General features: G+C 61.6%; 47 protein-coding genes, 1 tRNA gene and 1 pseudogene (1 of these 49 running past the window's edge). 17 read left to right on the forward strand and 32 right to left on the reverse strand.

What is annotated here, in order from left to right:
• Window positions 1-696: 696 nt before the first annotated feature.
• Window positions 697-2,229 carry a methyl-accepting chemotaxis protein gene (locus tag ACTHNR_RS11230; protein WP_440547683.1) on the forward strand — a complete coding sequence of 511 codons (1,533 nt, stop codon included), beginning with the start codon at window positions 697-699 and terminating at the stop codon, window positions 2,227-2,229.
• Here the strand turns inward: ACTHNR_RS11230 and ACTHNR_RS11235 are convergent.
• The 4 genes from ACTHNR_RS11235 to ACTHNR_RS11250 form a co-directional block, all read right to left on the reverse strand.
• Window positions 2,216-3,583 carry an MFS transporter gene (locus ACTHNR_RS11235; protein ID WP_440547684.1) on the reverse strand — a complete coding sequence of 456 codons (1,368 nt, stop codon included), beginning with the start codon at window positions 3,581-3,583 and terminating at the stop codon, window positions 2,216-2,218. The two genes, ACTHNR_RS11230 and ACTHNR_RS11235, sit on opposite strands and share 14 nt — an antisense overlap.
• Window positions 3,584-3,666: 83 nt before the next feature.
• Window positions 3,667-3,891 carry a DUF2783 domain-containing protein gene (locus ACTHNR_RS11240; RefSeq protein WP_440547685.1) on the reverse strand — a complete coding sequence of 75 codons (225 nt, stop codon included), beginning with the start codon at window positions 3,889-3,891 and terminating at the stop codon, window positions 3,667-3,669.
• Between the two features lie 57 nt (window positions 3,892-3,948).
• Window positions 3,949-5,697 (reverse strand): FAD-dependent oxidoreductase, encoded by a 1,749-nt coding sequence (locus ACTHNR_RS11245; protein ID WP_440547686.1) that lies wholly within the window; start codon window positions 5,695-5,697, stop codon window positions 3,949-3,951.
• 17 nt (window positions 5,698-5,714) lie between these two features.
• Window positions 5,715-6,674, reverse strand: coding sequence for an MBL fold metallo-hydrolase (locus ACTHNR_RS11250; RefSeq protein ID WP_440547687.1), 960 nt, complete (start codon window positions 6,672-6,674; stop codon window positions 5,715-5,717).
• Window positions 6,675-6,979: 305 nt separating this feature from the next.
• On the opposite strand from ACTHNR_RS11250, the pseudogene ACTHNR_RS11255 reads away from it, so the two are divergent.
• Window positions 6,980-8,584, forward strand: a pseudogene (locus ACTHNR_RS11255) (IclR family transcriptional regulator); the annotation flags it as partial.
• Here the strand turns inward: ACTHNR_RS11255 and ACTHNR_RS11260 are convergent.
• The 3 genes from ACTHNR_RS11260 to ACTHNR_RS11270 all read right to left on the reverse strand — a co-directional run bounded on the left by ACTHNR_RS11260 (window position 8,487) and on the right by ACTHNR_RS11270 (window position 11,199).
• Window positions 8,487-9,875: a lipopolysaccharide biosynthesis protein gene (locus tag ACTHNR_RS11260; protein WP_440547688.1), complete on the reverse strand. Its 1,389-nt coding sequence runs from the start codon at window positions 9,873-9,875 to the stop codon at window positions 8,487-8,489. The pseudogene ACTHNR_RS11255 and the gene ACTHNR_RS11260 overlap by 98 nt on opposite strands.
• Before the next feature lie 66 nt (window positions 9,876-9,941).
• Window positions 9,942-10,952 carry a glycosyltransferase family 2 protein gene (locus ACTHNR_RS11265; RefSeq protein ID WP_440547760.1) on the reverse strand — a complete coding sequence of 337 codons (1,011 nt, stop codon included), beginning with the start codon at window positions 10,950-10,952 and terminating at the stop codon, window positions 9,942-9,944.
• A gap of 43 nt (window positions 10,953-10,995) precedes the next feature.
• The gene (locus ACTHNR_RS11270) at window positions 10,996-11,199 is read right to left on the reverse strand and encodes a hypothetical protein (RefSeq protein ID WP_440547689.1); all 204 of its coding nucleotides are present in this window, start codon (window positions 11,197-11,199) and stop codon (window positions 10,996-10,998) included.
• An 82-nt stretch (window positions 11,200-11,281) separates the two neighbouring features.
• Between ACTHNR_RS11270 and ACTHNR_RS11275 the strand changes: the two genes are divergently transcribed.
• Window positions 11,282-13,552: a two-partner secretion domain-containing protein gene (locus ACTHNR_RS11275; protein WP_440547761.1), complete on the forward strand. Its 2,271-nt coding sequence runs from the start codon at window positions 11,282-11,284 to the stop codon at window positions 13,550-13,552.
• A gap of 439 nt (window positions 13,553-13,991) precedes the next feature.
• Here the strand turns inward: ACTHNR_RS11275 and ACTHNR_RS11280 are convergent, their stop codons facing one another.
• From ACTHNR_RS11280 to ACTHNR_RS11310, 7 genes are all read right to left on the reverse strand, one after another.
• Window positions 13,992-15,059: an ATP-grasp fold amidoligase family protein gene (locus ACTHNR_RS11280; RefSeq protein WP_440547691.1), complete on the reverse strand. Its 1,068-nt coding sequence runs from the start codon at window positions 15,057-15,059 to the stop codon at window positions 13,992-13,994.
• Between the two features lie 66 nt (window positions 15,060-15,125).
• Window positions 15,126-16,565, reverse strand: coding sequence for a hypothetical protein (locus tag ACTHNR_RS11285; protein ID WP_440547693.1), 1,440 nt, complete (start codon window positions 16,563-16,565; stop codon window positions 15,126-15,128).
• Window positions 16,566-16,592: 27 nt separating this feature from the next.
• Window positions 16,593-17,726, reverse strand: coding sequence for a glycosyltransferase family 4 protein (locus ACTHNR_RS11290; RefSeq protein ID WP_440547694.1), 1,134 nt, complete (start codon window positions 17,724-17,726; stop codon window positions 16,593-16,595).
• A gap of 55 nt (window positions 17,727-17,781) precedes the next feature.
• On the reverse strand, window positions 17,782-20,103 hold the full coding sequence (locus tag ACTHNR_RS11295) for a polysaccharide biosynthesis tyrosine autokinase (RefSeq protein WP_440547695.1): 2,322 nt from the start codon (window positions 20,101-20,103) through the stop codon (window positions 17,782-17,784).
• Between the two features lie 46 nt (window positions 20,104-20,149).
• Window positions 20,150-20,320: a hypothetical protein gene (locus ACTHNR_RS11300; protein ID WP_440547696.1), complete on the reverse strand. Its 171-nt coding sequence runs from the start codon at window positions 20,318-20,320 to the stop codon at window positions 20,150-20,152.
• Between the two features lie 87 nt (window positions 20,321-20,407).
• The gene (locus ACTHNR_RS11305) at window positions 20,408-21,943 is read right to left on the reverse strand and encodes a mannose-1-phosphate guanylyltransferase/mannose-6-phosphate isomerase (RefSeq protein ID WP_440547697.1); all 1,536 of its coding nucleotides are present in this window, start codon (window positions 21,941-21,943) and stop codon (window positions 20,408-20,410) included.
• A gap of 251 nt (window positions 21,944-22,194) precedes the next feature.
• Window positions 22,195-22,479: a hypothetical protein gene (locus tag ACTHNR_RS11310; RefSeq protein ID WP_440547698.1), complete on the reverse strand. Its 285-nt coding sequence runs from the start codon at window positions 22,477-22,479 to the stop codon at window positions 22,195-22,197.
• Here ACTHNR_RS11310 and ACTHNR_RS11315 point away from each other — a divergent pair.
• The 4 genes from ACTHNR_RS11315 (at window position 22,471) to ACTHNR_RS11330 (ending at window position 27,584) form a co-directional block, all read left to right on the forward strand.
• Window positions 22,471-23,430, forward strand: coding sequence for a helix-turn-helix domain-containing protein (locus ACTHNR_RS11315; protein WP_440547699.1), 960 nt, complete (start codon window positions 22,471-22,473; stop codon window positions 23,428-23,430). The two genes, ACTHNR_RS11310 and ACTHNR_RS11315, sit on opposite strands and share 9 nt — an antisense overlap.
• A 195-nt stretch (window positions 23,431-23,625) precedes the next feature.
• Window positions 23,626-25,008: an undecaprenyl-phosphate glucose phosphotransferase gene (locus ACTHNR_RS11320; RefSeq protein ID WP_440547700.1), complete on the forward strand. Its 1,383-nt coding sequence runs from the start codon at window positions 23,626-23,628 to the stop codon at window positions 25,006-25,008.
• Between the two features lie 31 nt (window positions 25,009-25,039).
• Window positions 25,040-26,245 carry a polysaccharide biosynthesis/export family protein gene (locus tag ACTHNR_RS11325; protein WP_440547701.1) on the forward strand — a complete coding sequence of 402 codons (1,206 nt, stop codon included), beginning with the start codon at window positions 25,040-25,042 and terminating at the stop codon, window positions 26,243-26,245.
• 16 nt (window positions 26,246-26,261) lie between these two features.
• Window positions 26,262-27,584 carry an O-antigen ligase family protein gene (locus ACTHNR_RS11330; protein ID WP_440547702.1) on the forward strand — a complete coding sequence of 441 codons (1,323 nt, stop codon included), beginning with the start codon at window positions 26,262-26,264 and terminating at the stop codon, window positions 27,582-27,584.
• Window positions 27,585-27,749: 165 nt separating this feature from the next.
• Here the strand turns inward: ACTHNR_RS11330 and ACTHNR_RS11335 are convergent, their stop codons facing one another.
• Window positions 27,750-29,321: a hypothetical protein gene (locus tag ACTHNR_RS11335; protein WP_440547703.1), complete on the reverse strand. Its 1,572-nt coding sequence runs from the start codon at window positions 29,319-29,321 to the stop codon at window positions 27,750-27,752.
• Window positions 29,322-30,205: 884 nt separating this feature from the next.
• On the opposite strand from ACTHNR_RS11335, the gene ACTHNR_RS11340 reads away from it, so the two are divergent.
• From ACTHNR_RS11340 to ACTHNR_RS11350, 3 genes are all read left to right on the forward strand, one after another.
• Window positions 30,206-30,739, forward strand: coding sequence for an acyltransferase (locus tag ACTHNR_RS11340; RefSeq protein WP_440547704.1), 534 nt, complete (start codon window positions 30,206-30,208; stop codon window positions 30,737-30,739).
• Between the two features lie 76 nt (window positions 30,740-30,815).
• Entirely contained in the window at window positions 30,816-32,573 is a 1,758-nt protein-coding gene (locus ACTHNR_RS11345; RefSeq protein WP_440547705.1) for a ShlB/FhaC/HecB family hemolysin secretion/activation protein, read from the forward strand.
• A 108-nt stretch (window positions 32,574-32,681) separates the two neighbouring features.
• Window positions 32,682-32,768, forward strand: a tRNA-Leu gene (locus ACTHNR_RS11350).
• A 234-nt stretch (window positions 32,769-33,002) separates the two neighbouring features.
• On the opposite strand, the gene ptsP is transcribed toward ACTHNR_RS11350, so the two are convergent.
• The 10 genes from ptsP to ACTHNR_RS11400 all read right to left on the reverse strand — a co-directional run bounded on the left by ptsP (window position 33,003) and on the right by ACTHNR_RS11400 (window position 43,640).
• Window positions 33,003-35,003 carry a phosphoenolpyruvate--protein phosphotransferase gene (gene ptsP, locus ACTHNR_RS11355; protein ID WP_440547706.1) on the reverse strand — a complete coding sequence of 667 codons (2,001 nt, stop codon included), beginning with the start codon at window positions 35,001-35,003 and terminating at the stop codon, window positions 33,003-33,005.
• Between the two features lie 54 nt (window positions 35,004-35,057).
• On the reverse strand, window positions 35,058-35,435 hold the full coding sequence (locus ACTHNR_RS11360; RefSeq protein WP_440547707.1) for a PTS glucitol/sorbitol transporter subunit IIA: 378 nt from the start codon (window positions 35,433-35,435) through the stop codon (window positions 35,058-35,060).
• A gap of 18 nt (window positions 35,436-35,453) precedes the next feature.
• The gene (srlE, locus tag ACTHNR_RS11365; RefSeq protein WP_440547708.1) at window positions 35,454-36,458 is read right to left on the reverse strand and encodes a PTS glucitol/sorbitol transporter subunit IIB; all 1,005 of its coding nucleotides are present in this window, start codon (window positions 36,456-36,458) and stop codon (window positions 35,454-35,456) included.
• 34 nt (window positions 36,459-36,492) lie between these two features.
• Window positions 36,493-37,047, reverse strand: coding sequence for a PTS glucitol/sorbitol transporter subunit IIC (srlA, locus tag ACTHNR_RS11370; protein WP_440547710.1), 555 nt, complete (start codon window positions 37,045-37,047; stop codon window positions 36,493-36,495).
• A gap of 88 nt (window positions 37,048-37,135) precedes the next feature.
• Window positions 37,136-37,552, reverse strand: a complete 417-nt coding sequence (locus tag ACTHNR_RS11375; RefSeq protein ID WP_440547711.1) for a transcriptional regulator GutM — start codon at window positions 37,550-37,552, stop codon at window positions 37,136-37,138.
• Between the two features lie 139 nt (window positions 37,553-37,691).
• Window positions 37,692-38,990, reverse strand: coding sequence for an acetoin dehydrogenase dihydrolipoyllysine-residue acetyltransferase subunit (locus ACTHNR_RS11380; RefSeq protein WP_440547712.1), 1,299 nt, complete (start codon window positions 38,988-38,990; stop codon window positions 37,692-37,694).
• Between the two features lies 1 nt (window position 38,991).
• Window positions 38,992-39,999, reverse strand: coding sequence for an alpha-ketoacid dehydrogenase subunit beta (locus ACTHNR_RS11385; protein ID WP_440547713.1), 1,008 nt, complete (start codon window positions 39,997-39,999; stop codon window positions 38,992-38,994).
• Window positions 39,996-41,033 (reverse strand): thiamine pyrophosphate-dependent dehydrogenase E1 component subunit alpha, encoded by a 1,038-nt coding sequence (locus ACTHNR_RS11390; protein WP_440547715.1) that lies wholly within the window; start codon window positions 41,031-41,033, stop codon window positions 39,996-39,998. Before ACTHNR_RS11390 ends, ACTHNR_RS11385 begins: the two co-directional genes overlap by 4 nt.
• A 10-nt stretch (window positions 41,034-41,043) precedes the next feature.
• Window positions 41,044-42,375, reverse strand: coding sequence for an NAD(P)H-dependent oxidoreductase (locus ACTHNR_RS11395; RefSeq protein WP_440547716.1), 1,332 nt, complete (start codon window positions 42,373-42,375; stop codon window positions 41,044-41,046).
• A 290-nt stretch (window positions 42,376-42,665) separates the two neighbouring features.
• Window positions 42,666-43,640 carry a sugar-binding transcriptional regulator gene (locus ACTHNR_RS11400; RefSeq protein ID WP_440547717.1) on the reverse strand — a complete coding sequence of 325 codons (975 nt, stop codon included), beginning with the start codon at window positions 43,638-43,640 and terminating at the stop codon, window positions 42,666-42,668.
• 83 nt (window positions 43,641-43,723) lie between these two features.
• On the opposite strand from ACTHNR_RS11400, the gene ACTHNR_RS11405 reads away from it, so the two are divergent.
• Window positions 43,724-44,572, forward strand: coding sequence for a hypothetical protein (locus ACTHNR_RS11405; protein ID WP_440547718.1), 849 nt, complete (start codon window positions 43,724-43,726; stop codon window positions 44,570-44,572).
• Window positions 44,573-44,583: 11 nt separating this feature from the next.
• A complete protein-coding gene (locus ACTHNR_RS11410; protein ID WP_440547720.1) occupies window positions 44,584-45,189 on the forward strand; it encodes a hypothetical protein in 606 nt (201 codons plus the stop codon).
• 86 nt (window positions 45,190-45,275) lie between these two features.
• Here the strand turns inward: ACTHNR_RS11410 and ACTHNR_RS11415 are convergent, their stop codons facing one another.
• From ACTHNR_RS11415 to ACTHNR_RS11440, 6 genes are all read right to left on the reverse strand, one after another.
• Window positions 45,276-46,814, reverse strand: coding sequence for a methyl-accepting chemotaxis protein (locus tag ACTHNR_RS11415; RefSeq protein WP_440547721.1), 1,539 nt, complete (start codon window positions 46,812-46,814; stop codon window positions 45,276-45,278).
• A 61-nt stretch (window positions 46,815-46,875) separates the two neighbouring features.
• On the reverse strand, window positions 46,876-48,135 hold the full coding sequence (locus ACTHNR_RS11420; protein WP_440547762.1) for an MFS transporter: 1,260 nt from the start codon (window positions 48,133-48,135) through the stop codon (window positions 46,876-46,878).
• 208 nt (window positions 48,136-48,343) lie between these two features.
• Entirely contained in the window at window positions 48,344-48,943 is a 600-nt protein-coding gene (locus ACTHNR_RS11425) for a malonic semialdehyde reductase (RefSeq protein ID WP_440547723.1), read from the reverse strand.
• A gap of 26 nt (window positions 48,944-48,969) precedes the next feature.
• Entirely contained in the window at window positions 48,970-49,527 is a 558-nt protein-coding gene (locus ACTHNR_RS11430; RefSeq protein ID WP_440547724.1) for a cupin domain-containing protein, read from the reverse strand.
• Between the two features lie 81 nt (window positions 49,528-49,608).
• Entirely contained in the window at window positions 49,609-50,721 is a 1,113-nt protein-coding gene (locus ACTHNR_RS11435) for an alcohol dehydrogenase catalytic domain-containing protein (protein ID WP_440547725.1), read from the reverse strand.
• Window positions 50,722-50,796: 75 nt separating this feature from the next.
• Window positions 50,797-51,378 (reverse strand): amino acid synthesis family protein, encoded by a 582-nt coding sequence (locus ACTHNR_RS11440; RefSeq protein WP_440547726.1) that lies wholly within the window; start codon window positions 51,376-51,378, stop codon window positions 50,797-50,799.
• A gap of 129 nt (window positions 51,379-51,507) precedes the next feature.
• Here ACTHNR_RS11440 and ACTHNR_RS11445 point away from each other — a divergent pair, with 129 nt between their 5' ends.
• The 5 genes from ACTHNR_RS11445 (at window position 51,508) to ACTHNR_RS11465 (ending at window position 56,974) form a co-directional block, all read left to right on the forward strand.
• A complete protein-coding gene (locus tag ACTHNR_RS11445) occupies window positions 51,508-52,362 on the forward strand; it encodes a fumarylacetoacetate hydrolase family protein (RefSeq protein WP_440547727.1) in 855 nt (284 codons plus the stop codon).
• A gap of 48 nt (window positions 52,363-52,410) precedes the next feature.
• Window positions 52,411-52,974: a VOC family protein gene (locus ACTHNR_RS11450; RefSeq protein ID WP_440547728.1), complete on the forward strand. Its 564-nt coding sequence runs from the start codon at window positions 52,411-52,413 to the stop codon at window positions 52,972-52,974.
• Window positions 52,975-52,993: 19 nt separating this feature from the next.
• Window positions 52,994-54,433, forward strand: coding sequence for an aldehyde dehydrogenase family protein (locus ACTHNR_RS11455; protein WP_440547730.1), 1,440 nt, complete (start codon window positions 52,994-52,996; stop codon window positions 54,431-54,433).
• A gap of 83 nt (window positions 54,434-54,516) precedes the next feature.
• Window positions 54,517-56,136 (forward strand): bifunctional 3-(3-hydroxy-phenyl)propionate/3-hydroxycinnamic acid hydroxylase, encoded by a 1,620-nt coding sequence (locus ACTHNR_RS11460; protein WP_440547732.1) that lies wholly within the window; start codon window positions 54,517-54,519, stop codon window positions 56,134-56,136.
• 142 nt (window positions 56,137-56,278) lie between these two features.
• Window positions 56,279-56,974, forward strand: a complete 696-nt coding sequence (locus tag ACTHNR_RS11465) for a GntR family transcriptional regulator (RefSeq protein WP_440547733.1) — start codon at window positions 56,279-56,281, stop codon at window positions 56,972-56,974.
• Between the two features lie 107 nt (window positions 56,975-57,081).
• On the opposite strand, the gene ACTHNR_RS11470 is transcribed toward ACTHNR_RS11465, so the two are convergent.
• On the reverse strand, window positions 57,082-57,671 hold the 3' portion of the coding sequence (locus ACTHNR_RS11470; protein ID WP_440547734.1) for a porin. The gene runs 529 nt beyond the window's last position; the window shows 590 of its 1,119 coding nt (coding positions 530-1,119); the start codon falls outside the window, past its right edge — the gene reads right to left on this strand; the stop codon is at window positions 57,082-57,084.

Consider the following 57,671-nt stretch of genomic DNA (forward strand, 5'->3'; position numbering starts at 1 on the left):
CGCGCCCGAGTTTCGACGTGCCCTTCGCGTACAACGGCACGAGCCAATCAACGCCCAGCGGCGTGTCCAGCCGAATCAACCGATCGTGTTGCGCGTTTCCATAGAAAAGCGCATCGAATAGCACGCCGAACGCCATGCCGCACTCCTTTCATAATCGCGGGCGCGAGATTTTCGGAAGGGAGCGATTCTAATTGAGCGGTATGGCGAAATCGATAGGGAAACAGTCAAAATAAGCAAAATCTGAGAACCAGACAGGTCGGTATTGGCATTAATTACCGGATCGCGCAGCGTATGTTCCCCGATAGCGCCAAAATTTCCGACTTCCAGGGCAGTGAATTCAACGCCGGCGTTGCTCACAGCGAACCGACCCGCGTTCCGAGTTGCGTGAAATCCGCGCCCCGTGCCGGCAGCCAGATTCTTCGATGCAAAAGGGTCGAACGCTCAATAGCGCAGCCGTCATGGTCAGCTCGACGCAGGCCACAATAGTCGTACCGATACGATGACTCCTAGATCGTTAGGACAACAGAATATCGATGAAGCCAGCCCCGCACCGTCTAGGCCTAAAGTAATCCACCCACACGCCGTCAATAGATAGGCAACGCCAGCATTCACGCGCCGACTCGACGGGGGACAAATCACGACGAGACGTCCCCTTCTCCGGCCGTCGGCGCTGCCAACCATTGAAAGAAGCGCTCCATGAAGCTCACACTGAAGTTACCTCTCGCGTTTTCCGTGTTCTTGCTGATGATGTTTGCAAGCGCAGGCTACGGGCTCTACACCCTCAACCAATCCATCCGCGAATACCAATCCGTCGTGCAGGGCGAAGTGGCGAACGAGCGTGCCGTGTCCAGCGCGCTGTTTCACTTCAAGATGCAAGTCCAAGAGTGGAAGGACATCCTCCTGCGCGGCAAGGATCCGGACAAACTCGCGCCCGGATGGGACGCATTCGAAACCCAGGAACGCACGGTCGACGAAATCTGCAAAACACTGCTGGCCAAACTGCCCGACGGCCAGGCGCGCCAACTCGTGCAGCAGTTCCTGACGGCCCATGAGACGATGGGCCAGGGCTACCGCAAAGGCCTCGACGCCTTCAAGGGGGCGCAGTTCGATCCCACGGCCGGCGACCATGTCGTCGCCGGAGTAGACCGTGAGCCGTCGACGCTCCTTTCGCAGGCCGCGCATGAAATCGCGGCACTCAGCGCCAACGCCTCCGTGCAGGCGGCCACCGATGCACAGCGCGCGTCGACGATCAGTTTGTCCTTGATGCTCGTCGCGCTCGCTGCGGGTCTAGCCGGCGCAGTAGCCTTCAGCCGAACCATCACGCAACCCCTGAATCGCGCCGTGGATGTCGCACGCACCGTCGCCACGGGCGACCTGTCGACAGACATTCGCGCTCATGGCTCCGACGAGATCGGCGAGCTGCTTTCGGCGCTGCGAGAAATGCAAGGCAATCTCTCCGACGTGGTGGGCAGCGTGCGACGCAACGCCGAATGCGTCGCGGCGGCAAGCGCGCAAATCGCGGCCGGCAATCTGAACCTGTCCCAGCGCACCGAAGAGCAGGCCGCGTCGCTGCAGGAAACGGCAGCCAGCATGGACAAGCTCACGGGAACGGTGCGGCGCACGTCGACGAATGCACACGACGCCTCGTCGCTCGCCGACCAAGCATCCACCATCGCGAATCAAGGCGGCGACGCCATGAACCAGGTCGTCGCGACGATGACCAACATTTCCGAAAGCTCGTCGAAGGTGGGCGAGATCATCAGCGTGATCGAAGGCATCGCTTTCCAGACCAACATCCTCGCCCTGAACGCGGCAGTGGAAGCCGCACGCGCCGGCGAGCAAGGCCGCGGGTTCGCGGTCGTTGCAGGCGAAGTGCGCGCCTTGGCGCAACGCAGCGCCAACGCCGCGCGAGAGATCAAGACGTTGATCGAGCAATCGGCGGGCAGCGTAGGCGCAGGCGCGGACATCGTGCGCAGCGCCGGCGACATCATCGGCAACATCGTCGATTCCGTGAGCCGAGTGACGAGCATCGTCGCCGACATCTCGGCCGCCTGCAACGATCAGACGATGGGCATCGAACAGGTCAACATGGCCGTGGGTCAGATGGACGAAGTCACGCAGCAAAACGCGGCGCTCGTCGAGCAAGCGTCGGCCGCCGCGCAAGCGATGGCCGAACAGGCCGAGGCCCTACGCACGACGGTCGAGGTGTTCAAGCTCAAGGCCGCTTGAGCAATGGCGCGGCGTCTTTCATCGTCAGAAGGACCGCGCATCCGCTAGCAAGGAGCAGCATGGCCAGGAGGTAAAGCGCCAGGTCCATGCTGCCCGTGTGCATCTTGATCTGGCCTATCACCCATGGGCTCACGATCCCGCTCGTGATGCCGATACTGCTCACGAGCGCGATACCGGGCGCCGCGGCGTCTTTCGACAAGCAGCCCGAGGGCATCGTCCAGAAGATCGGCAGCGCGGCGAAGATGAGGACCGTCGCACACGACAGGATCGCGAGCATAGCGGCAAAGCTAGGCAGATGCGCGGTCAGCAGCACCAGCGCCGCGCCACCCGCTATCGTGCAGAACGCGAAGTGCTTGCGACGCTCGCCCGTGCGATCCGAATGCCGCGCGATGGCGATGAGCCCCACGACGCCCAATGCATTCGGGACAGCCGTGTAAAGGCTGATCGAAACAACGTCGGTCATGCCGAAGTCGCGGATCATTAGCGGCATCCAGAAGTTCAGCGTCAGCGACGCGCACGTCAACGAAAAGTAGATAAACGCGAGCAAGTACACGCGCGGCGTGCGCAATGCCTGCCCGAGCGCCCCACGTGAATGCGCATGCCCCTCGCGTCCTCCAGGCTCCCCCTCGCGCGCCGCATCGGCGCGCTCATCGTCGAGCGAACGCGCCACGCGTGCGCGCTCCTGCACGCTAAGCCATGCGGCATGGTCGGGGCCGTCGACCAGCCAAGTCAGCGAGAGTATCCCCAACACCACCGCCGGCATCCCTTCGATCGCGAACATCCATTGCCACCCGGCCAGGCCCAGCACACCCGCCATATCGCGCATGAGCCATCCGGAGAACAGCCCGCCGAGCACGCCGGCCACCGCTACACCGGCGAAGAACATGGAAAGAATCGCCGCCCGCCGCGGCCCCGGAAACCAGTAGGTCAGATACAGCACGATGCCCGGGAAGAAACCGGCCTCGAACACGCCCAGTGCGAAGCGCAGGATGTAAAAGTGCGCCGCGGTGCTCACGAACATCGTGCAGACCGAAGCCACGCCCCATAGCAGCATGATTCGAGCGAACGTGCGCCGCGCACCGAAGCGCGCGAGCAACATGTTGCTCGGGACTTCGCACAGGACGTAGCCGACGTAGAACACTGCCGCCCCCAGCCCGTACATCGCATCGCTGAATCCCAGGTCGTGTTTCATCTGCAACTGCGCAAAGCCGATGTTGATACGGTCCAGAAACGACACGACGTAGCAGAGAAACAAGAACGGCACGACACGCAGTGCGATTTTGCGGTATAGCGCGTCGTCGGCAGGCAAAGCGCCGCCCGCCGCGTCTAGCGCGGCATCGATCGATTGAGTCATTTGTCTCGCTCCAAGAAGTGAAAACGCTCGCCTCGGCGTCTCGCGCACCGATCGACGAAAACTACATGGTCAGCAGCACCGCCTCACGCGGCAGCAGCCCTCTCTCGCGCCGCCATTTCAAGCACGCCTTCGCGCGCGATGCGGATTGCCTGCATCAGCGTTGCTTGATCGCCGATATGATTCGCGAGCAGCAAGATCAACTGCGCGTTGGCGGCAAGACTTTGCTCGTCGCTCAACTCGCGGTGCATGTCGATCAGCGCCTCGTAAAAATCGTCAGGCTGGGTCAGGTTCGCGTTCGTGTTGAGCATTTTTCGTTAGTGATCCTAAATAGATAAACCGGACTCGTTCATCGTCGGTGCTTACCGTTACGCCGCGCCGTTCACGCCGAGCGCCCGCATAAGCGCCGCGCGGATATCATCCGGACGGACTTTCCGCCAACGCGCGCAGACATGCTGGTCGGGCCGTATCAGATAGACCGCGCCGGCGCTGGCGTCATAACGCTGTGCGGCGAGGCCTTGTACATCCCGCAGCGCCACGGCGCCGATGTCGCCGGCTTCGGCGGTCAAGCGCGCAAATCCGTCGTCATTACCCGATGCGGCCGCAGACGCCCCCGCGACCAACACGACATCGACTGCCACGCCAAGCGAGCGAACGCGTTCGATCGCGGCGCGCCCGTCCTCGCCAACACCGCCTCCGTTTTCATCGGCAAACACCAACACCGTGAACCGCCCGCCGATGTGAGCAAGCAACCAATCGTCGCGCCCCTCCCCCTGAACCGGCGCATCGACGCACGCCGCTCCCGGTTCCATCGCCCCCTCGAATCGATCTCGATCCGGCGTGTTGAGCGTCGACTCCCGCAGGACGGCCGGCACCGACAGTCGCCCGCTATTGACGAGCCGCCGAGCGAACGCGTGATGGCGAGCGAGCGTCAGCGCGGCATCGCGAAAGACACGGCTAATGGGGCTTTTCGGCGTGATGAAGTCGGTCGAGCGCGTCGAGTTGAGGATGTTTTCATCGGCCGCGTACTCGCGTTCCCGGGCATAGGTGTCGAGCAGGCTGTCCGGAGCGTGGCCCGCGAGCACCATCTCGAGCTTCCATGCCAGGTTCTCGGCGTCCTGGAACCCGCTGTTCGCCCCGCGTGCGCCGAACGGCGATACGCCGTGCGCGGCGTCGCCCGTGAAGAGCACGTTCCCGTGACGGAAGCTGTCCATGCGCAAGCACGAAAACGTATAAACGCTGACCCATTCGATCTCGAACTTCACATCGGGCCCGAGCAGCGCGCGCACCCGGGGAACGACACGCTCCGGCGTTTTTTCGAGTACAGGGTCGGCGTCCCATCCAAGCTGGAAGTCGATGCGCCATACATTGTCGGGCTGGCGATGCAACAGGACCGACTGATTCGGATGAAACGGCGGATCGAACCAAAACCACCGTTCCGACGGAAAATCGGCTTCCATCTTGATGTCCGCGATCAAGAACCGATCCTTGAACGTGCGGCCCTTGCTTTCGAGCCCCAGCAGGTGGCGCATGGGGCTGCGCGAGCCGTCCGCCGCGACCACGTAGCACGCTCGGAGCGCATACTCGCCATCGGGCGTATCGAGCGTCAGCGTGATAGGAGCACGATCGTTATCCGCCTCGCCCGGCCGCTCGATCCCGACGACCTTGTTCTTCCAGCGTATCTCCAGATTCGGCAATTGCCGCGCCCGCTCGATCAGGAAGCCTTCGACGTAATACTGCTGAAGGTTGATGAACGCGGGACGACGGTGGCCGCTTTCGGGCAGCAAGTCGAACGAATAGACCAGATCGTTTTGCAGGAACACCTTGCCCACGTGCCATTGCACGCCCTTCTCGACCATCGCGTCGCCGCAGCCGAGCCGGTCGAGAATGTCGAGCGACCGTTTCGAAAAGCAGATGGCGCGCGAACCCGACGACAAACAATCGTCGTCGTCGACGAGCACGACGCTCACGCCGCGCTGCGCCAAGTCGATCGCCGTCGCCAAACCGACGGGGCCCGCGCCGACCACGACCACCGGGTGCACGTGCACCGGCGCATCGCGTTCCTGCTCCGCATGGCGCTGGTAGCTAAAGCGCAGCGCCTGGTAATCGATTGCCATCGTTCTCTCCCCGTCCCTCAGCCCTGCAGCGCGGCCCACATTTCCTTGTCGCGTTCGGCCGTCCAAATGCGCGGATGAACGATGCCGCTTGCTTCGTCATAAGCGCGTGTGACGTCGAAGGGCAAACAGTGTTCGTAGATGAACACCTGGCCGAACTTCGGGTCCATGGCCTCGCGCGTGAGCGCCATCGCGCCTTTGAGGTCCAGCTTGCGCGCCACGGCCTCGCGCCCGCGATCGAGCAGCGTCGTGACGAAGTCGCGCGTATAGCCGATGCCCGCTTTGACTTGCTCGGAATCGATCAGTGCGGGGCCTCGGCCCGGCACGAGCTTCTCGGCGCCCAGCGCATCGAGCGCGTCGAGCGTCGTGGGCCATGCCGCAAGCTGCGCATCGCCGCAATAGCATGCGGCATCGTATTCGACGAGGTCGCCGGAAAACAGCACCTTCTGCGACGGCAGCCAAACGACCGTATCGCCCTTCGTATGGCCTGCGCCCAGGTGCAGGATCTTGACCTCGAGCTTGCCCAGATAGAGCGTGATTTCACGTTCGAATACGAGGGTGGGCCACGTCAGCCCGGGCACCGTCTCCACACCGGCGAACAGCCGGGGAAAACGCTCGATTTCCGATTTCATGTCGGCTTCGCCGCGCTCGACGATCATCTCGTACGTGCCGCGGCTCGCAATGATGTTTTGCGCGCCCTCGGCAAAGTACGCCGAAGCGCCGAGCACGCGCACCGCGTGGTAGTGCGACAGCACGACGTGTTTGATCGGCTTGTCGGTCACCGTACGAATCTTGGCGATCAAATCGCCCGCCATGGCCGGCGTGGCCGTCGTATCGACGATCAGCACGCTGTCGTCGCCGATGATCACGCCCGAGTTCGGATCGCCTTCGGCCGTGTAAGCGTAGGCATTTTCGGAAAGCTGCGTGAACGTGACCTTCTTTTGTTCGAGATCGGCTTGGGATGCGAAGGCTTTTGCCATGTTTGTCTCGCTGGGGTGGGAAGCGTCTAGCGACGCGGGCACGAGCACGGCACGACACGCGCACGAGCAAAGGCTCGCGCGGCTTGCATGGCGTCTCGCTCCATCGTTTTATCGGACTGCTTACTCTTACTGATCGGCTCCGGCTGCACGCCGAGTCGAAACCATAGTAGGCCTCCACCGGACGCTTTGTCAATAGCAAATCGATTTGCTATATGCAAATCACTTCAAGACCGCATGCGGTTTCGTCGGATAAGATCGGGGCTTTCGATTCTGGAGAGGTCGGCTTGACCACGGATTCCCTTCCCATGTCGCCGGGCAAAGCATCGCGCGGCGTGCAAAGCGTCGAGGTCAGCGGCAAGCTGCTCGACGTGCTCGCGCGCCAAGGCTGCGTGGGCTTGGCGGAGCTGGCCGCCGCCGCCGACATCGCGCCCGCGCAAGTCCACACCTATCTGGTGAGCCTCGTGCGGCTCGGGCTCGTCAAGCGCGAAGCCATGCTTGGCGACTACGAACCCGGCCCGCTGTCGCTACGGCTCGCGCTGCAGCACCTCGAACACCAGAGCGCCTATCGCGCCGCGCTCGACGAAGTGGCCGCGCTAGCGCAGCACTGCGGATGTTGCGTGGCCATCTGCACGGCGGGGCCGCACGGGCCTACGATCGTCCATTACGAAAACGCCGGTGCGCCGCTGCACGTGAATTTGCATGTCGGGTCGGTGATGTCGCTGACGTCGACGTCGACGGGCCGTGTGTTTTCCGCGTTTCTGGACACCTCGCAGCGCGAGGCGATGCAGCCGCCGGTCCATTCCAAGCCCGCCGAACGCAAATCGTTCGAACGTAGCCTTGAAACGATCCGTGCCCGTGGGCTGGAACGAGGCATCGATGCGCCGACGCCCGCGATCAGCAGCATGAGCGTCCCTGTGCTGGACGCGTCGGGCGCATTGCAATTGACGCTCACGGCGATCGGGCCGTCGAGCACGATCGATGTCGGATGGGACAGCCGTGTTGCCCAGGCGCTTCGTTCATCGGCAACGCGCATCGCCGAAAGGCTCGGTTCGGCTGCGTATGAAAGCCGCGTTGAATGCGGCCGCGAATGGGATGTCGAGCCAGGCGTAGAAGATACGGGGCAACGCGGCATTCGAACGCTCGACACGACCGGCGAGCTGCTCAATGGGCTAGTGCGCGCGGGGCGCCCTCTGATTCTGCGCGATCTAGCGGCTTGCGCGAACATGCCGGCCGCCAAGGCGTTTCCTCATCTGGTCAGCCTCGTCGCCATCGGCCTGCTCGCGCGCGACGAAGCCGGCGCGTTCAATACGGGCCCGTTGGGTCTTCAGCTGGGATTGATGGCGTTGCAGCGGCAAGCGCCCGAGCGCGACGCCGATCATGAAATCGCACGGCTGGCGTCGGAGACCGGCTTGACGGTGGCCGCCGCGGTGCTCGGCCCGCTCGGGCCTACCGTCATCCGCCTTGCGGAGTCCACGCAGCCGGTCCATGTCAGCTTGCGCGTGGGGACCGTTCTGTCGCTGCTGCACACGGCGATCGGGCGCGTATTCGCCGCCTACCTCGGCGAAGAACCGCTGCGCGACATGCTCGCCCTCGAAGCGCTGCGTCTTGCAGGTTCGGAGCAAGGCTCAACCGTCGATGCGCAACGAAAGGGTAAGCCGCAGGCGGACATGCTTGGGAGTCCTGATCGATCGCTGCTCGAGCGCATTCGCCGCGAAGGGATCGATGCCGCGCTCGGCGCGCCGATTCCGGGTATCGACGCCCTGGCGGCGCCCGTGTTCGATCACACGGGCGCGGTTCGCCTCGTTCTTGCGCTCATCGGATCGACTGGAAGCTTCGAGAGCGGCTTTGAGGGGATGCCTGCGCGGCGGCTGGTGCGGGCGACGCGTCAATTGTCGTGGCGCCTCGGTTGGGCGCCTGTTGCGACGGTTGCCGTTTGACCTCTTCGCTGGGCACCGGGCGCCCGAAGATCGCACCGAGCAAACCCGTGCGCCACGCGAAAATCAGCAGCGTCGTCGATAGCGTGCCCTCGCCGATCACGCGCGCCGTCGCCATGCCGATCGCGCCGAAATGCGGCGCAAGCAGCAGCGCGGACGTGAGGTTGGCTCCCGCCGACATCAAACCCGCCACGGCCATCAGCCGATCCTTCTTACGCGGCAGAAACACGTAGAAACCCACGAACTGATTGAACGCCGAGAACGGAAACATGAAGGCGAAACGCTGGAGCACGTGTGCGCTGGGCGTGAAGGCCGCCCCCAAGATCAGCGGAAGAATCAACGGCGAGAGAATGAGCGCACCGCCCAGTGCAAGAAAGCCATAGCTGAACAGCAACGCGGCGCCCCGACGCGACGTCGCACGCGCGCCTTGGTGGTCGTTCTGCGCGATTTGCCGAGAGATCGTCGGAATGAACACCTGCGCGGCCGGCCCCATGAGACTGAGGCCAATCGTCGCAAACCGCTCGGCCGCGCCGTAGTAGCCGACTTGCGTCGGCGTGGACAGCAGCGTGAGCAAGTACGTCGATGCCGACGTCAACACGACCGAACCCGTCGAGTACAAGAACAGCATCGTCGAATCGCGCATGAGCCCGGGCACGCCGCGCCAGTCGAGCCGCGGCCGGCCGACATCCCTCAACGTCAGCCAATAGGCGATGGACGTCGAGCAAACGCAAGCCATCAGCAGGCTCGCGAGCACCCAGGTCGAATCGGCGGGGCCTCGCACGAGCGACAGCACGAGCACGAGACTCAACGCGAAGCCCACCACCTCGAGAATGATCGGCGTGCGGAATTGATGGCGCCCTTGGAACAGCCAGCTCAAATTCCATCCGTTGAGAATGCCGAGCAGCATTGCAAGTATGCCGATGAGCGGGCGCTGCGACAGCACCGGGGAACAGAACGTAGCCGTGAGCCCGACGATGCCGCCGAGCGTGCCCATCATCAAGCGCGCACTCAAATGCAGCGAAAAGATCTCGTTGTACTCGCGCCGCTCATGCGCTCTGGACACCTCGCGCATGCCGACGAACGTGAAGCCGAAGCTTACGAGCATCCAGATGACGTTCATCAACGACATGGCCGCGAGCACGCGGCCGTACTCGGTCACGCCGAGCACTCGCCCATAAAACGGGATGACCACCAAGAGGTACAAGTACCTCATGATGTAACCGCCGTACACGAAAACGAGTACGCGCGTGTTCTCTTTTTTGTCCATAGCAATAGTTCATAGTCCGCCGCCCTTGAAGCGACGCATACGCGAAAGGGCTCAACCGCGCCGGCATCAGGGCGCGGCGCTGCCTCTGCGTGCTAACGGATTGGAGATGAAGCGCACCACATAGTTCGACAGCGGCGCGTACGGGACGAGGCACAGGCACGAGAGGCCGAGCGTGCCGATTTTTTTCACCGGTCCCCAAAACGGGTTGGCGAGGATGGAGTGCAAGTAGTCGCGCGACTCGAACGCGAACCAGCGCCACCGATCGGAGAGCGGCGCGCCATAAACCTCGCTGCAAAAAATAGCTTTCTCGTGCGAAAAATCATGAAACGACGGCGGCAACTGGACGTTCAGTCGATTGTTCGCCACATGCCGCAAGATATTCCAGCGCGCCGTGTAGGCTTTGGGCGCCTTGTTGGTTTTTTCCGAATTGGCGAAGGAGACATCCTCGGGAGCGGAATTATGTACTCGATATGCGCCAAGAGGAAACGAAATAGAGGCAACTTGACCGACAAGCGCCACGCCATAAATCGCGAAAAAATCCGCGCCGTAGCGACCTTCGGTGGTTTCGGGCATCGGGAAGATCTTGCACAGCGCGCTCTTCTTGTACGCATTGCCCGATGCGGGCGGCGAAGGGTACAACCAACCCGCGCGCAGCAGGCTGCCGCAATCCTTCGGCGCGTCCGAATGCGGCACGGTGACGCCCATGCCGGCGCCGTCCTGGGAAATGACGTCGAGCCGGAACTGGACCTTGGCGTAGTCCCCCGACGAGAAGCACCGCATGACTTCCGTCACGGCGGTGGGATACAGCAGATCGTCGGCATCGAGCAAGATCAGGTACTCGGTGTCGACCTCTTCCAGTGCACGGTTGTACGCCGACACTTGTCCGCCGTTCGGTTTGAACACGGCGCGAATACGGGAACCGTACCCTTCGATGATCGCACGCGAGCGGTCCGTGGAACCGTCGTCGACGACGAGCACCTGGGTTGCGGGGTAGTCCTGCGCCAGGGCTGAGTCAATGGCATCGGCAAGATACCGCTCGTAATTGTAGGTGCAGATCGCGATCGTTACGGCCTTCATCATCTGAAGCTACTCCTCTTGGCAATCGATAACTAAAGGATCATTATTCGTCGGCAGTCTCCGCGTCGCCGCGCTCGCTATCCTCGCCCAAGCGGATAATCGCAGCCCCTCTTGTGTTGCACTGCAGAATAAACGACAAAAAAAGGTGCGGTACGAAGCGGGCTGAAAATCCCGAGGTCTTGACCGAATAGGTTGACAGTTCCCGCTCGATTGCACAAAAGGGGAGCAGCGAAAATAGCGCGGCCATTTCACCCTCGGGGTTATCGATGAATCACACGATGTTTATCGCGCGCTCAAGTGAGCCCGTCGCATTGCGCAGCCCGCGCCTCATGCTCAGGCCCATTTCACTTTCGATTCTTTCCGCCCTTTCGCTGTGCGTTCCCGCAGCCTATGCAGGCCCCTTGCCAACCGGCGGCAACTTCGTTGCCGGCGCGGGGTCCATCGCAACGACAGGCACGACCGTGACCATCAACCAAACGTCGAGCCGAGGGGTCGTCGATTGGACGAGCTTCTCGATCGGCAGCGGCAATCACGTCGTCTTCAGCAACGGCACAGGCGCCACGCTCAATCGCGTCACCGGCACGAGCGCATCGAATCTGTACGGCGCACTATCGGCCACGGGCAGCGTCTATCTAATCAATCCGCACGGTGTCGTGGTCGGTTCGAGCGGCGTCGTCTCGACAGGCGGACGATTCGTCGCATCGACGCTCGACACCCCGAATTCCGCGTTCATGCAAGGCGGCTCCCTGACCTTCGCAGGCAATTCCAATGCCCGCGTCGTCAACTTCGGCAAGATCGGTTCGAGCGGCGGCGACGTCATTCTCATTTCGCGCAATGAAGCCGCGAATATGGGCTCGATCAGTGCACCAAAGGGCACCGCGGAGCTTGCCGCCGGCCAACAGATTCTGTTGCAAGACTCATCCAGCGGCAAGCAAGTTTTCGTGCAGTCGGGTAGCGGCGGAACCGTGTTCGACACCGGCGCAATCTCGGCCGCTCAAGTCAATCTTCAGGCCGCGGACGGCAACGTCTTCGCCCTCGCGGGCACGCATAGCGCGATCCGCGCCACCGGCACCACGACGCGCGACGGCCACGTGTGGCTCGTTGCCGATCGCGGCAACGTGGTCATCGGCGGCGCCGTCGGTGCGGTCAACGCGAACGGCAAGGGAGGCGTCGTCGATTCATCGGCGCAAACGCTGTCTCTGTGCGATTGCAATACGCCGACGGTGACCGCGGGGCAATGGAACCTCACTACCCCTTCTTTCACGGTCGATTCTGAAGCGGCGAGCGTACTTTCCCGCAGCCTCGGCGCCGGTACGTCGGTCAACGTCACGACGACGGGCGCGTCAGGCGATGCGGGCGACCTCGAAATCGGATCCGATCTGCGTTGGCAGGGATCGGCTTCGCTTACGCTTGGCGCACAACACAACGTCGTCGTCGATCAAGGCGCGACGATCCAGAACCGGGGCAACGGCAATCTGACGCTGCGCGCCGACGCATCGGGAATCGACAACGGCGGCAGCATACTCAATCAAGGCACGATCGACTGGTCGGGCAGCATGGGTATCGTCAGCGCGCTGTACGACATGAACGGAACGTACTCGCCCGGCGCCTTGCTCTCGAATACGGGATGGGTCGCGGCTCCCTATAGCGGATTGCTCTCGCAGATCACGGCCTACAAGCTCGTCAATTCGCTGGCCGATCTGCAAAACGTCTCGCTCGATTTGACGGGCACGTACGCGCTCGGCAAAGACATCGAAGCGTCGGGGGCGGACTTCACGCCGCTTGGCGATACCACCACCGCATTCACAGGCCAGTTCGACGGCATGGGCCATACGATCGACAAGATATCGCCGCAGCAGCAGGCATTCTGGCAGCCCACGGGCTTGTTCGGCGTCGTGGGCCAAGCGGGCGTCTTACGCAACGTAGGCGTCACCAACAGCAACGTCGGCTACGACGATGCCCCCGCGGGCATACTCGTCGGCGACAACAAGGGGCTTGTGACGAACAGCTACACGAGCGGCATCCTGTACGCAACCAATGAAGATTCGACGACCACGGGCGGCCTCGTCGGCCAAAACGACGGCACGATCACCCGCTCGTGGAGCAGCGCCACGTCCGATACGCAAGGATTGGCCGGCGGCCTCGTGGGTGAAAACACCGGCAGCATCGTCCAGTCGTATGCCACCGGCGACGTCACCGGCCCGCTTCATGTCGCACCGGGCGGTCTCGTCGGCGACAACAAAGGTCTTATTTCGCAGTCCTATTCAACCGGTATGGTGAAGGGCGGCATGGGCGGCGGCGGCCTCGTCTACTCCAACGAAGGCACGATCGACGAATCGTTCGACGTCGGCAATGTGAACATGTGGTCGCCGGCCGGCGTGGCTTATATCAATACCGGTACGATCAAATCCGTGTATTGGAACGTGGAGACCACGGGGCAAACGAACGGCGGCAACGGCGTGCCCTCGCAGAATGGACTGACCACGGCGCAGATGAGCAATCCGGCAAGCTTCGCCTCGTGGAATTTCGGCCCCGGCGGTGCGTGGTCCATGCCGACCGGCGCGACACATCCGGTGTTGAGCTGGCAAGCCTCGCAATAACCCTGCAATGATTTTCCGATGACGATCGGCGGCGCGCATATCGCGCGCCGCCGCTTCCTACCTCAATGCGCGATACACATGAAGTGCGCGGGCGCGACCGAACCGCTCGACAATGAAGCAGTCAAGGCGCCTACCCCCAACACAGCCGCGACAAAATAGACTAAAAGTGGCATTGTGTGACTCCGTTACGTTGATTAATTAATCGTTTGCTTTCCAACGCAATCGCTACCAAAGACCGGTTCGCCATCTAACACCCCGATGAACCAGTCCTTTTAATACCGGCAATATCTCGCGACATGCCTAGGCGAGATTAACCAGGCAATTTCGAGCCAATTTTTCCGCGGTCGTTAAAATACGATGAATTGGCGGTTTACCTCGATACGCGCATGGAACGCGGCAGCGGCGCGCCAGCCGATGGACGGTCGCCGCGCGGCAGACGCTACAATCCTGCCCTACGCATCCGCTCAAAGCCTTCCATCGACTCTTTCAACATACGCCCCCATTCGTAGTCGTGACTGTCGGGCGTGAAGCGCAACATCCCCGCTCCGGGCGTAAACGTGAGTTCGCCGAAATACACTTCTTTGCCGATCGAATACAAGTCCACGCGGACGTAGCCGAAATCCTCGGCGAGCCGCAGCCCGACGCGTTCGATTTCCGCCCAGTTTTCGGGCCGCGGCACGGGCGCTTCGCTCGGCAAATATGGTCCGAACGTCACGTTCATTCGACGCCACCGCTCGTCGTACAGATCGCCGCGGCAGTCGCCGAAGCGATCGGTGACCACCATCGTATGAACGCGGGGGCCCTCGGGGCGGCCGCCGAAGATATGCAGCTTGAGGTCCGACGGTATCTTGCCCGTGCTCTCGTCGATCAAAAGCTTTTCAAAATAAATCCGAGGCTTGATGTAGCGATAGTGCCGCTCGCGCGACGATCGAGAAAAATCGATCGACAACCAATGCTCGGCGAGCTGGCTCAATTCCTCGAACGTCGTGGTCGACTTATCGTGCACGACCTTGACGTACGCGCAGCCATGATTGGCCTTCATGACAAAAGCCGTAGGCAGTGCGTCGAAAACTTCGCGAGTAAATCGATCCGGCGCGGCGATCAGTGGAATCAGATGCGCCTCGCCCACCTTTTCCCGCACGTAGTCGCGTACAGCGAGCTTATCGGTCAGCTCGACCCATCGCATGTCCGGATGCAGACATCGAAGCAAAACCCGCTCGTTGAATGCCCTCGGCCGCCGCATATTCGGCCAACGCCCAATCAGCCGGCGATGCTGAATGAGCATGAAAGCATAGTCGGGTAAGAGCCGTTTGGCGCCATGCCACATTGCTTTGAGCACGCCATGCAGCGCCGTATGGCCGGCGGCCGGTGCGTGAGCCCCGCTCGCGCCTGCCCCCGGCTGCGCGGCCCTTGCCGCGCGTGTCGCCCCGCCGCGCTCGCTGCGGACGCGCGGAGCGTGGCCCGCGGCGAGACCGCCGGGGCGCTGTCGTACTTCGACTTCGTTCACGTCGCTCCTCCGTTATAGTCGGCGCGTACTGCCCGCATCGCATCAGTCACGCTCGATTCGCCCCGCTCATGCACGCTGCGAGACGACGAGATAGGCGAGATGCATAGGCGCGCCGCGCCCTCCACCATTGACCGCTTCCGGAACGCGAAACGCGATCGAGAGCCCATCCGGGCTCGAGCGAGCCGAGATCGCGCTTGCATCGGCGCTCTCGCCCGTCAATGCATCGATCATCGCCACACCCAAGCGTTCCGGCTGTACGCCGGTTAAACCGCTGACCGTCACTGTCCGCGGCCCTGGACTCGCCCGCACTTGCAGAACAAGATCCGAGCCCGCACGCAATGCCATGCCGGATGCGTTCGGGCCAAATGCCAAATGTCCATCGAAACGCGAGAGCGCGCCGCCCACAGTTTTGTTGAGCACGATCAGCGACTTGCCCGACACGTTGTACGTGCGAGGGTTGCCGCGATGAGTCAAGCGATACGGTTCGACGCCGTCCCAGTGATAAACCATCGATACGTACTTGTTCGGATCGTCCCATCCGTGCGCCAGCGCCCACGTTGCAAACTTGAAGAAATACATCGGCAGATAGTGCGGATCGTTCATGTATCGATCGCCGATCTCCGTCTGCCAGATTCCGCGCGCGGCGCCAGTCGCCACATAGCGCTCGTAAAGCGGCGTCAACGCGTCGACGCCTAGGTAGTGCGTGTCGAGGTAATCGACCCAATCGATCATCCTTGCGTTGACGACGGGGCTGCGATATTCGAGCCATTTCATGAAGGTCTCGATTCCGCCCTGATCGGGCCAGCCTCCGTACACCACATAGCCGCCGTACTTGCGCACGATGCGTGCCGCGGGGACATGGACGAGCTCGACGTAGTCCTGCATGGCCCGATCGTAGGGTCGTGCCTGCTCGCGGTGGACGTTGTAGTTTTGACCATGCCAAAACGTCGCTTGCGGGGAGCCCCCGGTCAAGCGGCCCGCCGCCTCGTTCCAAATCTGGAAATGACGGACGTTGTACGGCGGCGCGACGTAGGTGCGCACGACGGCCTCGACGTACCGTTGCCACACCGTGTCGTCCTTCGGCGCCGAACGCGAATCGCCGTCGACCGTCGCATTCCATTTGGGCGTATAGCCCAGCAGCAGCAACGAGTGAATGCCGTTCTGATTGTTCGCCAAAATGGCGGGCGCCAAGTCGTGGTCGAACGCGGCGCCGGTCTTGTCTACCCGGATCGGCTCGTCGGGCGAATTGCGCTGGCCGGGGCCGACCGAATCGCGGCCCCACGTGATGCCCATCTCTTTCCACATGGCGATGTTCGCCGGCGTCACAGGCCAACCGTTCGCGCCGATCAGTTGCGTCATCCGCCTTTCTCCGCCCGAGCCGCCCGATACGCTCACCTTGCGCGCGGCTTGCGCGACCGAAGCACCGACACTCGAACTCACGCCGGCAGCGGCGATCGCGGCCAGCATGGCGCGCCGCCGTTCCGAAAATTCGAAGCGATCCGTCATGCGCCGAACCCCTTTTTGGCGAACGCGCTACGCGGCCGAACGAACGGCAATCGCAGGTTCCGTTTCATACGTCTCCCCTCTCAAAATCTTCATCAATTCGCGTGCAGCCCGGTCCCAACCATACTCATGCGCGTGCCGCAGGCCTTTCTCCTTGTACTGCGCGCGGAGCGCATCGTCGGTCAGCATCTGTTCGATCTTGCCCGCGATGTCGTCGACCGAGCGCGCGTCGCAGTACATGGCTGCGTCCCCGCAGGCCTCGGCTACCGCCGGGTGTGTGGAGACGATCGCGGGACAACCGCAGAACATCGCTTCAAGCGGCGGCAGCCCGAATCCTTCGTACAACGAAGGAAACGCGAGGCAAGCGGCGTGCTCGTAGAGCGCCTTCAGTTCGGCATCCGACACATACCCGGCGCGCACGATCTGCGGGTTGGTCTCGTTCGTCGAACCTTCCCCAGGCGTTTGCGACGCCGCGCCGCGAGCGAATACCCGAGCGTTCGCACCGCCGACGACGACGAACTTCACCTCGCGCAGATGTCCGAGTTGCGCCACCGCCTCGAGCACGCGCTGCAAGTTCTTGCGCGGGTCCAGACTGCCGACGATCACGCAATACTTGACGTTCGTCAGCGACAACCGCTCGACGATCGACCGGTCCGACGGAATGCGCCGGAAATGATCGGCGCCCGGGCGCACGACGCGCACGCGCGATTCCTCGGCCCCGAGCAGCGCACAAATGCGCGCCTTGGAAAACGCCGATACGGTCAACAAGATCGGCGCGCGCCGGATGAGCATCGCGAACTTGACGCGATACCAGGTGCGAAACAGCCAAGAGAATGTGTGGGGCGTATCGTAGACCGCCATGTCGTGAACCATCACGACATGACGTCGCTTGAAGATGGGGCCGCTGTTGCACAGGCTCAGCAGCAGTTCGCCGCGCGTGGCGAGCGGCAAGGCGATCTGCTCCCACAAATCGCCCTTGAGCCAAGGCACTTGCCGTTGCCGATCGATCGGCGAGGCCGACTCGATCGCGTTGCCGGGTACGGCTATTTCGATATCGTCCCCTGCTGCGTGGGCTGATCGGACGGCGCGCATCAGTTCGTAAGCCACGCGCTGGACACCGGTCAGGCGCTGCGCCGTGAACTTACCATTGACGACGAGATGCATAGTTCTCCCGAATAAACGAAACGACGCGGCCGCGCACGCACGCGGCCTCTCTCGGTCAGGCTGTCGCGTCGAACATCGGCTCCATGTCGTCGCCCGATCCGTAGTACCCGTAGTAGCGATGGCTTCGCGAAAGCGGGATGGCGTTGAACACCGCGCCCGTGACGCGCGCTTCGGATCGTTCGAGCTTGCGCACCGTCTCGGCAATTTCCTCTTCGCTTTGCATACCCGAGCGCAGCACGAGCACCGTCGCACCCGCGTCGCCCGCGATGATCGCCGCATCGGTCACGACCAGGAACGGCGGAGTATCGACGATGACGAGGTCGTACTCGTGCGAGAACCGCTGCAGGAGCTCGCGGAAGTTGTGACGCATGAGCATCGCCGCCGGGTTCGTGATGCGGCTGCCGCACGAGAGCAGCGTCAGCCCTTCCACGCTGGTACGGCGCAGCGCCTCGTGCGGCTGCATCGCGCCCTTGAGCACTTCCGACAAACCGCCGCGGTTCGGCTGGCCGAAGAAATACGCGAGGTGGCCGTTGCGCATGTCCGCGTCGATCAACAGAACGCGCGAACCGACTTCGGCGTGCAACACCGCCATGTTGGCCGCGACGAAGCTCTTGCCGGCCGCCGGCGTCGGGCCCGCCATCATGACGATGTTGTTGGGCGCATGAGCCAGGTCGAGCGACAGCGCGGTGCGCACGCTGCGCAATGCCTCGATCGACGGATCGTCGGGGTAGCGGTCCGCAAGCACCTTCGACACCCCGCCGCCCGTGGCGGCCACGCGACCGTCCACCGCGACCGCGCTTTGCGGACGCGCCGGCAACCCCGGCGTCGAACTGCGCGAGGCCAGCGAGCGGCGTTGCAACGCCCCGATTTCCTGATTCAAACGCGCTTGCTGCTGACTGTAGAGCACCTCGCCCATCAACGGCACGCCAAGACGCGCTTCGACGAACAGGGGATCGGTCACGCCCCTCAGCACGTGGCGGCGCACGAACACCGAGCCCACGCCGAGCAGCAGGCCGAGGAAGGCGCCGCCTGGCAGGATCAGCAGCGGTTCAGGCTTGACCGGACGGAACGGCACCACCGCGGCGTCGAGGATGTGCGCGCCGCCCGTCGTGCTCGCGCGGCGCACCGACAGCTCTTCGGCCTTTTGCATCATGCCGAGATAGACTTGCTCCGCCACCTTCGCATCGCGCGTCAGGTCGACGTTCTTGCGCTCCGATGCCGGCATGGCGTTGAAGCGCGAATTGAACTCGCTCTTTTGCGCTTGCAATTGACGCAACTGATCGTCGATATTGCGCACCCACCGGCTGTCGGGTGTGTAGCGATCGAGCAATTGCGTGCGCTGGATCTGCAGATCGGCAATGCGGCGATCGAAGTCGATTCCGCCTTGCAAGTAGGCTTGCGCCTCGCTCGTCGGCTGCATCGACTGAGCCGTCGTTTGATAGGACGACAGCGCTTGCTCGGCCTTCTCGAGTTCGGTGTGCAGGCGCGGCAGTTCCTTGTTGATGAACGCGAGCGTCGCATTGTCGTTTTGCTGCTTGGCGGCCACGGACGTCGTCATGTACTGCTGCGAGATCGCGTTGGCCACTTCGGCCGCCTTTTCCGGCGACGAATTGGAATACGTAATGTCGACGAGGCCCGTATCCTTGACCTTGTCGCTCACCTTCAAATCGTCGCTAAAGCGCTTGATCGCATCGAGCATGGCCCAGTGCTTGACTTCGAACTCCGTGCCGGGGCGCGCCGCGAGCTGCGTCACGAGCATCGTCACGCCGTTGCTCGAATGCGCCACCTCGCCCACCTTGCCGGTCAGAATCGATTCGCCGCTCGGGCCGCGCAACTCGTAGCGCCCGCCTTCGAGCGCCGTCAGTTTCAGCTTGCGCTCCTCCAACGTAGGCGGCACGTCGAGCTGGCCAATATGCATCTGCTCGCCGCCCCAGGCGTAAGAGCTCATGCCGAACCAGGCGCCCGACGGCTGTCCGGGCTTGGCGAACTTCTGCGCGAGGTTGCCGATGATCGGGAGTGTCTTCGGCTTGATCGTGACGTCGAACCGATAGCGGTTGATGATCGGCTCCAGGACCGCCCGGCTCTGCATCACGGCCATTTCCGTCGACGGCGACGGCGCGGGCGGCGCGTACTGCGGCCCTGTGGACGAGATACCGAGTGCGTTCGGCTCGGGGGGGTCCACCCGCATGACCACGTCCGCCTCGTAGATCGGGGTGGCGAGGAACACGTACGCCAGCGCGAGCGCGGTCACGGCCAGCGCTACGCCGAGCACCTCGAAGATGTGATCGCGCAACAGCTTGAGCATGTCGCGCCCCGACAGTTGGCCACGTTCGCCGCCTGTCTGCACGTAGAGAGAGTTGAGAGCCAAGTCGTTCACTGGCGTGGTCCTCGAAAAGGTAGCGTTGTGTGGATCGCGTCCGTCTTCATTGCGCTTTTTGTTGCGTACTGCTCTGCCGTTCGCGGATCGCGTCTTCCAGCATTTCGAGCAGCAGCTTTAGATCGGAAACGAGGATGGCGCAGGACTTCAGTCCCAACACTTCCGCGGTCCCGATCGAATTTCGGACATGCTCCAGCGCAGCGTCATAAACGTTCATGGATCGAGATCAAAAACGGTTGCCACGTATGCTCCGCCGGAAAACGCGCCGCGGCCGCCCGCAAGACATCGCTCGCGGCCGCGCACTTCAGTTCGCGCGTCCGTAGACATCCTCGAAGCGGACGATGTCGTCCTCGCCGAGGTAGGCGCCCGACTGAACTTCGATCAGTTCGAGCGGTACCTTTCCCGGGTTTTCGAGCCGATGCTTGACGCCGAGCGGAATGTACGTCGATTGATTTTCTCCGAGCAGGAACTGCTCTTCGCCGCGCGTGACGAGCGCCGTCCCGCGAACGACGATCCAATGCTCGGCGCGATGGTGGTGAAGCTGAAGCGACAGCTGCGCGCCCGCGTCCACCACGATGTGCTTGACCTGGAAGCGCTCGCCCTTGTCGATCGAGTCGTAGCAGCCCCACGGGCGCTGCACCTTGCGGTGTGCGTCGACCTCGGGGCCTTGCTGATCGGCGATGCGTCCGACGATGCGCTTGACGTCTTGCACGCGCGAGCGATCGACGACGAGCACCGCATCGGCCGTTTCGACCACCACGAGGTCGGACACGCCGACGCACGTCACGAGCCGGCTCTCGGCGCGCACGTAGCACGTGCTCGCATCTTCCATCAGCACACGGCCGGAAGCCACATTGCCGTTCGCATCCTTGCCGAGCGCGTCCCAGACCGAGTCCCACGAACCGAGATCCGACCATGCCGCATCGAGCGGCACGACGACGCCTTCGACATCTCCGCCACGTGCGAGATTCTCCATCACGGCGTAGTCGATCGAATCGGACGGCACGTTCGCGAACATGTCTTCGTGCGGCGTAAAGCCCGTTGCGCTATCCTGACCCGCTTCGTACGCGGCCGCGCAGGCCGTATACGTATCGGGTTGCATCTGCTGCAAGGTCGAGAGCCACACGCTTGCACGCAGCACGAAAATCCCGCTGTTCCAGAAGTATTTGCCCGATGCCAAGTAGGAGCGGGCGACTTCGAGCGGCGGTTTTTCCACGAAGCGCGAGATCTTGCGTGCGGTGCCGTCGACATCGTCGCCCGGCTCGATATAGCCGTAGCCAGTTTCCGCGCGCGTGGGCCGAATGCCGAGGGTGACGATTGCGCCGCGCTCGGCGTGACGCGTGGCGACGGCCACGGCACGCTGAAACGCCGCCACGTCGCCGATCATATGATCGGCCGGCATCACGACGAGCACGGCGTCGCCTCCGTCCTCCAGCGCATGCATCGCGGCGAGCGACAGCGCCGGAGCCGTATTGCGTCCGCTCGGTTCGATGATGAACCGCGCACCGATACCGAGTTGCTCGAGCTGCTGCGCACTGATTGCGCGATGCTCGGAACCGCAGACGATGATCGGCGCAGCGTCGATGTCGAGCTCGACGTCGGCCAACCGCTGCAGCCGTCGGACCGTCATCTGCAGCAGCGACCCCGCGCCCAGCACATCGACGAGCTGCTTGGGGAAATGCTTGCGCGAGAGCGGCCAAAGCCGCGTACCCGAGCCGCCCGCGAGCACGACGGCCCGCGTGCGCAGCGCCGACTGCGGCGCCAATGTATGCGGCGCACGTAGATGCGTCGCGACTCCGACCGCGCGCGGTCGCTCCCTCGTTTCAACAGGAGTACTCATCTGCTTGTTCTCCTAGTGGGTCCGAAACCATGAAGAGCGGCAAGAAGCGCAAAAACGAGCCCGCCACCGGCCGCTTCGGTTCATGTTGCTGTGAAGCATAGCGACACAACCGAAGGCGAAATCCCGAAGGTCGCAAAAGCCCGAGGTGTTGGCGGATTTCGTTGAAACAGGACAAACATTACGAACGGCCTAACGCTTAACATCGGTAAATGGCAGCCGGATGCAATTATGCGAATCGACAATATTTCTGATTAATAGTCGATATTTTTTACCGACCCCGCCGGCACAAGGCCGTCAGCCCTGTCCCTTACTGCCGCAAGGGGGTGCACGAAAAAAATAGTCGTTTGTAAATTTTTATAACAAAAATATAAAAAATACTTCAGCGAATATCTTTCGAAGAGACGACGTGTCGCGCCAAATACACGGCGATTTACGCCAGCTTTTTCTACAAAAATCGACATGGCATCATGATGATTACGATGATGCACCGCAACACTCAATGTGTTCACCATGCGGAGGAAAGCTTCGTGGATCACGCCACTGTCTTTGCCACACCGCACGTCATGCGACGGGAGATGACCTCGCTCGCCGACGCGCGCCATATCGGGATCCTTATCTTCGACGGTCACTGCCTGTTCACGACAGGCGTGATCAGCGAGGTCTTTCAATTGGCCAACGCACTCATGCGCTTCTCGAGCGGCCAGCCCCCTTATCGGGTGTCGCTGCTCTCCAAGCTCGGCGGTCCGGTCACGAGTTCGTCGTCCATCGCCGTCATGACGCAACGGCTCGACGCGTATTCGGTAGGCGACTTTCATGCGTTATACGTCGCGAGCAACGACGTGCGCGTGACATCGGGCTTCGACGTTCAGCTCGCGCGCTGGCTCTCGGGCTCGGGCGCCCCTTTACACACCGGCGCGGACCGGCATGCGTCGCCGTTCGGCGTGGATGTCGGTGCGCGCCCGCGCCCGAGCGTGCCCGTCTTCTGGATCGGCTCGGGCTCGATGCCGGCCTGGGCGCTCAATCAAAAGGCCGCGCAGATGGCGCTGACCCAGATCGCGTCCGATCACGGCGAGGACATGTCGCTGAGGATCGCGAGCAGCCTGCCGCCCTCCGTGGGCGAGGTCGTCAAGACACGTGTCGAAACGACGAGCCTGAATACGACCGTCGACAAGATTCACGAATCGACGCGTTGGATGCGCGAGAACTTCGGCAGCGACATTTCCGTATCGGATGCCGCGGCAGTGGCCGCGATGAGCGTGCGCAATTATCTGCGCCGTTTCAAGAGCGAGTTCGGCGTCACGCCGCTCGAATATTTGATGCAGCTCAGGTTCGAAGCGATCTGCGCCATGCTCGTGGGCACCAAGCTGCCCGTCGACAAGATTGCGCGACGCTGCGGCATGGGCAACGGCGATCGCCTCGGCCGATTGTTCCGCAAGCGGTACGGCGTGTCGCCCACCGTGTATCGCAAACACGCGTTGAGCCAGTAGCGCCGCGCATCCGATCGGATGCGCCCGGCTGCAGGCGAAACGCTTGACTGCTCGGGAAGAGAACGTATGCAGCTTTATTACCCTTCGCGTCGTCGATGACCTCGTCGCTGCGCGAGCCGCCTCGCGCGTGCGGGATGCCGTTCGCGGCGCCGCTTGGGCGTGGCGGACGAACGAACAACGATTGGGAGTGAAGAAATGCGAGGACTACAAGATCTATGGGCGCGCGTATACGACGTCGGCATCATCGCGCTCGGGGGCCTCATCGCATCGCAATTGCGGTTCGAAGATGTGGCCGACGGCCGGCTTTATTGGGCGTTCGTCGCTTTCTCGGCTACGTTGTCGCTGCTCGTGTTTCCGTCGTTCGGGGTGTACGAATCGTGGCGCGGACGCTCCAAGATCGCGCTCGTGAGGCAACTCGCCCTCGCCTGGGCCGTCGTGCAGGTGGGCGCGATGGCGCTGATGTTTTCGCTGCACATGGTCAACCTCGTTTCGCGCCTGTGGTTCGGCTACTGGACGATGCTTTCCGGCGCGGCGATGATCGCAGGTCGAATCTGGATGCATGCGCTTTTGGGCCGCATGCGCACCGCGGGCATGAACCTGCACCAGGTGGCGATCGCCGGTTGCGGCGGCCACTGCGATGAATTGATCCGCAAGATCGAAACATCGCCGACGACAGGCTTTCGCGCTTCGGCAATCTACAACACGAAAGCTGGCGGCGCACCGATCGCGCACCCGGAAATTCCGGTGTTCGAAGACCATGTGGCGTTTGCCGCGTTCGTGCGCGAACACGAACTCGACGAAGTGTGGCTTGCGCTGCCGCTGAGCGAGGAATCGGCCATCATGACGCTGTTCAACGAGTTCAGAAACGACCTCGTCAACATCCGATTCATGCCCGACGTGCGCACGCTTTCTCTGTTCGAAGGCAGCGTCACGAACCTGCTCGGGCTGCCGACGATCAACCTGATCGCCTCGCCCGTGCCGCCGAGCGCGCTGATCAAAAAGGATCTGTTCGACCGCTTGTTCGCAGCCGCCGCACTCTTGGCGCTGGCCCCGGTGATGATCGCGATCGCCATCGCCGTCAAGCTCAGTTCCGAAGGCCCGGTGTTCTTCAAGCAACGCCGCAAGGGCGTGGACGGCCGAGTCTTCACGATCTACAAGTTCCGCTCCATGCGCGTGCATCAGCCGAAAGCCGGCGTGATCGAACAGGCCAAGCGCGGCGATCCGCGCGTCACCCGCGTGGGCGCCTTCCTGCGGCGCACGAGCTTGGACGAACTTCCGCAGTTCATCAACGTGCTGCGCGGCGAGATGTCGGTCGTAGGCCCGCGTCCGCACGCGATCGAGCACGACAACCTTTATCAGCCGATCGTTCAGGGCTACATCCATCGCTACCGCATCAAGCCGGGCATCACGGGCTGGGCGCAAGTCAACGGCTTTCGCGGAGAGACGGAGCGCGTGGAAAAGATGGAGCAGCGCGTTGCCCACGATCTTTATTACCTACGCAACTGGTCGTTCCGGCTCGACATGCGGATCATCCTCGCGACGATCTTCAAGGGCCTGCGCCATACCAATGCGTATTGAAGCAATGCCTACCGAAGCACGGAGTCCGACAATGACAAACACACTACGATTGCTCGACCGGAACGAAAGCGGCAACGCCGACGACACCCCTCCCGCATCGCGTACGCGCGCACGCGCCGCGAGAACCTGCACCGCAGCCCTGACCGTGCTCTCGACGTTGCTCGGCGCATGCGCGGTCGTCCCGGGTCAGCACATGGAGACACCCCCTTCACTGCCCGTTTCGTCGACGCCCGACGGCTCGGTGCAACAGGCGGAACAGATTCCGATCCAGTCGATCGATCTGAACCTCATCAAGCAGTTGCAGGCCGGCACGAACCAGATGCAGATCGCGAACCAGCTCGACTTGTTCGCCAAGCCCGGCCCTTACAAGCTAGGCCCCGGCGACGTCTTGCAGATTACCGTTTGGGACCACCCCGAACTCGCGGCCGCACTGGGTCAGCAAGTGCAAACGAACAAGCCGGCGGATCCTACCCAGGGCTTCGTTGTCGATAGCCAAGGCACCGTCGATTTCCCGTACCTGTCGCATCCGATCCACGCCGCGGGCAAGACGGTGGAAGAAGTGCGGCGCGAAGTGCGGGCCGACCTTTCCAAGCAATTCCGCGAGCCGCAAGTGACGGTACGCGTGGCCTCGTACCGTGCCGCGCAAGTCTACGTCGACGGCGAAGTGCGCGCGCCGGGCGGAGAAGCGATCAATGACATTCCGATGACGCTGACCGAAGCGATCAATCGCGCGGGCGGCTTCACGGCGAATGCCGATCGCGCGCATTTGACGCTCACGCGCAACGGCAAGTCGTACCCGATCGACCTCACGCAAATGATGGCGCTGGGAAAGAACCCTCAAGACATCATGCTGCAGTCGGGCGACATGCTTCGCGTGAGCACACGCGACGACAATACCGCCTACGTCATGGGCGAAGTCACCAAGCCGATCGCGGCGACGCCCACTTCCGACGGAAAACTGACGTTGTCGGAAGCGCTGAGCCAAGCGGGCTTCATGAATCAAGGCACGGCCGATCCGCGCCAGCTCTATGTGATTCGCGAGCAGAACGGCAAGCCCGAGGTGTATCACCTCGATGCGCACTCGCCCGTATCGATGCTGCTGGCCAATCAGTTTCCGCTGCGGCCAAAGGATGTCGTCTATGTCGACAACGGGCCGCTCGTCCGCTTCAACCGCGTGCTGAGCCTGCTGTTGCCCGCGATCAACGCCGGCTTGACGGCGGCGATCGTCACCAAATAAGTCGAGGTTAGCGAGCGTGGCCTACGTTTCCTTGATCGCGCTGATTTTCAGCGTCACCAATTTCGTCCCGGTCAGCGCGATTGGCTTCGCGCCAATGGTGCTGTGCGGGTGGCGGTTCTTCGGGCGCCGCTACCCCACGTTCATCGCACCGCTGGTGACGTTCGCCGCGTTCGCCTTGCTCTCGACGCTCTACTACAACCCCGAGTCGTTTCTCGAATTCGACTTCTACCGCCACGACGGCAACTTCTTCATCTCCTACGCGCCCATTCTGGCCGGATGCGTCTACGTGCATCGCTGGGATCTGAACAAGATCTTGCGGCGCTTCTATTGCTTCGCCGTGCTCGTCAACGTGCCGTACTACCTGTGGTACATGGCGCAGAACGGCTTGTTGACGATCTTGCGTCATCCGTCCGACACGTTCGGCAGCTATTTCGTCGCCCGCAACGCCGCTGGCGGCTTCCTTGCCGTGCTGCTGTGTCTGGGCATCGCATGCTATTCGATGAAGCGCAGCCGCGGGATGCTCATGCTGATGGGCGTCAATGCGTTGATGTTGTTTTCGACGTACAGCCGCGGATCGATGTTCGGGATTCTCGTGCTGATGCCCTACCTTTTCCTGGGACGCAAGCGCTGGGTGCTCGCCACGCTTATCGCAGGGCTCATCGCCGGCTCGCTGTTCATGGCGATCTATCACACCGATAATTCGGTCGATTACATGGGCTATCGGTTCAGCATCGAAAACGCCGATGAAAAGGTGGCCAACCTCAGCATCCGCTACGAATGGCTATGGCCCCGCGCCCTCGCCTACTTCCGCCAAAGTCCGCTGTTCGGCATGGGATTCGGTTCGTTCGACGATCAGATCTCCTATGTCTCCCGTTACTTCGGCTTGTTCGGACATCCGATCGGCATCACCGCGAACCATACCGACTCGCATGCGCACAACTCGTATTTGAACTTCCTAGCCGAACTCGGCGTGGTCGGGCTCATCCTGATGATGATGTTCTACTGGCGTCTCATCGCGTGGTGCCAAAAGGGGACGTGGGCCGCCATGCGGGAAAGCGGGCGTAACTTCATCGCCTATCGCTTCGTCGAACTCTCATCGGTTTGTCTGCTTGCCATGTCGGCCACAGAGCACCGGATGACGACGCCGTCGAACGTGCTGCCGATCGCGCTCGTCGTGTCCTTGCTGCTCGCCTCGCGCGTACGGGAAACGCTGCCGGCGTTCATGCGGCGGCCTACTCCCATCCCGCCCACGCAAATGCCGCGGCGCACGCCCCCTCGCTCGCGCGGGCAGCGCGGGCCACGCGTGGTGGGCGCGGCGGCGCCGAGCACCGGCCGATGAAGCCGCGGCCGCCCGCCCGGATCGGCGTGCGCCAAGTAATCCACCCGCGACACGTTTAACCTTTTCTTCGCAAAAAAGCTCGAAGCCTCGGCGTGCTACGCCTAAGCTTCGAGCTTTTCGCTTTTGGTTCGCCCGCAGGCGAATCGATCGGTCAACCGCGGCGGCTTAGTTATCCGGGTTGTTGTTCACGAACGACTGGAACGCGTTGTAGGTCGGCTGGATCGGCGTCAGATCGTCGAGCACGATACCGTAGGTGTAGTCGCCGCTCGTCAGTTCGTAGTACATCACCGATTCGACGCCCTGAGTTTTGCGCGCCGCATAGAACTCCGTCATCTGCTGCGTGACGTAGCTCGCGCGAGCCGTCTCATCCTTCTCCGGAGCAAGGTTCCATTCCGTCATGAAGAACGGTACGCCATACCGGGCCTTGCAGTATGAAGGCAGGTTGAAACCCGGCCCGGCGCCGTCCGTTCCGATGTTGAAGACGTCGCCGTAAGGCGAGTAGTTGTGCCAGGTCGTGATGTCCCAGCGCACCTTCGAATAACCGGTGGACCCGTCCGGCTGCACGCCGTCCCACAGCATGTCGGAGGCCGCGACGTCCGACACGCAGAAATTCACGCCCACTTTCGCGCTCGGCTGCACCGACTTGATGCCGTCGATCATGCCGCGGATCGCGCCGCGCATGATCGGCCAGTTGGCATTGTTGAAGTCGGAGTTCTTCGTGCCCGCATACGTCGAATTCACGATGATGGCCGGGTCACGCGTCAACTCGTTGCCGCACTCGTACATCGTCACGCCGTACGGCGCCAACGCCGTGGCGATCGCCGCCGCGCCGGTGTAGCAGGCGCTGTACGCCGCCGATTCGCTCGTGTACAGCGTGCCCGTCAAATCGCGCAGACCGTAGTTGATCAGGGTGAACAGCGTCATGTTCGCGCTTTGGAACGCCCTAGCCAGCGATATCACCGGGTTCAACTGCGTCGATTTGTTGATGCAGCCCACGCGGTAAGTCGTGCAGCCGAGCGCCTGCAGCGCCGTGACGACTTGGGTCGCCGTGAACGGATAATCGTAATGGCCGTTGATGCCGTAGAAATGACCGGCGGTCGATACGAGGTTGACGCGCGGGTCGTTACAAGGCGACCACGTGTTCATCCACGTCTTCACGTAGAACTGTCCGCCCGAGCGCTGCTGATAGAGCATGCCGCCGTACCAGACCAACAATGTGACGCTGGACGAGGCCGTGTCCTTGACGTTGTTCTTCAAGACATAGCCGCCCGACAGCGTCCAAATGTTGTTCAGCTTGTCGATGATGTACGACGCCGGCGGGACAGCCGTGCCGTCAGCCGACGTGCCGCCCAAGCGCGGGTCGATCGTTTGCACCCACTTCGTGCCGGTCCATTGGTAGAACGCATTGCTCGTGTTGATCTGGTACACATAGCCGCCGTACCACAGCAGCGTCGCGACATTGTACGGCCCGGACATCTTGCTTCCGTTCACGTAAATGTAGCCGCTTTTCAGTGTCCAAACGTTTGCGCTGTTGTCCACGATGGAGGGTGCCGGGGGCACGGTCGTGTTGTCCGGCGAAGCAGTCGATGCCGCCGCCGAGCTGGCATTGGCCACCGCGCTGGTGCCCGCGCTCGAGCTTGCGGTCAAATCGGAACCGCCACCGCCACCGCCGCAGGCGACGAGAACATAGCTGCTTGCCGCTGCCGTGACGCAGCCGAGAAATTGACGTCGTTTCATGATTCAAGAACCCCATCAGCGCCGAGGCAACCCCGAGCGGAACATGTAGAAAACGGGTAGCGGCGCTTCTGACGGAGCCTGTCTTTCCCAACAAATGCACACACAACCAGTTAATTAGGTATCCTAACTAACCTACGAACTTTCTAGCCACAATCTGGAGATCGCTTCCGAGGAAGATCCGCTACGCTCGACCCTGCTTCAACACGTCGACGTATCCGGGGAGATCACAGCCGCAACTTGTTGATATGAAGTATTGCCTAACGGACCGACCGGCGAAATCAGCCGAGGAGGAAGATTCCGTAGGGAGTGCGCAGTATGTGTAGGATTCATCCGACACTACTAGCGTAGGAAACGCCTCACGGTCGAATTTTCCGATGCGTGTATTTTCGTATCAAATTGTTACTTTTTGTCGACACGTTATTACCGATACCACATAGGGGTATACGCCTATTTTCGAGAAAAGTTTGTAGGAAATTCGGAAAGTATTTCGTGCCTCTCGCATGGATAGCGCCTTATTAATTTGAATGCGACCCTATAATAAAATGTCGCCATTGTCCCGTACTGCAGCTCGTTTCCGGCTGGAATTCTCGCGTCTCGCGCAACGCCCCCTCCTCATTCCCGCTTGCAACGGCCTGGCAATCCCATCTGAACGCCGATTCAGGAAATGGCGTTGAAATGCTAATAAAAATCTAGACCTCGCTGGCCACGCGATCACCGAGAACGACCCGATACTTCAACAGTGATGCGACGCCTGGTCCGCACGTTTATCTCACGCCAGCATTTGCGCCAAAACCCCCGCTCTATGCGCCACATTGGGGCCCGAACGCGTCCCCGGGTTTATCGTTGACCATCGCGGCGCGACGCGCTGCCCGGCATGCGGATCTATGAAGCTCCTGACGGCATTCAAACGACACCTCTTCATGACGCTCGGCAATGCGATGCCAACCTACGGGCCGTTCAATCGCATCCGCCCCACGTTCTATCGCAAGGCCGGCATGACGATCGGCAAGGACGTGACGATCATCGGCCCGTTGAGCGTTGAATTGAGCCTGAACGAAGAGACGATCCGCGGCATCTCCATCGGAGACCGCGCGTACTTGAACGCCGAGACGCGGCTCGCCTGTCGCAACAGCCGAATTTCGATCGGCGCCGACGTGCAGATCGGCCCGCGCGTCTCGTTCGAAACGGCCACGCACGATATCGTCTTCGCCCCTCGAGTCGGGCGCGGGCTCGATCACCAAGAAATTTGCATCAAAGACAAAGTTTGGATCGGTGCGGGCGCAACGATCTTGCCTGGCGTGACAATTCACGAGGCGGCCGTGGTGGCCGCGGGCGCGGTGGTCACGAAAGACGTGCCGGCCTACACGCTCGTAGGCGGCGTACCGGCGCGCAAGATCAAGGACATCGAACGCAAGTAGCGGGTATTTACGATCCAATCCGACGGCAAACGGAAAAAAGGACGGGGACAACGACCATGACGCATCGAGCACGCGCATGAGGCGCACATTCGGCGGCAAGCTGAAGCGGACCGGCGTAGCCGCGCTGGCGGTCATCAGCGCTTCAGCGACGGCGCAATCGTATCGCGACGTCGCACCGACGCCGCCGCCCGCGGCGACGCGGCCAACCGCCCCGCCTACTCCACCCGCGCCGGCGACCGGCTCGGCGCAAACAGCGGTGGCCACATTGAAAGGGCTGCTTTTCGTCAAGGACGATGGGCATACCGTCTTGGGCACACAAGCACTGCCCGATGGGAAACACGTCGCCGCCGTCGGCCTGCCTGAGCTCGACGATTCGTTCCTCGCCGGATTCGATGCGGATATTGGGCGGTCGTTGACGTTCGCCCGGCTTGCCGAAATTCGTCGCGCCGTGATCGAGCGATTCCGTGCCGCCGGCGAGCCGCTCGTCGACGTCTACGTGCCCGAGCAGGACGTGAGCGACGGTGTCGTGCGCATCGCTATTGCCGAATTTCACGTGGGCAAGGTCACGGCGCGCGGCAATCGCTACTTCTCCGAAGCGCAGCTCGCACGCGAAATGCCGCTGCACAGCGGCGGCCCCATTCGAGAATCGGACGTGCTCGCGGGCCTCTCGTTGCTCAATGCGAACCCTTACCGACGCGTCGACGTGGTCTACTCCCCCGGCTCGGGAACGAACGCAACGGATGTGATTCTGCAAACGCAGGATCGCCTACCGCTGCGCGTCGACGTGGGCTACGACAACGCCGGCGTGCGGCAGCTCGGTCGCGATCGATTCTTTGCCGGCATCGACTACGGCAACCTCTTCGGCCTCGATCAGCAGATCGCCTACCAGTACACGGCAAGCAACGATTTGCTCGGCGGCAATCCGGACATCGAGGGGCGGCCGAATCGGCCGCGCTTTCAAGCGCATTCGTTCAGCTACTCGGCCCCGTTGCCGTGGCTTGACCGCGTCGAGTTCTTCGGCGTGTACGCGCAAAGCACGCCACGGCTCGACAACAGTTTCAACCAGACGGGCGTCTCCGCACAGATCAGCGCGCGTTACGATCGGCACTTGCCGAGCGTGGATGGCTGGCAGCAGCAGGTGCAATTCGGCTACGACTTCAAGCGGTCGAACAACGATTTGGAATTCGGCGGCGTGCAGGTTTTCAATGCGAACACGCACGTTCATCAGTTTCTCGTTTCGTACGACGCGACCAAGAGCGATGCGCTCGGGCAGACGCATGCGAACGTGGCGCTGATCGGTAGCCCCGGGCATCTCGATGGGAACAACACCGACGAGGCGTTCCAAACCACGCGCAACGGGGCAACGGCGCGTTATGGATACGTGCAGTTGCTTGCTCAACGCGATTTGACGATCGGCGCCGGCTTCAGCTTATCGACGCGCGGGCATTTTCAATGGTCGCCGAACACGTTGTTGCCGAGCGAGGAAATGGGTTTGGGCGGTGACGACACGCTGCGCGGGTATGAGCCCTACAGCGTGCAAGGCGATCGCGGATGGAATCTGCAGACCGAGGTGCGCACGCCTGCTTTTGCATTTTTCGGCGAGGATGGGCCTGCGTTTCAGCCGTTCGCCTTCGTCGATGCGGGGCATGTTTGGAACAAGATCGATCAGCCTGGCGAGGTTCAGGCGGGGATGCTCTCGAGTGTCGGCTTGGGGGTGCGGTTTCAGTGGTCGCGATTCGTCAATGCGCGTGTGACTTACGGGCAGCCGTTGCGGGCGTTGCCGGGCGGATCCAAAGCGCCGATCGCGCAGGTATTCGTGGTGATTGGGAGTTGACGGCGGTGGGTCGAATCGCTGAGGTGGGGCGAGCCGGCAAATTTTTTGCTTGAACGCGTTGACAGCCGCGGCGGACTCGCTACAATAGCGCCTTCGCTTTCGAAGCGAGCCCAGGTGGCGGAATTGGTAGACGCACTAGGTTCAGGTCCTAGCGGTGGCAACATCGTGGAGGTTCGAGTCCTCTCCTGGGCACCAAGTTTTATGAAAAAGGCCAGCGATTAGCTGGCCTTTTTCATTTGTTCGTCCAGGAAGCAAGGTGCCTGCGCACCTTACCTGGGGACTCGAACGGCTGCGGGCGGATACCAGCGACGGCGGCAGGTTCGGAACTGCAGTTGAGCCACCCGGACCACCGACTATACGCAAGGGCCTGCCGCGCCTCAGATAGCATCTGAAACAGAACACTGACGCCGAACGCTTTATGACGTGAGGTCACGCGGCATCCCGCTGTGTCCCTTCTATTTCCGTCACAACCTTCTTAGCACGTAGGATAGCCGCAGGGCTCATGCTCAATTCATCGACACCGAGCCGGATGAGCGTCGGTATCATCTCCGGCCGGGACGCAGCCTCACCGCAGACACCAACGCTGATCTTCGCGCGTCGCGCCGCATCGCATACGATACGGATCGCTTGAAGCACGGCGAGATGATCCGTCCGGTACAACGAAGCCAGACGAGAATTCATTCGATCGACGGCCATGATGTATTGCGTGAGATCGTTCGTGCCGATGGAGAAGAAATCGGCCTCTTTCGCCAAGAGGTCCGCCGTGAGCACGGCCGCCGGCGTCTCGATCATGATGCCCAATTTCGGCTTGCCGTGAGCGACGCCTTGTTCCGTCAACTCGCGCGACAGGCGCGCCATGATCGCTTTCGTCCGGCGGACTTCTTCGATATCGTCCACCATTGGAAGCATGACACTCAGGTTGCCATGCACCGCGGCTCGCAATAGCGCACGCAATTGCGGCTCAAAGATCTCGGGGCAGTCCAGGCACATGCGAATCCCTCGCCAGCCGAGAAAAGGGTTTTCTTCTTCGGGGAAGCGAACGCCGGGCAACGGTTTATCGGCACCCGCATCCAACGTGCGGATAATGACGGGCCACGGGGCGAATGCGCGGGCAAGCGTCGTATACACCTCACGCTGTTCCTCTTCCGACGGCACCCTGCGCTGATCCATGAACAGCAGTTCGGTGCGAAACAAGCCCACACCCATTGCCCCGGCAAGCTGAGCCGCCTCGATCTCGGCGAGCGACCCTAGGTTTGCCGCGACCTGTATTTTCTGACCCTCCTGCGTCCGCGGTTCAACATCACGGTATGCGAGCAGGCTCGCTTGTACTTCGCGCTGCGCATCGAGCCGCCTAGACATCGCCTCCTCGAATTCGGGCGAATGATCGAGCCATAGTTCGCCGCTTCCACCATCGATCGCTATCCTCGCCGCCGAGCGCAGTATGTCGCGATCCGCCGCCACGCCGAGAATGGCCGGGATACCGTGCGCGCGCGCGATGATTGCAACGTGAGATGTTGCGCTTCCCGACGTGCAGACAATACCGAGAATATTTCGCAAATCGGCGCGTGCGAGATCGGGCGCACAAAGTTCCTCGGCAAGGACGATGCTAGGGCCCGGCAGTTCGCTGAGCGTGGGTAGCGGCTTGCCGAGCAGCGATGCAGCCACGGCCCGCGTCAGCCCGCGAATATCATCAGCGCGGCTGCGCAGGTACTCGTCGGGCAACGTCGCAAATGCCACCGCCAGATCGAGCCCGCACTTCAGCGTGGCGGCTTCGGCGCTCCACTGCGAAGACACCAGCGCGCGGATCGCACCGGCGAAATCATCGCTTCGCGCCACTTCGGCGATCGCCTCGAAGATCTCGTCATGCTCGGCAGCGTCACCGCGCGGCGCGAGCATTGCGCGCAACGTATCCTCGAGCGCCGCGCCGAAGCGGTGCAATTCGCCGGCTACCTCGTGTGGCGCGACGGATTGTCTATCGGCGACGATCTCCTCTCGGAAATAGGCATACGCCTGTCCGAACGCCAAGCCTTCGCTCGCCGGAACGCCCTTGAACGAAAGACCCGCTGCATCGGTGGACAGCGCGCGGGCAGCGCCTGCGTTCGGCGTCGCACCCGGCTGTTCGACAGCAACAGCGGGAACGCCGCCCCCAGCATCGCCCGTAGCCGGCAATGAAATACTCGCATCGGCGAGAAAGTCCGCCAGCCGCCCCAGCGCCTCGCATTCGTCGTCGCCGTCCGCACGTAAGACGATCTGCTCGTTTTGCTTGATACCCAACAGCATGAGTTTCACCGCGCTTTTCGCGTCGGCCCACGCATCGCCTCGCCCGATCTGCAGCGAGCAAGTAAAACTCTTGGCGAGCTTGGCGAATTGCGTGGCGGGACGCGCGTGCAGTCCCTCATGTACTTTGACAACGACCGGTGTCTCCAGCATGACGTACCCTTTCTAGGATTCGGCAAAACAATCGATTCAATCACTGCTCAGGTATCAAGCGTCGACGATCTCAATGATCGTGCCGCTCTTCATCCCCTCGAACAGACTTGCGCAGTCGACTTCCGACACGCATATCTCGCCCGGACGATCCGCATTGCGCGAGCCGTTGAAATTCAGCACGACGTGGCCCAGTTCGCTGACTTTGTTCCATGCCGTCGGCCCCACCGCCGTCACGATCGCCGAGCCTCCGCCGATACGCAGAATGGCCCCGATCCGCGGCACGTCACGGCTCGCCTGCTCCACGCGGTGCAAGACGGAGACTTCAGCAAGCTCCGGCGGCGCACCGTCGGCGTACAGGATGAGTACGCCACCCTCCAGCAAGGCTTGAACTTCTTCTCCGATCGACGAGATCACAGTCTTGTAGTAGTGCATAGTCGTTCCCGAAATGAATCAAAGGGCGAAACTCGCAACCCATGCGATGAGGACCGAGACCGGCCCCATGATTTGACGGCTGATGAGCACTGCGGGGACACCGATGCGGATCGTGTCCGGCTTCGCCTCTCCCAGCGCCATCCCTACTGGCACGAAATCGCAGCCGACTTGCGTGTCATAAGCGAACAAGGCCGGCAGCGCCATCTGCGGCGGCACGGTGCCGTTGCCGATGGCGGGCCCGATAATGGCGGCCCCGATGACTTGAGCGATCACGGCGCCCGGGCCTAGAACGGGAGAGAGGAAGGGCAGCCCGCAAATCGCCGACAGGATCACGAGCCCGATGATATTGCCGGCCAGCGGCGACAACACGTGGGCGAGCCCGACGCCAACCCCCGTCGAGTTGATGATACCGATCAGCATCGTGACGAACGCCATGAACGGCAGGACGTTCCTGATCACGGTATCGATGGACTTTCGGCCGCTGTTGAACAGCACATTGACCACACCGCCCATCCCGCGCCCAATCGCAGTGATCCAACCGACGATTCCGCCCGAATGCGCGGGATCCGCAGCGGCGACGGCCGCCGCGCCAGGCTCGGCAAAAGGCGCCGCCACGGCGGGGGAAACGGGTGCAGCCGCATCCTCGTCGATCGAATGAAGACTCGCGAGATCGACACCCGAGACATAGACGTCTTCGGTAATGAACTGCGCCAGCGGCCCGGACTGCCCAACGGGGCTGAGATTGACCGTCGGAATGCGCTTGCGCGGGTAAACGCCGCATCGTGCCGTGCCACCGCAATCGATGACCACAGCTGCAATTTCTGATTCGAGCGGCGGATTGCGGAAACCGTCGACCACGACACCGCCCGTCATTTCCGCAAGCCGCGTGGCCACCTTCGGGATGTCGCCGCCGGTCACGGCCACGATTTTGTTGCGCTCCAGCGTCGGCGTAATGGTGAGCGGGCCGCCCCAACCGTTCGGTCCCTTCTCGATCCGTACGGCGCGATAGGTACGTGTATCCATGTCTTCCTCCAGTGCCTTTTGTGTTTGGTGGTGATCAGAGCTTGATCCCTTCGCGCTTCGCGATCATCCGAGTAATCCCTTCGGTCACGATGCCCTTCAACAGGTTCACCACCAAGCCGACACCGAGGTAAAACAGTGCAAGCTTCGGAAGAGAGAATGGAGCGGCGTGATTCTCGGCGAGTTTAGTAATGCCTGCCGCCACCCCGAGCCACACGAACAGCTCTCCAGGATTGCAGTGCGGAAAGAGTCCTGTAATAGGATGGCAAAGCGATACAGCCGAGTCATAAAAGGCCGGTTTGTGCTTTTCTTCGAGGAAAACGCCGAAGGTATAAGCCATTGGGTTGGTCAGGAAGAACATCGCCAGCAACGGCAACAGCGTATAGCGCGTGATCACGTTCTTTGAGAAGAAGCGCGCGAGACCTTGAATGCGTTGCTCGCCGACAAGTGCGATGATGGTATAAACAGCCGTCAACAGCACGATCAATGTCGGCAAAATTCCGGTCACGAAACCGACGAAGGTTTTACCACCCGCATTGAATACACCGATAAACGCCTCGGCGGCGTGAGTCAGAAAATCCAAAGGATTCATGCTGTTCTCCTGATATGGAACACCGTACTTAATGAGTTATTGTGTAATTACCGAACGAAAACCAACACGGAAAAGCTAAAAATCTGGATTAAGACGCCTTCGACAACGACGGCTCCCGACGTTCGTCTGCCGTCCGGCATGCCACTTCAAACGCTTTTCCCAGTGCCTGCTTGACGCTCATGGGAAGCGCAGAGACATCGACACGCTCATTGAACTCCGCGGCCCCCACACGCAAATCATCGAGCGCCTTGAAACGCGCAAAAACGGAGAGGCCAGACATGCTGAGCACCTTGCGCACTCGCGCCTCGTTGTCGATCACGATAATCGCAATGGCGCCCCGTCCCAGCCTGGCTTTGAATGAGCTCGCCCCGAGATATCCACTGTTCCACTCTGCCGCCGTTCTTCGAACGACGCTGCGGTAGTGGCGCACCTGCACCCACGAAGCGATGACCTGCAAGGCCCACATCAATGCAAGCAGCAACAAACCAAGTCGGACGAGTTCCATTGCCTATCTCCTTGCCGTCTCGGCCGCTGGCCGGACTCGGCGGGGGCCGGGCTCGCACCCGGCTGTTGAGCGTTGGGTCTACTTATTAATGCAAATATCGATGAGGATGTATCGGGGAAGACGCGCAATGCACGCGCCGCTAACGTCTCGTCTGCTCGCCGATCACGCGTGCCACGTCATCGGCCGCCTCGATTTGCGGAAGGTGTCCGACGCCCGCGAATCGATGTTGCGCAACCGTACGCGGAAGGCGATCGGCGTGCGCGATCGGCAAGATTCGATCGGCTGCGCCCCAAACCGCACGGACCGGCATTCGCAAGTCCGACAACAGCGGGGCGAGATCGACCTGCAGCCGGCCGTCGCGGAAAAAGGCCGTAGCCATGCGCTCGAGTGTCTGCCTCCTGCCGGGGCGGCCAAGCTGCTGCTCCGCCGTGGTAACGAACCCCTCATCGATGAACGATGCGTCTTGCACGAGTTCCTCCAGCCATGGCCTTAGCGTTGCACGATCGGTTGCTTTCGTCAGGCCGTTCATGAATGCCCAATTGCAACTTTCCCCGATGCCGGCCGGTGCGATCAAGGTAAGAGACCGCACCGCGAGCCGCGAAGACGCGGCGAGTTGCGACGCCACCGCACCACCAAACGAGTGACCGACAAGGTGCGCCGGCTCGGCATATTCTTCCCGCAACACGGCTTCGATTGCTTCCGCAATCGAACGCAGCGAAAGCGCGTCGCAGTCGGGCGATTTTCCATGCCCGGGCAAATCGATGGCAAGCACGCCGATATCGGCAAGCACCCCGGCCTCGCGCATCGCGTGCACGAGTGGCCGCCAACTGTTCAATTCGGCCGCAAAACCGTGGACCAAGACGATCGTAGCCGCATTTCCCTCATGCAGCCATAGGCGATTGAGGCGTAGGGACGATTCCACCACCGCGGGCACTTGCCGCAAAAACGACAGCACGTCGTTCTTGACAATGCGCCCGTGCGGGCCGGAGCCGCTGACTTCCGCCAGTTCGATATGGCTTTCGCGCGCGACCTTGCGTGCAGCGGGGCTCGCCCGCGTTCCCGTCCGCGCTTCGGCCGCACAGGCCGCTGCCAGCTCGCGCGCAACCGGTGCGGCAGGCGACTCCGCAATCGTCGACGAAAGCTCAGGCGCTTGCGCCGCTGCGGCTTGCACCGCCTCTTCCGGCTCCTGCACCGCCTCGCCGCTCGCATAGATCCAAGCGATAACGGTGCCGACCGGCACAGTGTCTCCGACGCTCGCGGAAACCTTGCGCACGATGCCGGACGCGGGCGACTCCACTTCCATCGTCGCCTTGCTGGTCTCGATGTCGAACAGCGGCTCGCCCTCTTTCACCGAATCGCCTTCGCGCGCATACCACGCCGTAATCGAGCCCTCCGTCATATCCATATCGACGCGCGGAAGAATGACCTCGGTCGGCATGTCAGATCCTCCCGCCGACGAGCCGCCGCGCCGCATCCACGATATCGGCAACTTGCGGCACCGCAGCCCTTTCGAGCTGCGGGTTGTAGGGAAGCGGACAGTCCGCGCCGCCAAGCCGGACGATCGGCGCATCGAGTGCGTCGAATGCCTCGCCCTCGCTCACGATCGCCGCGACTTCCGAACCGATGCCCAGTTGCTGCACGCCCTCATACACGCAGATCAGCCGCGATGTTTTCCGCACGCTATCGATGATCGCCTGACGATCGATGGGACGGATACTGCGCAGATCGACGACTTCGACGTCGATCCCGTCCTGCGCCAGCGCCTCCGCGGCTTCGAGCGCCCGCACGCTCATGATCGATGTTGCGACGATTGTCACGTCCGTCCCTAGCCGCCGAACCACGGCCTTCCCGAGCGGTTCGACGTAGTAGCCCTCCGGGACGACGCCCTTGCTCTTGTACAGCAGCTTATGCTCGAAAATCATCACCGGATCGGGATCGTCGAGCGCGGCGAGCAGCATCCCCTTCGCGTCGTGCGGTGTGCTGGGTTGAACGACCTTGAGGCCCGGCACATGCGCAAACCACGCTTCGAGGCTCTGGCTGTGTTGCGCCGCGGCACCCGTCCCCGAGCCCGCGGGGAAACGCATGACGACCGGCACAGAGACACCGCCGCCCAACATGTATCGCATCTTCGCGGCCTGATTGACGATTTGCTCCATCGCCAGCGTGGCGAAATCCGAGAACTGAAATTCATAGACGGGCCGCGAGCCGGTCATGGCGGCACCCACCGCAATGCCCGCGCCGGCAAGCTCGGCAATCGGCGTATCCATCACGCGCTCTGGGCCAAAACGCTCGAAAAGCCCCCCCGTCACCTGAAACGCACCACCGTATACGCCGATATCCTCGCCCATCAGAAAGACACGATCGTCACGTTCAAGCGCAATCGCAAGCGCTTCGTTGATCGCCTGCGCGTACGTCAGTTCGCGCGGCTGGCTCATTGCCGTAGTCATTGCAGTATTCCTTGTGGCGTCGGTTCCAGTGCACCGGTATAGACATCGCGCGTGAGTTCGTCGATGTGGGGCGAAGGACTTTCTTGTGCGAATTCAAGGCCGGCCTTGATCTCGTCCTCGACGCTCGCCCGCATGGCTTGCACCGCGGCGGCATCGACCACCCCCCATTCGAGCAATTGCTTTTCCAAATGCGTGATCGGATCGCGCCCCCCCCACGATTCGATTTCTTCGCGCGTGCGATAGCGGTTGCGGTCGCTTTTCGAATGACCGCGAATGCGATAAGTCTCACACTCGATCAGCGTCGGCCCGCCGCCCCGCGCTCGCGAAATGGCTTCGTCGGCCGCTTGCAGCACATCGCTCAAGCGGTTGCCGTCGATGGTCACACCGGGCATGTCGTACGACGCCGCGCGTTGCGATACGTGGCTCACCGCCGTGGAGCGCTCGACCGACATCGACATCCCATATCGATTGTTTTCGCAGACGAAGATGACGGGCAGATTCCAGATCGCCGCGAAGTTCAGCGACTCGTGGAAGGCGCCTTCATTGTTCGCGCCGTCCCCGAAAAAACACACCACGACCGAATTGCGGCCCTGCTTCTTGATCGAAAGCCCGGCGCCCACCGCAATCGGAAGTCCGCCGCCCACGATGCCGTTGGCGCCGAGGTTCCCGCGGCTGACGTCGGCGATATGCATCGAACCGCCGCGGCCATGGCAATAACCCGTTTCCTTGCCGAAGAACTCGGCGAACATCCGCTTCGGATCCGCGCCTTTACCGATGCAATGGCCGTGGCCACGATGCGTGGACGTGATGTAGTCGTCGTCGTTCAGCAGCATCGTCATGCCGATCGCCGACGCTTCTTGTCCGATCGACAAGTGCATCGTGCCGTGAATGAGCCCGCGCATGTAAGCCTGCTCCGCGCTCTCCTCGAAGCGACGCACGAGGATCATCTTTCGGAGCGCATCGCGCAACGCTGCCTCCGGAACGCTCCGGAATATGGCGGGCATGCCGTCGACCTTGTCTTCAACGTATCCCATGAATCGCTCCTTATGCGGCGGCGCGACGCGCGCCGAGTACCACCTCGTCCTGCAACTGACGCAGACGCACGATGGCCGAATTCGGATCGACAGCGCAGTTTTGCCGCGTGAGAAGCTCGCCTTTTTTTATCGGCTGCTTGACCGTGCCGCCTTCGAGCAATCCGCACGGAACCGCGTCCTCCGCCAGGGCATCGTCGGCGCCCAGGGCCCACGCGCGATAGGTGTATTCGCCGATCGCATCGAGGTGTTCGCCGGGTTTGAGATCGCGTTTCGCCACGGCACACACTTCCACGACGGGTACCGGTAGCGGCCGCATGTCGGATTTGCCATAGAGTGCCGCGCGCGCGCAACTGAGCGGCACCTCGAGACTCGTCAGGTGATAGGGACGATAGAAGGTGTAGTACGGTCCCTTGCCGAGCTTGAGATCGTGCATGCGCTCACGTAGCCGCGGGTGCGCCAGTTCGGCCACGACGAACACGCCCGGCGCCACGCCCTTGCCGATCGTATAGTCGACCACCCCTTTGCGGCTAAGAATGCCGCCATCCGCAACGGGGCATAGCACGTCGTGAAGTTGGTCCAGCGTGGCCGACGGGCCATGCATGCCCGGAACGTCCGGCACGAGCCCCGTCGCATTGCCGATGGCGGCCATTTCCACCGCCGTCTTCGAACCGTCGACGAATTCCACGAGCATGCGAGGGTTCATATTGCGAGCTTTCGCTTCCGCGGCGTAGTCGTCGGGCGTCGCATCGACGTTCAGCGGATTGTTCTTCCCTTTGCCGGCAGCGACGATCGGATAACCTAGTGCGCTGACGAAATCGATCAGCTCGATAGTCGAACTCGGCTCATCGCCCGCGCCGAGCGTGTACACGACACCGAGGCGTTCGGCCTCGCGGCGCAGGTAGGCGCCGATCGTCACATCCGCCTCGACGTTCATCATGACGAGATGCTTGCCATGCTCCATCGCGAGCAGGCCGATTTGCGCGCCCACGGCCGGCTTGCCGGTGGCATCGATGACGACATCGATCTGGTCATGCGTGCAAATCGAAGCCGCGTCCTGAGTAATGGCGATGGCGCCCGACTCGATCGCCTTCGAGATGCCGCTACCGCTATCGACCACCCGATAACCCTCATCGGCCTGACGGGCCACGCGCACCGCGTCGCATGCCGCATCGAGGCGCAGATCCGCGATCGCACCGATCTCGAGTCCTTGCATGTGTTGCACCTGCGTGACGATGTCCGTCCCCATTTCGCCGGAGCCAATCAAGCCGATCCGGACGGGCTTGCCCGCTTCCGCGCGAGCCTGCAGAGAGGCGGCAAGGCCGCTTGGGATGATATTCAACATCAGCAAAATCTCCTGAAAATTAGGGCCCATGCAGGCGCCGAACCGAGCTTCGACCGAGGAGGCGGCACGGGATCTTCAGCGCGCTCCGCCATGTCGGCTTCCGAGTTGTTGAGTGTACATTTGTCTTTTATACTAGTGATATGTTCACTCAACAGCAAGCGCCAACACGACGAAAAAGTCGTTTCTCAGGGTAAGTTCGGATGGGTAGGGAAATGCGAGGAAGCGCGGGAAGGACGTCGCGCGCCGCCGAGAGGGGCGGCGCGGCGGGATATGACCGGTTCGGATTGGGCCTAGTTCAGCAGCTCGGCCGCCGCATATTGATCGGTGATCAGCGTGGTGGGGGCAAAGAGCCTGATCGATGCGCGAAGCGCGCGCACCTTCGTCATGCCGCCCGCAGCGAGGATTCGCTGCGGCACCTCTTTAACGATGGGCAACGGCACGGACATGACGCGGCCGTTGATGGGGTGATCGACGATGCCACCTTCCGCGTCGAGGAAGTTGAACAGCAGATCCCCGATCGCGCCGGCGGCAATCAACGACTCGCGATCGCTGTCCGAAATGAATTGCGAGCGATAGGCCGTCGCATCCTTACCCATTCCGGCCGCCCCGAGCACCACCGCGTCGAGCGTGCGCGCCATGTCGAAGACATCGCGCAGCCCGCAGCGTTCGATCAATGTCGTGCGCGTCTCCGGGCTGTCTACCACGATCGGCGCGGTCATCAGATGGCAGTCGGCTTGATAAAGCGCGGCGAAACGCCATGCGAATTCGGCGGGGTTGAATGCGCGTGCTTTCATGATGCCGCCGAGCAACGACACCACCGAGACATTTTCCACCGGCTTTTCGCTCATGTACGCGAGTGCATTCACGAGTGTGCGGCCCCAGCCCACACCGATGCGCATGTCGGAACGTACGAGATCGGACAAATAGGCTCCCGCAGCGGCGCTGACGGGCCCCGTGGCATCCGCGTCGGGCGAGGACAAAGGCGCGACGATCGCCTCACCCAAACCGAACCGTTGCTCGAGCCTGCGCTCGAGCTCCACGCACTCGGCCAGCCGATCCTGAATAACGATTCTGACTTCGTTGCGCTCGCGTGCTTGCGCGAGCATGCGCACGACGGTGACGCGCCCGACACCCAGGCGTTGCGCGATTTCCTGCTGCGTCATCTCTTCGACGTAATACATCCAGGAAGCGCGCAAACGCAGCCGCTGGGCCGGACTTCGATCGTCGGCATCGTCTTGGCGCAGCTTGTTCGTCGCTTTCGGCACTCCGTTTTCTCCCTATTGAAAGTGACAGTCGAATCTGAACAATCGTGCTATCTTAACTTCGAACGCTGCATCGCCGAGGTCACATGGAAGCGAAGCCCTTGATTTCCCGTCATATCGGCCCCGACTTAAACCAGATCCATCTCGCGCTTGTCGATTGCGCCAGGCAGTTTCGGTACGCGGCGCGCAACGTTCCGGGCACAGACTCGGCCGCGACGGAAACTCTGCATCGTCAATCGCCCCTCCCGCACCCGCCGCTGCCGCGCTTTCTCGGCTCGGTCGGACACTTGGCCGACTCCCTGCTCGAAACGGCCGAGACGTATGCGGGACATGCGATTCCTCCCCTACAGGATCATTGGAAGCTTCCCGTCGATGTCGACATCGACGCCGAATCGCTCACTCATTGCCCTGCCGACACGAAACGTATTCGAAGTTATTCCGCTGTCTATTACGCCGCCGCCAAGCGATTCATGCTTCGTGCCGGCGCGGCGGACGTCCTCATCTTCGAACATCGCATCAACGAAAGCTTCATCGCGTTTTGTGAGACTTCTCGCGCCTTGTCATCGGCCGAGCCAGTCATTGTTGCACCGCAACTGTGTGCTGTGTCCGACGTTTGCCAGATGTTCGCGCGGCTTGGCCTGTCGCTGATCGACAAACATCCGATCCGCAGCGCGCGGTTCGTCGAACTTCCCGATGTCGTGGCGCCGTGGTGGCTAATAGCGGAGCCGAATGCTTATGTGTTCTTGCTGCTCGGGCTCCTCGGCTGCGCGAAACGCCTCTGCCCCGACGCGCTGCCGGCCGAACCCGACAAAGCCTTGAGTCTCGCAGCCGACATTTTAGGCACGCGTGAGTCGAAATTTCGTGAGCTTCTGCGTGAGCGCGCACCGGAGGCTGCGCTCACGCAAGAATTTGCATCGATCGTCAAATTCCTTTGAGGGTGTTCGGCATGAGCAAGCGCTGCGCAACGATTGAGGGCCGCGGACGAAACCTATGGCAAGCCGCAACCAGACTCTCGTCATTCAATGAGTTGCTTGGCGAACACTGCAGAGCGCTAACGTCGGAATTCGGCATTCCAGTCGAGATCAAAGACCGCGCGCTCACGGCCGCGTTCTTTGCCTGGGCTCGAATCGTCGAAAACCACGAGGCAGATCCTCATCGGAAAAGCCCGGATTATTTTCAATTTCTGATCGGGTCTCTCCTCGCACAACTGCTCGCGACCCATACGATCGACACGGTGCCGCGTACCGAGGGACATCGGTCTGGAGAAGATGACAACGCGATCGCCAACTGGTGGCCAACCGGGTTCGCCACGACAACGTACTGCGTTGAACTCGTGCGCAAAGTCATCGCTCAAGAATGCGGCCAGATCGTCACGACATCGGAGAAATTTGGCGATATCAAGATCTGGCAATCGTTCCGCGAAAATCTGCTCGAAGAACCATCGATCGCCATCGCGTACTTCGATGACTTCATGGGGCTGGAACCGAACTGGCGCAATCCGTCTTTTTTTCGCGAACGTACCGCCAACCTATCCAGAACACTCATCCGCTAAAGCGGCGTGAAGTGCGCCGTAGCGCGGTATCGGCATCGTTTGCACCTGGACCGGCGCGGAAATGCACACTACGGCCACGACCGGAGCTAAACCGATAGATTGAACGTGGAAACGGCCGCGTGCAGAGTATCCGCCTGCCTTTCGAGCGAATGCGTGACGACGGCCGTTTGTTCGACCATCGCCGCATTCCGCTGTGTTGCTTCATCCATCAACGCAACGGCACGACTCACTTCGGCGATACTCTGGCTTTGGTCGCCGCAAGCCGACGCAATCGCGGTGACTAAGACAGCGACCCGCTCGATCGCTTGCATCGCACCGTCCACAGAGCGGTTAACTTCCGTCGCTTGTCCCGCACTGTCACGAATGACCTGTACAGACGAATCGATCAGACCGCTGATTTCTTTGGCGGCGGCCGCGCACCGCTGCGCCAGGGCTCTCACTTCGCCCGCCACGACAGCGAAGCCACGCCCTTGCTCGCCCGCTCGCGCCGCCTCCACTGCGGCATTGAGTGCCAGGATATTCGTCTGGAACGCAATGGCTTCGATGATGTCAGTGATCTCGGAGATCTTGCCTGCCCGCTCGCCCACGCGTTCGATGGTGCCGACCAGCCTCTGCGTCGCCTCATCGCCTGCGCGGGCAAGGCCCGACGCCTCGTTGGCCAAGCGGTTGGCCTGGAGCGCGTCATCGGCATTGCGCTTCACAGTATCCGACAGTTGCGCCATGGCAGCCGCGGTTCGTTCGAGCGATGCCGCTTGCTGCTGCGTTCGTGCCGTTAGATCCGTCTGGCCCGAGACAATTTCGGCCGTCGCCGTCCGCATATCTTGCGCCGCTTGCTGTATCAAGCCGATCTCGCGTTCGATTCGCGTCAGCAATACGTTGAACGCCCCAGCCGTTCGCCCGATCTCGTCCGCTCGCTCGTCCGACGCTCGCAGGCTTAAGTCGAGCGAACGGCTCACATCATCGAGGGTTGTTTCGATCGCACCAAGGCCGCCGTTCAACGAACGCATCTGCCGCCACACGCCGGCGCCCAGGAAACCGCCACCGATACCGAGAGTGGCGATCATCACGATCAGCAGAAGGTGCGCCGCGTTCGCACCGGTGTCGCGGGCCTGACGAGACTCGGCTGTGAGGCGTTGAATAAGTTCACCAATGTCTTGTCCTTCTGACATCCCCGGTGGCCGAAGCCGCTGCTGTACGGTCATGAGCGCTGCCGCGCCATCGCCATTTCTTACCTGATCAATGGCTGCCGTCATGGCGCTCATCGCCGCCGATCGGTCCTGGGTGAACCGATCGGCCGCCGCCATCGCATCCTCGTGTTTCTCAGCGCCACTGAATAGTTGCGCTTGCTCATCGGAGGCGTGTTGCATGAGCACGGCGAAGTCGGCGCTTTTCTGACGTGCAACCGGATCAACGTTCGATATGGCTTCCATCAGCGCGAGCGCAGCCAACAGCTGGAAGCGATACGTCTCCTCCAAATACTGGATGGAAAGCGTGATCGTTCGATAGTTATCCTCAGCGCGCCGCTCGGATGCCGACACGCCCCATATACCCATCGCCGCGGCGATCGCACACAGCAATCCCAAGCCAGCGAAAAGCAGGGCAATCCGAGTTCTCAAGTCTTTCATCCCTTTCCCCGTTCAGGCGTGCTGTCTTCTCCGACAGCACGCGCAGCGCGCTGCCGAAGCATCATGCTGCTTGCCGAGGTTCTTCGGCCGACAACGAGAGAGCGCCCTTACGTCTAGGTGCGGTTTCGACAAGCGCAAGCACGACGACTACCCCCAGCGCGAGGCCGCCCAGCGCAAAGTCGAAGACGTGAGGCAGCCCGAAATTCTGAGCGACGTAGCCGGCGATAACGGGCGCCACACCTCCGCCAAAGATCTCGCCGATCCCCGAAATCAAACCGATCGTCGAAGCGACGAGTCCTGCGGGAGCCGCTTCCGTCGCAATGGGGCCGCACAACAAACTCAGCAAGCCGATCGAACACATCGAGATGCCGAACAGGAGTGCGAAGAGCTTCACGGGATCCGCGCCCGTCCTGGCGAACACGAACAGTAGAACCGCAGCAACAGCGAACGCACCGATCGCCGCGACCTTGCGCCCCACGTAGTCGGAGATCCCAGACAAGCTGAACGAGCCGATGAAGCCGCCGAAACCCAGCGCTGAAGCAACGAAGCCCATGCTTTGCGCGTTCAAATGCAGCACGGCGATGAGGTACGTCGGCACCATCGCGCCGATGACAAAAATTCCGGACATTGCGCAAAGCATCGCTGCGATTGCCACAATGACATTCCGATTGGCAAAAATCGAACGCCACTGGACTTTGGGACGATTGATCGAGTTCGCGCGCACCGTCGCCGTCCGCGGGCGATCGCGAAGGATCTTGGCATACAGCGCCGCCACGATCAGGCCCGGCACAGCGGAAACCATGAAAACCCAATGCCACGAGGGCATGACACGCAGCAACTGGGTGGCGAGAATTGGGGCGACGCCAAGCCCGAGCAACGAAAACATGCTCATTTGGAAGCCGAGGTTGAAACCACGCCTAGAAGCGAGCGACGCTTCGCTCGTAGCCGCCACGCTAGCCGGCGTGAAGGCGCCCTCAGCAATCCCCATGATCCCCCGGATCAGCATCAGGCTGGCGAAACCCGTCGCGAGGCCCGAAAAACTCGAGAGCAATGAGAAGGCGATCATCGTCCACACTAAGATCTTCTTACGGCCGATTCGATCCGAGATCGGCCCGCTCGCGATTGCCCACGCTCCCCATGCAACCGCCAGCACGCCGATCAGATTGCCGAGCTGCTGAAAATTCAATCCCAAGTCACGCATCATGTACGGAAACAATGGCGCGACCATCCATCGATCCAATCCGACCAACCCAAAACCAACCGCCAACAGCAATACCGTCTTGAACTCGTAAGCACTATCGTGCCTTCCCGGCGTATCCATGTTCTCGTCTCCTCCAGTGATGCATTCGAAAGGGTTTCCTTCAGCTCGGCCCAGCGATGCTTCCTCCAATTTATTTATTTAGTAGTACTAAGTACATTTGTCGAATTCAGATGAAGTATTCACTCCCGCTCTGCAGGCAGTCGCACCGCGACCAAAGTTCGTGAACGAAACACTATCGTCCCGGGCTCGATAGCGTTCTTAGGGCGAGCTACACGATCGTGCAAGCTTCGTCAAATTCCAGCCGCGGACTGCGTGGAAAGAGCCCAGCCGGATCGCCATAGCCGAGGCAGCAGAGGAAATTGACGCGCAACGACGTGCCTTCGAAAAACAGCGCATTGACGACAGGCGCATCGAACCCCGACAACGGTCCGCAGTCGAGCCCCAGCATCCGCGCCGCGAGAATGAAGTAACCGCCCTGAAGTGAGCTGTTTCGCAAGCACGTCTCTTCGGCCAGGGCGGGTCGATCTCGAAAGAGATCCCCCGCATTCGGGCGATGCGGAAATAGCTTGGGCAGTTGCTCGTAAAACGCCGTGTCGTGTGCGACGATCGCGACAACGGGGGCCGTTCGGACTTTCTCGGCGTTGCCGGGCAGGACCGTCGACAACAGCCGTGTTCGTGCCTCCGTCGAACGCACGAACATCACGCGCATGGGCGAGCAATTCATGCTCGTCGGCCCCCACTTGGCGAGTTCGTAGAGCTCGCGAAGCAATTCGTCGGATACCGGGCGAGAAAGCCACGCGTTCTGACTCCGCGCATGCGTCAACAATTGCGCTCGAGTACGGCTATCAAGAAGGAGAGACTCCGTCATCGGTGCATACTCCAGTTCAACGTGACTCACAACGCCGCCCCACCCTGCCGACCGCTTGCGCCCACCATGAAAAACGCCACGACCGCGGGCGCATCACTCTTGTTGCGCCATGCGTGCCGCGTGCCCTGCTGCACGACGACATCCGTCGGACGTAGCAATGTCTCGTTTCCATCATCGACCTCCAACCAAATCTCTCCCGACAGAACAATCCCGTAATCGACCGTATCGGTCCTATGCATGCCCGGGCACTGTGGTTCGAACGTGCGAGCGAGGTCGGGCATTCGCGCCAGGCACTCCTCGCCAGCAGCGACCGGATCGAAGCCCGGCGCACTCATCGTGCTGTCTGGCGGAAAGGTGACGATCAAAAGGCTCGTGCCGCCCGCCGGAGGCAGTAAATCGATGTGTTCGTCGGTAGGATCCGTATTGCCGGAAGGCACGACAGGCGTAGCCGATGTCGTCCAAACCTGTGCGAATGCATGACCGGGGATCGATTCGAAGTTAACAGTGCGAGGCGTTGCACCGTCGGATACCACCACGGAGCGGCCGTGGGAGTCGTGACCGGTTACCACTCGTCGGATAGCCATGAGTACTCTCGATGCAAGGGATAAAGAAACGCAATGCGCCCGGCCGGATCGTCATGTGCCGGCCAGGCGCCTATGCCATGCTCAAGGGCAAATCACGTAATTGCTGAAACCGCCGTTGCGGTTCTCGATCCCGCCGAGTGCGGTGTTGATGTCCTCGAGTTTGAACGTGCAATGCTCGAACACCGACAGATCGACAACGCCAGACTCGACCATATCGGCCATTTCCTGCCCCTGCCCCGCCGTGAACCACGCAGACCCGCTGAAGCGCTGATCATTGTCCATCATGTAGTGCAGATTCATGGGCACTTCGCCGGCCACGGCCCCGATATTGACGAGATGGCCGCCGCGCCGCAGCGTCCTCAAGGTCTCGCGCAGCGTCTCTTGAGGCGCGCCCGGTCCCAGTGCGTCGATGACCGCGTCGACACCCGCGCCTTGCGTCACGCGCGTGGCCCATTCGCTGACCGAACCGTCATCGAGCGACATCACTTCGATGCGATCGGGCGCGATAGCCTTGACGCGCTGCAGGAGTTCCCGGTTCCGTGCCGTACCGAGAATCTTCTTCGCGCCCATCGCGAGGCCGAAGAGCGCAACGCCAATACCCAGCGTCCCGCTGATGCCACTCACCAGTATCGTGCTGCTGGGGCCGACCTCTGCCTTCTTCAGCGCTCGATAAGCCGTACCCAAATAGCCGAACCGCGCGGCTGTTTCGTGACTGAGATTGTCCGGAATGTTCACGAGGCTGTATTGTGGCGCCGTCATGTACTCACACAACCCGCCGTACGGGTAGTCGTCGAACATCGCCTGCGAACGTTGGCTGAAGCCGAAGTAGCCGTTGAACGGGTAGTAAGGGCACGCCGTCGTATCGCCGGAGCGGCAAGCGCGACAGCCGCCGCAGTAGCGCGCGGGATTCACGTACACGCGATCGCCCGGCTTGAATGCATGAACCTGGCTGCCTACCTCTTCGATCACGCCCGTGGCATCTAGGCCGAAGATCGCCGGCAGTTTCGGCAACGGAAGATGAGGGAACCATTTCTCCCAATTGCTCAGGACGTTGCCGAGATTCGGCACGATGCCGCATGCCTTCACTTTCACGAGCACGTCGGTCGGGCGCGGCGACGGAACCGGGATGCCCTCCACCACCATCGGCTCGCCCACGTTGTGCATGCGTGCCGCCCGCATCATCTTCGTCGTCATTGTGTGTCTCCTGTCTATCGATACGTGCACGATATTTATTTTTGTGCACAAAGCAAATCCGCGTTTACCTGAACGTCAGCGCAGCCCGTCCAGCCCTTTGATTTCCGATACCTGCAATCCGCCGAGTCGCGCATGAACGCGTCCGCCCGTTGCCATGGCCAGCGCAAAGGCGATTTCGTTGCGGCGCGGAGCGTCCCATACCGTGACCTCGCATGTTCCGAAGTGGCTCCGGACGTAGGACGCTTGAATGTGGCCGAGCGGGACCATCAGACGCGTTCCCACGCCGCCGATCGTCTTGGCGGACGGCACGATCGCTTTCGGCCCGCCCAGGGTTTCCCGCATGGCCCATCCGCCTGCCTCATGCCAGACGGCACCGTGTTCGAGTTCCCCGTCTTCGCCGACGATCGCGCCCTTTCCATATGCCTGTACCTTCGGCGTGCCGCCGAGCTGCGCCACGAGGCGAGCCGACAGATCCGCGCCGAGCTGACGTAATTCGCTCATGAACGGCAGCAGGTCGGGCTCGTATCGCCCCGCATAAGGATTCGCGACGATCGCCGTCGCCACGGCAATCACCAACGGCTCGCCGAGCCGCTCTCCGCCTTCGTGCCAGACCTCTTCGACATCCAGCTTGATCTTTCTTACATTGACTAGCGACATCCGCTGCTCCGAGGAAATGGTTCGCATCGACTACTGACCTGGCGTCATCTCACACGCCGGCGCTTGCATTATATCCAACGCGGTGTAATATGCACAAACATATCTTTTATGCCCATCAGGAGCAAGCACATGAAACTGGTCTCATACAGACACCAAGGCCAAGCGGGATTCGGCGCAGTCAAGGGTGAAGGCATTGTCGATCTCGCGACCCGGCTGCCGGCCGTCGCCGATCTCGCGGCGCTCGTATCGAACACGGCTGCACTCGAAGAGGCGCGGCGGCTCATCGACGTGGCCGAGGCCAACGACTTCGCGCTTGCCGCGGTGGACCTCGAACCAGTCATTCCTCGCCCGAACAAGATCATTTGTGTCGGGATCAACTATGTCGCGCACGCCGCGGAAGCCGGACGCACGGTGGGACAGTACCCTGTCATCTTCCATCGATTCGCGCAAACGCTCGTGGCGCACGGCGCGCCGATCATCCGCCCGCGTGTCTCGGAGCATTTCGATTTCGAAGCCGAACTCGCAGTCGTGATCGGCAAGGGTGGGTCGCACATCAAAGCGGAAGCCGCGATGAATCACGTCGCCGGCTATACCTGCTTCAACGATGCGAGCGTGCGCGATTGGCAGTTTCATACGCATCAGTACGGGATGGGCAAAAACTTCCGCGGCACGGGCTCGCTCGGTCCGTGGCTCGTGACGGCCGACGAAATCCGTGACTATCGCGAGTTATCGATTCAGGGGCTGCTTAACGGCGAACCCATGCAGACGGGCAGGCTCTCCGAACTCGCGTTCGACATCCCGGCCCTGATCGCATACGTCTCACAGGCCCTCGATTGGGAACCAGGCGACATCTTGGCAACGGGCACGCCGAGCGGAATCGGTTTTAAACGTCAGCCGCCGATCTTCCTGAAGCCCGGCGACACATTCGACGTTGTCATCCCGAGCATCGGAACGCTGTCGAATTCCGTCGTAGACGAGGCGTAAACACCAAAACGTCTGACGAAAACGCAAACGAGACATCCGGAGACATCCATGGCAGCCTTGCCGAAAATTCAGTTCACGCACTGCGGGATTTTTTGCAGCGACCTCGAAATGATGGTCAACTACTATCGAAAATTCCTGGGCTTCGTCGTCAGTGATAGGGGTGTCGCCTCGACAGGGCATCATTTGTACTTCATGACGCAGGATCCCGAGATTCACCATCAACTCGTCCTGTTCGATGGAAAGCCGACGGATTTGCCGTTCAACCCCGTCAACCAACTGTCGCTGCTGCTCGACTCCATCGCCGATTTGCAGTCGTACTATCGGCGAGCCGTGAAAGCCGGAGTTAAAGGCATCGAGCAAGTCGATCATGGCAACGCCTGGTCGATCTATTTCAAGGATCCAGAAGGCAACCCTATCGAGTTGTACGTCGACAGCCCGTTCTTCACCGCTCAGCCGTGCCGCGAGCCGCTCAACCTCGACCTTTCGATAGACGAAATTCTGAAGCAGACCGAAGCCATGTGTCTGCGCCGCCCCGGCTTCTTATCGCGCAAGGCTTGGATTGCCGAGATGCGCGAGCGGATTGCCGCTCAGCGCGTCGCGTTCGACGCTTGACTGCCAACCGGGTCCTCACATGAAGCGTAATTTCATCAGCGGTCACTGGCAGGAAAGCACGGCATCGCGCAGGGACATGAATCCGTCCGACCTGGACGATGTCGTCGGGGAGTATGCCCAAGCCGATGCCGACGACGCGAGGGCAGCCATCGAAGCGGCTCGCGCGGCACAAGCAGCATGGGCGCATAGCGGCATCCAGGCGCGCTCGACGTCACTCGATTTCATCGGCTCTGAGCTACTGGCAAGGCAAACGGAACTCGGCACGCTGCTTTCCCGAGAGGAAGGCAAAACGCTTGCCGAAGGAATGGCGGAAGTGGCTCGTGCCGGCCAAATCTTCAAGTTCTTCGCCGGAGAGGTGCTGCGCACGGGAGGCGAAAAGCTGCCGTCCGTTCGTCCCCTGGTGGCAGTGGAAGTCACACGCGAGCCAGTAGGCGTCATCGGCATCATCACGCCCTGGAATTTCCCGGTCGCCATTCCGGCGTGGAAGATCGCCCCGGCCCTTGCCTACGCAAACTGCGTCGTCTTCAAGCCGGCGGATCTCGTCCCTGCATCGGCATGGGCCCTCGCCGAAATCATTTCTCGCAGCGGGATTCCCGCAGGCGTATTCAACCTTGTCATGGGACGCGGCAGCGTCGTCGGCAATGCGATCGTCTCGTCACCCGACGTCAATGCCGTTTCGTTCACGGGCTCGGTCGAAACCGGACGCACGCTATTGCAGCGCGGCGCGCAACAGTTCAAGCGCATGCAGCTCGAGATGGGCGGCAAGAACCCGCTCGTCGTACTCGACGACGCGGATCTCGACGTCGCGATCGATTGCGCCGTTCAGGGTGCCTACTATTCGACGGGACAACGGTGCACTGCTTCGTCGCGATTCATCGTTCAAAAGGGAATCTATCCCCGGTTCGTTTCGCGTCTGACCGAAGCGGTCGAAAACCTTCGCGTCGGTCATGCGCTCGATCCGCAAACGCAGATCGGCCCGGTAGTCGACGAGTCGCAATTGCGGCACGACGAGGGCTATTTGGGCATCGGTAAGAACGAAGGGGCAAAACTCGTCTGCGGAGGTCAGATTCTGTCGAGACGTACCCGTGGGCACTACCTATCGCCTGCGCTATTCGTCGATGCGACACCGAAGATGCGCATCGCGCGTGAAGAAATCTTTGGCCCGATCGCGTGCGCCATCGCCGTGGACAGCTATGAGGAGGCGTTAGCGGTCGCGAACGACAGCCCGTTCGGGCTCTCGTCGGGCATCTGCACCACATCGCTCAAATACGCGGCGCATTTCAAGCGTCATGTGAACAGCGGTATGACGATGGTGAACGTGCCGACCGCCGGCGTCGATTATCACGTTCCGTTCGGCGGAACGAAGGCGTCCAGCTACGGGCCGCGCGAACAAGGCACGTATGCGGTCGATTTCTTCACGACCGTCAAAACCGCTTACACGAAGGCATACTTCGATTAATACATGTGCCGGCCAAGCCGGCCGGCACGCTGCAAGCGCCGCCTCATGCACGCCTGCGCAACAGCATTCCATAGGGAGGAGACGTGGACTTCGATTTGATCATCGTCGGGCTAGGACCGGTTGGCGCGGTAGCGGCCAATTTGGCCGGCGAGGCCGGACTGCGCACGCTCGTGCTCGAAAAGTCCCTAACGGTTTTCGATAAGCCTCGCGCAATGGGTTTCGATCAGGAAATCATGCGGATCTTCGGCGATCTCGGACTCGCCGATAAAATCGCACCTTACGTGATGCCCTATCGGCCTTCCGAATATCGCACGACCGATTCCAGCCTGATTCGCCGCATCGAGGCTGCCGAGCCGCCGTTCCAACTCGGTTGGGCGCCCAACTACGTTTTCATGCAGCCTCAGATCGAAAGCCTGTTGCGTGAAAATCTTGCCCGCTTTCCATCGGTGACCGTCAAGCTAGGCGCGCAAGTCGATGCCGTGGTGTCCGGCGAAGATGGCGCTTGCGTCACCGTGGCCGAGCCGAACGTGCCAAGCGCAGCGCGCACGTACCGATCACACTATCTGCTCGCATGCGACGGCGGCACGAGCCCGATCCGCATGGGGCTCGGCTTGGAGATGGAAGACCTCGATTTCGACGAACCGTGGCTCGTAGTCGATGTCGTCCTCAAGGACGGATGCGGCGCAAACCTGCCGACGACCAACGTCCAATACTGTGAGATCGAGCGCCCTTGCACATTCGTAGTCGGGCCGGGTCAAGTCCGGCGCTGGGAGTTCATGATCAACGCCGACGAAACGCCGGCACAAGCGACGGAGCCCGCGTTCGTCCGCCGGCTCATCTCGCGCTGGCTCGACGAGAGCGAATATGACATCTGGCGCGCCTCGGCCTATCGCTTCCATGCCCTCGTCCTGCGTGAATGGCGGTCGGATCGTGTGTTCTTCCTAGGCGACGCTGCGCACATGACACCCCCGTTTCTGGCCCAAGGGATGTGCCAAGGGATCCGTGATGCAGCCAACCTCGTCTGGAAGCTGGCCCTCGTCAACCGTGGCGCGGCCAGTCCCGATCTGCTCGACACCTATCAGGCCGAACGGCTGCCGCACGTGAAGCAAACCACGCTCGTGACGAAATCGCTCGGCAAGGTGATCTGCGAACGCGATCCCGCAGCCGCACGCGAGCGGGACAAACGCTTGCTCGAAGAAATGGCTGCCAATCCGCGAGGAACTGTCCGGCAATCGTTGATTCCAGGGCTCAGCGCGGGCCTTCTGTCCGCATCGAATGAGGGCCCGCGCGGTCAATTGTTTCCGCAACCGCTCGTCAGGACTGCGGAAGGCCGCAAATGCCTGCTCGACGAAGCAACCGGCATGACGTTTCGTATCGTCGTCAGGGATAACACCGATGCAGCCGTCATCGAACGCATGGCGGCGGAATGGAGTGTCCTGTGCGATGTTCCGTTGGAGCGGGTCGTGATCAGGACAGAGGCGCTGACGTCAGGCGCGCCTTCGTATGCCTACCAGGACGTCGACGGGGTACTCGTCAACTGGATGCACCAGCATGATTGCGCCGCCGTGATCGTGCGGCCCGATCACTACGTGTACGGCGGCTGCCGTAAGGCGGAAGACGCGGTCACGATGATCCGTGAGTTGGCCGCCGCGCTGCCGGCAGGCAAGGCGCACGAACATCCGAGAAGAGCCGCCTGCGCTTGATCGACAAGGCATTCTGTGCAGCGCGAGGGGTCGTCACCCTCGCGCTTTTTTTGTTTGCTCGACGAAGAATTCGATCTTGCATATCGGCATATTTTGCGCATAAAATCTATCTCATCGACAAATCCGCAGTCAACTCACGCCCATGGACTCAACATCCGCTTCGAACGGTGTACCGCTGATCGACGTCGCTTTCGCCCGAATGAAGACGTCGATCATCCGATGCGAACTCGCACCGGGTACGCGGCTGAAGGTCGAAAGCCTCTCCAAGGCATACGGGCTGAGCAGTTCGCCGATCCGTGAGGCCTTGAACCGGCTTGCGCAAGACGGCATCGTCCAAGCGACGGAAAACCGTGGGTTCTGGGTCGCTCCGATCAGCATCGAAGATTTTAAGGACATCACGCGGCTGCGCGTGCTCCTGGAACTAGAGGCTCTCAGCGATTCGATCGTGCATGGCGACGAAGAATGGGAAGTGGCCGTGCTCACGGCCTTTCATCGATTGAGCCTCGCGGAGAAACGTCTCGGCTCCGGCCCGGTGGCACTCGACGACGACTGGTCCGAACGCCACCGCGCCTATCATATGGCGTTGCTGTCGGCCACGCCCAGCGCCCTGCTCTCCAATATGGTGGCTTCGCTCTTCGATCGCGCCGAGCGGTATCGTCGCTATTCCGCTCTATATCGAACCGAAGAGCGCCATAAGAACAGCGAGCACGAAGGACTCATGAAGGCCGCGATCGATCGAGACGCTGAAAAAGCTACACGTCTGCTGCGCAAGCATATCGAAGGTACGCTGACACGTGTGACAGCGGCGCTCGAGCGCCAATTAGCTACCGTCCAATAAAGTCCAATAAACAAGCGCCGCGCTGGTGATAAACCGCGCGGCGTCTTCCTTTTCTGCGAGTATCGACGAGGCAACGTATTGCCTCGCCTTCCCGATACTCGCCTTCCTCAAAACACCGTTTGCATCCCGATCCGGCCAATGAACTGCGAGCGGCCGCTCGACGGGCCGAACGTTCCGTTGATGACCGCCGTCGCGCCAGAGTTAGTCAACTGATAGGCGCCTTGGACATAAACCGCCGTCCGTTTGGACAGGAAATACTTGGCAACGGCAGCAACTTGATGCGCGTGGTTATGATCCACCCCGGCATTGCCCCACATGTAGGTGTAGGCGAGGCTCGTTGCGAACGCAGGCGTGAAGCGATAGAGCGCGCCCGCTTCCGCGGCATTCACTGCCGCACCGTTCTGAGTATTGCGCGTATTAGTGAAGAGCGCCGTTAGCAGCAGTTTCTGCCCTTTGTATTTCGCACCGAAGCCGAAGTTTCGAATGCTGTCACCGAGCATCGCCGCGTAGCGAACGTCGGTATAGGCCGCACCGAACGCGAACGGCCCGGTGGTGTAGCTCGCACCAAGACTATCCGCACTATTCTGACGAAAGTTTCCGGCAGTGCCGCCAAAGGCGTACATGCCCCCGAACCGCAGCCCCCCGAAGAGCGGGCTCGTGTATTTAACCGAGTTATTCAAGGGGGTGTCGCCGTTCA

Origin of the sequence: Trinickia sp. (assembly GCF_051954495.1) — a bacterium.
Lineage (GTDB): Bacteria > Pseudomonadota > Gammaproteobacteria > Burkholderiales > Burkholderiaceae > Trinickia.

Excerpts from the sequence above, each read along its gene's own strand:
- ACTHNR_RS11230 (WP_440547683.1), top strand. The coding sequence starts at position 697 with ATGAAGCTCACACTGAAGTTACCTCTCGCGTTTTCCGTGTTCTTGCTG.
- ACTHNR_RS11235 (WP_440547684.1), bottom strand. The coding sequence starts at position 3,583 with ATGACTCAATCGATCGATGCCGCGCTAGACGCGGCGGGCGGCGCTTTG.
- ACTHNR_RS11240 (WP_440547685.1), bottom strand. The coding sequence starts at position 3,891 with ATGCTCAACACGAACGCGAACCTGACCCAGCCTGACGATTTTTACGAG.
- ACTHNR_RS11245 (WP_440547686.1), bottom strand. The coding sequence starts at position 5,697 with ATGGCAATCGATTACCAGGCGCTGCGCTTTAGCTACCAGCGCCATGCG.
- ACTHNR_RS11250 (WP_440547687.1), bottom strand. The coding sequence starts at position 6,674 with ATGGCAAAAGCCTTCGCATCCCAAGCCGATCTCGAACAAAAGAAGGTC.
- ACTHNR_RS11260 (WP_440547688.1), bottom strand. The coding sequence starts at position 9,875 with ATGGACAAAAAAGAGAACACGCGCGTACTCGTTTTCGTGTACGGCGGT.
- ACTHNR_RS11265 (WP_440547760.1), bottom strand. The coding sequence starts at position 10,952 with ATGAAGGCCGTAACGATCGCGATCTGCACCTACAATTACGAGCGGTAT.
- ACTHNR_RS11270 (WP_440547689.1), bottom strand. The coding sequence starts at position 11,199 with ATGGCCGCGCTATTTTCGCTGCTCCCCTTTTGTGCAATCGAGCGGGAA.
- ACTHNR_RS11275 (WP_440547761.1), top strand. The coding sequence starts at position 11,282 with ATGCTCAGGCCCATTTCACTTTCGATTCTTTCCGCCCTTTCGCTGTGC.
- ACTHNR_RS11285 (WP_440547693.1), bottom strand. The coding sequence starts at position 16,565 with ATGACGGATCGCTTCGAATTTTCGGAACGGCGGCGCGCCATGCTGGCC.
- ACTHNR_RS11290 (WP_440547694.1), bottom strand. The coding sequence starts at position 17,726 with ATGCATCTCGTCGTCAATGGTAAGTTCACGGCGCAGCGCCTGACCGGT.
- ACTHNR_RS11300 (WP_440547696.1), bottom strand. The coding sequence starts at position 20,320 with ATGAACGTTTATGACGCTGCGCTGGAGCATGTCCGAAATTCGATCGGG.
- ACTHNR_RS11305 (WP_440547697.1), bottom strand. The coding sequence starts at position 21,943 with ATGAGTACTCCTGTTGAAACGAGGGAGCGACCGCGCGCGGTCGGAGTC.
- ACTHNR_RS11320 (WP_440547700.1), top strand. The coding sequence starts at position 23,626 with ATGCGAGGACTACAAGATCTATGGGCGCGCGTATACGACGTCGGCATC.
- ACTHNR_RS11325 (WP_440547701.1), top strand. The coding sequence starts at position 25,040 with ATGACAAACACACTACGATTGCTCGACCGGAACGAAAGCGGCAACGCC.
- ACTHNR_RS11335 (WP_440547703.1), bottom strand. The coding sequence starts at position 29,321 with ATGAAACGACGTCAATTTCTCGGCTGCGTCACGGCAGCGGCAAGCAGC.
- ACTHNR_RS11340 (WP_440547704.1), top strand. The coding sequence starts at position 30,206 with ATGAAGCTCCTGACGGCATTCAAACGACACCTCTTCATGACGCTCGGC.
- ACTHNR_RS11345 (WP_440547705.1), top strand. The coding sequence starts at position 30,816 with ATGAGGCGCACATTCGGCGGCAAGCTGAAGCGGACCGGCGTAGCCGCG.
- ptsP (WP_440547706.1), bottom strand. The coding sequence starts at position 35,003 with ATGCTGGAGACACCGGTCGTTGTCAAAGTACATGAGGGACTGCACGCG.
- ACTHNR_RS11360 (WP_440547707.1), bottom strand. The coding sequence starts at position 35,435 with ATGCACTACTACAAGACTGTGATCTCGTCGATCGGAGAAGAAGTTCAA.
- srlE (WP_440547708.1), bottom strand. The coding sequence starts at position 36,458 with ATGGATACACGTACCTATCGCGCCGTACGGATCGAGAAGGGACCGAAC.
- srlA (WP_440547710.1), bottom strand. The coding sequence starts at position 37,047 with ATGAATCCTTTGGATTTTCTGACTCACGCCGCCGAGGCGTTTATCGGT.
- ACTHNR_RS11375 (WP_440547711.1), bottom strand. The coding sequence starts at position 37,552 with ATGGAACTCGTCCGACTTGGTTTGTTGCTGCTTGCATTGATGTGGGCC.
- ACTHNR_RS11380 (WP_440547712.1), bottom strand. The coding sequence starts at position 38,990 with ATGCCGACCGAGGTCATTCTTCCGCGCGTCGATATGGATATGACGGAG.
- ACTHNR_RS11385 (WP_440547713.1), bottom strand. The coding sequence starts at position 39,999 with ATGACTACGGCAATGAGCCAGCCGCGCGAACTGACGTACGCGCAGGCG.
- ACTHNR_RS11390 (WP_440547715.1), bottom strand. The coding sequence starts at position 41,033 with ATGGGATACGTTGAAGACAAGGTCGACGGCATGCCCGCCATATTCCGG.
- ACTHNR_RS11395 (WP_440547716.1), bottom strand. The coding sequence starts at position 42,375 with ATGTTGAATATCATCCCAAGCGGCCTTGCCGCCTCTCTGCAGGCTCGC.
- ACTHNR_RS11405 (WP_440547718.1), top strand. The coding sequence starts at position 43,724 with ATGGAAGCGAAGCCCTTGATTTCCCGTCATATCGGCCCCGACTTAAAC.
- ACTHNR_RS11410 (WP_440547720.1), top strand. The coding sequence starts at position 44,584 with ATGAGCAAGCGCTGCGCAACGATTGAGGGCCGCGGACGAAACCTATGG.
- ACTHNR_RS11415 (WP_440547721.1), bottom strand. The coding sequence starts at position 46,814 with ATGAAAGACTTGAGAACTCGGATTGCCCTGCTTTTCGCTGGCTTGGGA.
- ACTHNR_RS11420 (WP_440547762.1), bottom strand. The coding sequence starts at position 48,135 with ATGGATACGCCGGGAAGGCACGATAGTGCTTACGAGTTCAAGACGGTA.
- ACTHNR_RS11425 (WP_440547723.1), bottom strand. The coding sequence starts at position 48,943 with ATGACGGAGTCTCTCCTTCTTGATAGCCGTACTCGAGCGCAATTGTTG.
- ACTHNR_RS11430 (WP_440547724.1), bottom strand. The coding sequence starts at position 49,527 with ATGGCTATCCGACGAGTGGTAACCGGTCACGACTCCCACGGCCGCTCC.
- ACTHNR_RS11435 (WP_440547725.1), bottom strand. The coding sequence starts at position 50,721 with ATGACGACGAAGATGATGCGGGCGGCACGCATGCACAACGTGGGCGAG.
- ACTHNR_RS11440 (WP_440547726.1), bottom strand. The coding sequence starts at position 51,378 with ATGTCGCTAGTCAATGTAAGAAAGATCAAGCTGGATGTCGAAGAGGTC.
- ACTHNR_RS11445 (WP_440547727.1), top strand. The coding sequence starts at position 51,508 with ATGAAACTGGTCTCATACAGACACCAAGGCCAAGCGGGATTCGGCGCA.
- ACTHNR_RS11450 (WP_440547728.1), top strand. The coding sequence starts at position 52,411 with ATGGCAGCCTTGCCGAAAATTCAGTTCACGCACTGCGGGATTTTTTGC.
- ACTHNR_RS11455 (WP_440547730.1), top strand. The coding sequence starts at position 52,994 with ATGAAGCGTAATTTCATCAGCGGTCACTGGCAGGAAAGCACGGCATCG.
- ACTHNR_RS11465 (WP_440547733.1), top strand. The coding sequence starts at position 56,279 with ATGGACTCAACATCCGCTTCGAACGGTGTACCGCTGATCGACGTCGCT.